Annotated in this window: 54 protein-coding genes and 1 pseudogene (1 of these 55 only partly in view); 32 read left to right on the top strand and 23 right to left on the bottom strand. The window is 68.7% G+C overall.

Annotation, left to right across the window (positions count from 1 at the left end):
• Together BJP32_RS17365 and rph are read right to left on the bottom strand one after the other, a co-directional pair.
• A pseudogene (locus tag BJP32_RS17365) lies at window positions 1-245 on the bottom strand (hypothetical protein); the annotation flags it as partial.
• 67 nt (window positions 246-312) lie between these two features.
• Complete coding sequence (gene rph / locus BJP32_RS13075; RefSeq protein WP_040346471.1) at window positions 313-1,038, bottom strand: ribonuclease PH; 726 nt, start codon at window positions 1,036-1,038, stop codon at window positions 313-315.
• A gap of 44 nt (window positions 1,039-1,082) precedes the next feature.
• Between rph and BJP32_RS13080 the strand changes: the two genes are divergently transcribed.
• The 3 genes from BJP32_RS13080 to grpE are packed head-to-tail and all read left to right on the top strand — an operon-like array spanning window position 1,083 to window position 3,351.
• Window positions 1,083-1,637 (top strand): GNAT family N-acetyltransferase, encoded by a 555-nt coding sequence (locus BJP32_RS13080; protein ID WP_233126841.1) that lies wholly within the window; start codon window positions 1,083-1,085, stop codon window positions 1,635-1,637.
• A complete protein-coding gene (gene hrcA, locus BJP32_RS13085; RefSeq protein WP_003166648.1) occupies window positions 1,634-2,728 on the top strand; it encodes a heat-inducible transcriptional repressor HrcA in 1,095 nt (364 codons plus the stop codon). Before BJP32_RS13080 ends, hrcA begins: the two co-directional genes overlap by 4 nt.
• A complete protein-coding gene (gene grpE / locus BJP32_RS13090) occupies window positions 2,725-3,351 on the top strand; it encodes a nucleotide exchange factor GrpE (protein ID WP_046653048.1) in 627 nt (208 codons plus the stop codon). Before hrcA ends, grpE begins: the two co-directional genes overlap by 4 nt.
• Window positions 3,352-3,485: 134 nt before the next feature.
• On the opposite strand, the gene BJP32_RS13095 is transcribed toward grpE, so the two are convergent.
• Window positions 3,486-4,391, bottom strand: a complete 906-nt coding sequence (locus BJP32_RS13095) for a dienelactone hydrolase family protein (RefSeq protein ID WP_046653049.1) — start codon at window positions 4,389-4,391, stop codon at window positions 3,486-3,488.
• Between the two features lie 73 nt (window positions 4,392-4,464).
• Window positions 4,465-5,112, bottom strand: coding sequence for an alpha-ketoglutarate-dependent dioxygenase AlkB (locus tag BJP32_RS13100; RefSeq protein WP_076224432.1), 648 nt, complete (start codon window positions 5,110-5,112; stop codon window positions 4,465-4,467).
• Between the two features lie 286 nt (window positions 5,113-5,398).
• On the opposite strand from BJP32_RS13100, the gene dnaK reads away from it, so the two are divergent.
• The 3 genes from dnaK to dapB all read left to right on the top strand — a co-directional run bounded on the left by dnaK (window position 5,399) and on the right by dapB (window position 9,449).
• Window positions 5,399-7,306 carry a molecular chaperone DnaK gene (gene dnaK, locus BJP32_RS13105; RefSeq protein ID WP_003166651.1) on the top strand — a complete coding sequence of 636 codons (1,908 nt, stop codon included), beginning with the start codon at window positions 5,399-5,401 and terminating at the stop codon, window positions 7,304-7,306.
• A 191-nt stretch (window positions 7,307-7,497) separates the two neighbouring features.
• The gene (gene dnaJ, locus BJP32_RS13110) at window positions 7,498-8,703 is read left to right on the top strand and encodes a molecular chaperone DnaJ (protein WP_046653051.1); all 1,206 of its coding nucleotides are present in this window, start codon (window positions 7,498-7,500) and stop codon (window positions 8,701-8,703) included.
• Window positions 8,700-9,449, top strand: coding sequence for a 4-hydroxy-tetrahydrodipicolinate reductase (gene dapB, locus BJP32_RS13115; RefSeq protein ID WP_076224433.1), 750 nt, complete (start codon window positions 8,700-8,702; stop codon window positions 9,447-9,449). Before dnaJ ends, dapB begins: the two co-directional genes overlap by 4 nt.
• 77 nt (window positions 9,450-9,526) lie before the next feature.
• Here dapB and BJP32_RS13120 read toward each other — a convergent pair whose 3' ends face one another.
• From BJP32_RS13120 to coaBC, 3 genes are read right to left on the bottom strand one after another with little or no spacing between them, the layout of a single operon-like run.
• Window positions 9,527-9,928, bottom strand: coding sequence for a BLUF domain-containing protein (locus BJP32_RS13120; protein ID WP_076224485.1), 402 nt, complete (start codon window positions 9,926-9,928; stop codon window positions 9,527-9,529).
• A gap of 48 nt (window positions 9,929-9,976) precedes the next feature.
• A complete protein-coding gene (gene dut, locus BJP32_RS13125) occupies window positions 9,977-10,426 on the bottom strand; it encodes a dUTP diphosphatase (RefSeq protein WP_003166655.1) in 450 nt (149 codons plus the stop codon).
• 17 nt (window positions 10,427-10,443) lie between these two features.
• Complete coding sequence (gene coaBC, locus BJP32_RS13130; protein WP_076224435.1) at window positions 10,444-11,667, bottom strand: bifunctional phosphopantothenoylcysteine decarboxylase/phosphopantothenate--cysteine ligase CoaBC; 1,224 nt, start codon at window positions 11,665-11,667, stop codon at window positions 10,444-10,446.
• Between the two features lie 133 nt (window positions 11,668-11,800).
• On the opposite strand from coaBC, the gene BJP32_RS13135 reads away from it, so the two are divergent.
• Complete coding sequence (locus BJP32_RS13135) at window positions 11,801-12,313, top strand: S-type pyocin family protein (protein ID WP_076224437.1); 513 nt, start codon at window positions 11,801-11,803, stop codon at window positions 12,311-12,313.
• Window positions 12,314-12,324: 11 nt separating this feature from the next.
• Here the strand turns inward: BJP32_RS13135 and BJP32_RS13140 are convergent, their stop codons facing one another.
• On the bottom strand, window positions 12,325-13,188 hold the full coding sequence (locus BJP32_RS13140) for a glutamate racemase (protein ID WP_076224438.1): 864 nt from the start codon (window positions 13,186-13,188) through the stop codon (window positions 12,325-12,327).
• A gap of 121 nt (window positions 13,189-13,309) precedes the next feature.
• Between BJP32_RS13140 and BJP32_RS13145 the strand changes: the two genes are divergently transcribed.
• The gene (locus tag BJP32_RS13145; RefSeq protein ID WP_046653057.1) at window positions 13,310-15,493 is read left to right on the top strand and encodes a M3 family metallopeptidase; all 2,184 of its coding nucleotides are present in this window, start codon (window positions 13,310-13,312) and stop codon (window positions 15,491-15,493) included.
• A gap of 234 nt (window positions 15,494-15,727) precedes the next feature.
• Complete coding sequence (locus tag BJP32_RS13150) at window positions 15,728-16,693, top strand: magnesium and cobalt transport protein CorA (RefSeq protein ID WP_003166660.1); 966 nt, start codon at window positions 15,728-15,730, stop codon at window positions 16,691-16,693.
• Here the strand turns inward: BJP32_RS13150 and ppc are convergent, their stop codons facing one another.
• Complete coding sequence (ppc, locus tag BJP32_RS13155; RefSeq protein ID WP_076224440.1) at window positions 16,694-19,399, bottom strand: phosphoenolpyruvate carboxylase; 2,706 nt, start codon at window positions 19,397-19,399, stop codon at window positions 16,694-16,696. It lies immediately after the preceding gene.
• 317 nt (window positions 19,400-19,716) lie between these two features.
• Between ppc and ffh the strand changes: the two genes are divergently transcribed.
• From ffh to BJP32_RS13175, 4 genes are all read left to right on the top strand, one after another.
• On the top strand, window positions 19,717-21,240 hold the full coding sequence (gene ffh, locus BJP32_RS13160) for a signal recognition particle protein (RefSeq protein ID WP_046653059.1): 1,524 nt from the start codon (window positions 19,717-19,719) through the stop codon (window positions 21,238-21,240).
• Window positions 21,241-21,264: 24 nt separating this feature from the next.
• Entirely contained in the window at window positions 21,265-21,765 is a 501-nt protein-coding gene (gene rpsP / locus BJP32_RS13165) for a 30S ribosomal protein S16 (protein ID WP_003166663.1), read from the top strand.
• A 110-nt stretch (window positions 21,766-21,875) separates the two neighbouring features.
• The gene (gene rimM, locus BJP32_RS13170; RefSeq protein WP_076224441.1) at window positions 21,876-22,403 is read left to right on the top strand and encodes a ribosome maturation factor RimM; all 528 of its coding nucleotides are present in this window, start codon (window positions 21,876-21,878) and stop codon (window positions 22,401-22,403) included.
• Window positions 22,404-22,471: 68 nt separating this feature from the next.
• A complete protein-coding gene (locus tag BJP32_RS13175) occupies window positions 22,472-23,176 on the top strand; it encodes a glutathione S-transferase N-terminal domain-containing protein (protein WP_046653061.1) in 705 nt (234 codons plus the stop codon).
• A gap of 46 nt (window positions 23,177-23,222) precedes the next feature.
• Here the strand turns inward: BJP32_RS13175 and BJP32_RS13180 are convergent, their stop codons facing one another.
• From BJP32_RS13180 to BJP32_RS13190, 3 genes are all read right to left on the bottom strand, one after another.
• Complete coding sequence (locus BJP32_RS13180) at window positions 23,223-23,396, bottom strand: DUF1508 domain-containing protein (protein ID WP_076224443.1); 174 nt, start codon at window positions 23,394-23,396, stop codon at window positions 23,223-23,225.
• Between the two features lie 101 nt (window positions 23,397-23,497).
• On the bottom strand, window positions 23,498-24,670 hold the full coding sequence (locus BJP32_RS13185; protein WP_046653062.1) for a benzoate/H(+) symporter BenE family transporter: 1,173 nt from the start codon (window positions 24,668-24,670) through the stop codon (window positions 23,498-23,500).
• Between the two features lie 154 nt (window positions 24,671-24,824).
• A complete protein-coding gene (locus BJP32_RS13190) occupies window positions 24,825-25,622 on the bottom strand; it encodes an enoyl-ACP reductase (protein WP_162200520.1) in 798 nt (265 codons plus the stop codon).
• 155 nt (window positions 25,623-25,777) lie between these two features.
• Here BJP32_RS13190 and BJP32_RS13195 point away from each other — a divergent pair, with 155 nt between their 5' ends.
• Complete coding sequence (locus tag BJP32_RS13195; protein WP_003166665.1) at window positions 25,778-26,119, top strand: DUF2794 domain-containing protein; 342 nt, start codon at window positions 25,778-25,780, stop codon at window positions 26,117-26,119.
• A gap of 136 nt (window positions 26,120-26,255) precedes the next feature.
• Here BJP32_RS13195 and BJP32_RS13200 read toward each other — a convergent pair whose 3' ends face one another.
• Window positions 26,256-27,002 carry a Bax inhibitor-1/YccA family protein gene (locus BJP32_RS13200; protein ID WP_076224445.1) on the bottom strand — a complete coding sequence of 249 codons (747 nt, stop codon included), beginning with the start codon at window positions 27,000-27,002 and terminating at the stop codon, window positions 26,256-26,258.
• A 126-nt stretch (window positions 27,003-27,128) separates the two neighbouring features.
• Between BJP32_RS13200 and thpR the strand changes: the two genes are divergently transcribed.
• From thpR to mmcB, 3 genes are read left to right on the top strand one after another with little or no spacing between them, the layout of a single operon-like run.
• The gene (thpR, locus tag BJP32_RS13205; RefSeq protein WP_003166667.1) at window positions 27,129-27,668 is read left to right on the top strand and encodes an RNA 2',3'-cyclic phosphodiesterase; all 540 of its coding nucleotides are present in this window, start codon (window positions 27,129-27,131) and stop codon (window positions 27,666-27,668) included.
• Window positions 27,665-28,231 (top strand): GNAT family N-acetyltransferase, encoded by a 567-nt coding sequence (locus BJP32_RS13210; protein ID WP_076224447.1) that lies wholly within the window; start codon window positions 27,665-27,667, stop codon window positions 28,229-28,231. Before thpR ends, BJP32_RS13210 begins: the two co-directional genes overlap by 4 nt.
• 25 nt (window positions 28,232-28,256) lie before the next feature.
• Entirely contained in the window at window positions 28,257-28,703 is a 447-nt protein-coding gene (mmcB, locus tag BJP32_RS13215) for a DNA repair putative endonuclease MmcB (RefSeq protein WP_076224449.1), read from the top strand.
• Between the two features lie 4 nt (window positions 28,704-28,707).
• On the opposite strand, the gene BJP32_RS13220 is transcribed toward mmcB, so the two are convergent.
• The 3 genes from BJP32_RS13220 to BJP32_RS13230 form a co-directional block, all read right to left on the bottom strand.
• The gene (locus BJP32_RS13220; RefSeq protein ID WP_076224451.1) at window positions 28,708-29,421 is read right to left on the bottom strand and encodes a M48 family metallopeptidase; all 714 of its coding nucleotides are present in this window, start codon (window positions 29,419-29,421) and stop codon (window positions 28,708-28,710) included.
• Window positions 29,387-30,667 carry a polyhydroxyalkanoate depolymerase gene (locus tag BJP32_RS13225; protein ID WP_076224453.1) on the bottom strand — a complete coding sequence of 427 codons (1,281 nt, stop codon included), beginning with the start codon at window positions 30,665-30,667 and terminating at the stop codon, window positions 29,387-29,389. The genes BJP32_RS13220 and BJP32_RS13225 overlap by 35 nt, the downstream gene beginning before the upstream one ends.
• Before the next feature lie 97 nt (window positions 30,668-30,764).
• Window positions 30,765-31,385, bottom strand: a complete 621-nt coding sequence (locus tag BJP32_RS13230) for an SCO family protein (RefSeq protein WP_076224455.1) — start codon at window positions 31,383-31,385, stop codon at window positions 30,765-30,767.
• A gap of 89 nt (window positions 31,386-31,474) precedes the next feature.
• On the opposite strand from BJP32_RS13230, the gene BJP32_RS13235 reads away from it, so the two are divergent.
• Window positions 31,475-32,986 (top strand): ActS/PrrB/RegB family redox-sensitive histidine kinase, encoded by a 1,512-nt coding sequence (locus tag BJP32_RS13235; RefSeq protein WP_052748035.1) that lies wholly within the window; start codon window positions 31,475-31,477, stop codon window positions 32,984-32,986.
• Between the two features lie 70 nt (window positions 32,987-33,056).
• Window positions 33,057-33,623, top strand: a complete 567-nt coding sequence (locus BJP32_RS13240) for an ActR/PrrA/RegA family redox response regulator transcription factor (RefSeq protein ID WP_076224487.1) — start codon at window positions 33,057-33,059, stop codon at window positions 33,621-33,623.
• 209 nt (window positions 33,624-33,832) lie between these two features.
• On the opposite strand, the gene BJP32_RS13245 is transcribed toward BJP32_RS13240, so the two are convergent.
• The 3 genes from BJP32_RS13245 to BJP32_RS13255 all read right to left on the bottom strand — a co-directional run bounded on the left by BJP32_RS13245 (window position 33,833) and on the right by BJP32_RS13255 (window position 37,523).
• The gene (locus tag BJP32_RS13245) at window positions 33,833-35,872 is read right to left on the bottom strand and encodes a transglycosylase domain-containing protein (protein WP_076224457.1); all 2,040 of its coding nucleotides are present in this window, start codon (window positions 35,870-35,872) and stop codon (window positions 33,833-33,835) included.
• Window positions 35,873-35,961: 89 nt separating this feature from the next.
• Window positions 35,962-36,582 (bottom strand): class I SAM-dependent methyltransferase, encoded by a 621-nt coding sequence (locus BJP32_RS13250; protein WP_076224459.1) that lies wholly within the window; start codon window positions 36,580-36,582, stop codon window positions 35,962-35,964.
• On the bottom strand, window positions 36,579-37,523 hold the full coding sequence (locus BJP32_RS13255; RefSeq protein ID WP_003166675.1) for an alpha/beta fold hydrolase: 945 nt from the start codon (window positions 37,521-37,523) through the stop codon (window positions 36,579-36,581). The genes BJP32_RS13250 and BJP32_RS13255 overlap by 4 nt, the downstream gene beginning before the upstream one ends.
• A 99-nt stretch (window positions 37,524-37,622) precedes the next feature.
• Between BJP32_RS13255 and BJP32_RS13260 the strand changes: the two genes are divergently transcribed.
• The 3 genes from BJP32_RS13260 (at window position 37,623) to BJP32_RS13270 (ending at window position 41,225) form a co-directional block, all read left to right on the top strand.
• Window positions 37,623-38,738 (top strand): aromatic ring-hydroxylating dioxygenase subunit alpha, encoded by a 1,116-nt coding sequence (locus tag BJP32_RS13260; protein ID WP_076224461.1) that lies wholly within the window; start codon window positions 37,623-37,625, stop codon window positions 38,736-38,738.
• A gap of 57 nt (window positions 38,739-38,795) precedes the next feature.
• A complete protein-coding gene (locus tag BJP32_RS13265) occupies window positions 38,796-39,443 on the top strand; it encodes a DUF1345 domain-containing protein (RefSeq protein ID WP_046653072.1) in 648 nt (215 codons plus the stop codon).
• A gap of 279 nt (window positions 39,444-39,722) precedes the next feature.
• Window positions 39,723-41,225 (top strand): DEAD/DEAH box helicase, encoded by a 1,503-nt coding sequence (locus BJP32_RS13270; RefSeq protein ID WP_369822421.1) that lies wholly within the window; start codon window positions 39,723-39,725, stop codon window positions 41,223-41,225.
• A gap of 78 nt (window positions 41,226-41,303) precedes the next feature.
• Here the strand turns inward: BJP32_RS13270 and BJP32_RS13275 are convergent, their stop codons facing one another.
• Window positions 41,304-42,608 (bottom strand): OmpP1/FadL family transporter, encoded by a 1,305-nt coding sequence (locus BJP32_RS13275; protein WP_046653074.1) that lies wholly within the window; start codon window positions 42,606-42,608, stop codon window positions 41,304-41,306.
• Between the two features lie 181 nt (window positions 42,609-42,789).
• Window positions 42,790-43,560: a competence/damage-inducible protein A gene (locus BJP32_RS13280; protein ID WP_046653075.1), complete on the bottom strand. Its 771-nt coding sequence runs from the start codon at window positions 43,558-43,560 to the stop codon at window positions 42,790-42,792.
• A 151-nt stretch (window positions 43,561-43,711) separates the two neighbouring features.
• On the opposite strand from BJP32_RS13280, the gene map reads away from it, so the two are divergent.
• The 5 genes from map (at window position 43,712) to BJP32_RS13305 (ending at window position 47,027) form a co-directional block, all read left to right on the top strand.
• The gene (gene map / locus BJP32_RS13285; protein ID WP_046653077.1) at window positions 43,712-44,533 is read left to right on the top strand and encodes a type I methionyl aminopeptidase; all 822 of its coding nucleotides are present in this window, start codon (window positions 43,712-43,714) and stop codon (window positions 44,531-44,533) included.
• A 25-nt stretch (window positions 44,534-44,558) separates the two neighbouring features.
• Window positions 44,559-45,290, top strand: a complete 732-nt coding sequence (gene radC, locus BJP32_RS13290) for a DNA repair protein RadC (protein WP_046653079.1) — start codon at window positions 44,559-44,561, stop codon at window positions 45,288-45,290.
• Window positions 45,287-45,805: a GNAT family N-acetyltransferase gene (locus BJP32_RS13295; RefSeq protein ID WP_046653081.1), complete on the top strand. Its 519-nt coding sequence runs from the start codon at window positions 45,287-45,289 to the stop codon at window positions 45,803-45,805. Before radC ends, BJP32_RS13295 begins: the two co-directional genes overlap by 4 nt.
• An 81-nt stretch (window positions 45,806-45,886) precedes the next feature.
• Window positions 45,887-46,129, top strand: a complete 243-nt coding sequence (locus BJP32_RS13300) for a BolA/IbaG family iron-sulfur metabolism protein (RefSeq protein ID WP_003166683.1) — start codon at window positions 45,887-45,889, stop codon at window positions 46,127-46,129.
• A gap of 4 nt (window positions 46,130-46,133) precedes the next feature.
• Window positions 46,134-47,027, top strand: coding sequence for an oxidoreductase (locus tag BJP32_RS13305; RefSeq protein ID WP_046653082.1), 894 nt, complete (start codon window positions 46,134-46,136; stop codon window positions 47,025-47,027).
• 6 nt (window positions 47,028-47,033) lie between these two features.
• On the opposite strand, the gene cysQ is transcribed toward BJP32_RS13305, so the two are convergent.
• Window positions 47,034-47,831 (bottom strand): 3'(2'),5'-bisphosphate nucleotidase CysQ, encoded by a 798-nt coding sequence (gene cysQ, locus BJP32_RS13310; protein WP_046653084.1) that lies wholly within the window; start codon window positions 47,829-47,831, stop codon window positions 47,034-47,036.
• A gap of 100 nt (window positions 47,832-47,931) precedes the next feature.
• Between cysQ and chpT the strand changes: the two genes are divergently transcribed.
• The 3 genes from chpT to BJP32_RS13325 all read left to right on the top strand — a co-directional run bounded on the left by chpT (window position 47,932) and on the right by BJP32_RS13325 (window position 49,903).
• The gene (chpT, locus tag BJP32_RS13315; RefSeq protein ID WP_046653085.1) at window positions 47,932-48,645 is read left to right on the top strand and encodes a histidine phosphotransferase ChpT; all 714 of its coding nucleotides are present in this window, start codon (window positions 47,932-47,934) and stop codon (window positions 48,643-48,645) included.
• 62 nt (window positions 48,646-48,707) lie between these two features.
• Window positions 48,708-49,091 (top strand): PleD family two-component system response regulator, encoded by a 384-nt coding sequence (locus BJP32_RS13320; protein ID WP_003166687.1) that lies wholly within the window; start codon window positions 48,708-48,710, stop codon window positions 49,089-49,091.
• Window positions 49,088-49,903, top strand: coding sequence for a protein-glutamate O-methyltransferase CheR (locus tag BJP32_RS13325; protein WP_046653087.1), 816 nt, complete (start codon window positions 49,088-49,090; stop codon window positions 49,901-49,903). Before BJP32_RS13320 ends, BJP32_RS13325 begins: the two co-directional genes overlap by 4 nt.
• Before the next feature lie 4 nt (window positions 49,904-49,907).
• On the opposite strand, the gene BJP32_RS13330 is transcribed toward BJP32_RS13325, so the two are convergent.
• A complete protein-coding gene (locus tag BJP32_RS13330; RefSeq protein ID WP_046653089.1) occupies window positions 49,908-51,281 on the bottom strand; it encodes a metallophosphoesterase in 1,374 nt (457 codons plus the stop codon).
• A gap of 243 nt (window positions 51,282-51,524) precedes the next feature.
• Here BJP32_RS13330 and BJP32_RS13335 point away from each other — a divergent pair, with 243 nt between their 5' ends.
• Together BJP32_RS13335 and BJP32_RS13340 are read left to right on the top strand one after the other, a co-directional pair.
• Window positions 51,525-53,771, top strand: a complete 2,247-nt coding sequence (locus BJP32_RS13335; protein WP_046653090.1) for a TonB-dependent receptor — start codon at window positions 51,525-51,527, stop codon at window positions 53,769-53,771.
• A 111-nt stretch (window positions 53,772-53,882) separates the two neighbouring features.
• Window positions 53,883-54,828: the 5' portion of a M20/M25/M40 family metallo-hydrolase gene (locus BJP32_RS13340; protein WP_046653092.1), read on the top strand. Its footprint extends 941 nt past the window's final position; 946 of the gene's 1,887 nt are visible here — the first part of the coding sequence; its start codon is at window positions 53,883-53,885; its stop codon lies beyond the right edge, outside the window.

Below are 54,828 nucleotides of genomic sequence, written 5' to 3' on the forward strand. Positions count from 1 at the left end.
GCGATGCAGCGCTGGACCAGGCGGGCCGAAGCCGCTTCGCCCAGGGTCTCAAGGCAGGGCCGGTCGTCGATCGGAACCGGCTGGGGCGCCATGTCCGGGCCTTCGGGCAGGCGGGCCTCGGGCTCGCGGGCGGGGGAAGGCGCGGGCGTCGGGGCCGGCGCGGAGGCCGCCGGCTCCGGGCGCGGCTGGCAGGCGGCGAGCAGGCCGCCGAGGATCAGGCAGGCCAGAAGGGGCGATCGGGTCATGCGGGGCTCCGGGATCGGGGTTCGCCTTTGCAACGACGATGGCCCCGATCCGGCTCCGCGAAAAGCCTTATCGGCGCGCGGCCTCGACGGCGGCGCGCTGCAGGGCGAACAGTTCGGTGCAGCCGATTTCGGCCAGTTCGAATAGGCGGTCGAACTCGGCCCGGCTGAAGCCGCGCTTCTCGCCGGTGGCCTGGATTTCGACGATCTGGCCCGCGCCGGTCAGGACGAAGTTGCTGTCGGCCTCGGCGGTGGAGTCTTCCTCATAGTCGAGGTCCAGCACCGGCAGGTCGTTGAACACGCCGCAGGACACGGCCGCCACCTGATCCAGGATCGGATCGGTCGTCAGCACGCCCTCGTCCTTGAGGTAGTTGAGCGCCGAGGCCATCGCCACCCAGGCGCCGGTGATGGAGGCGGTGCGCGTGCCGCCGTCGGCCTGGATCACGTCGCAGTCGATCAGCACCTGACGTTCGCCCAGCGCCTTGAGGTCGACCACGGCGCGAAGGGAGCGGCCGATCAGGCGCTGGATTTCCTGGGTGCGGCCCGACTGCTTGCCGGCGGCGGCTTCGCGGCGGCCGCGCGTGTGGGTGGCGCGGGGCAGCATGCCGTATTCGGCCGTGACCCAGCCCTGGCCGGTGTTGCGCATCCAGCCCGGCACCTTCTCCTCGATCGAGGCAGTCACCAGCACCTTGGTGTGACCGAAGGACACCAGGCACGAGCCTTCGGCGTAGCGGTTGACGCCGGTTTCCAGCGTGACGGTGCGGAGTTGTTCGGGGGTGCGTTCGGACGGGCGCATGGGAATTCCTTGGAAGCGGGATGGCGCGTGCTTATCCTGAAACCATGAGCCTGTCCCGCCCTGACCCGTCTGTCGTGCGTCTTCGTCCGGCCTTGGCCGCCGACGCCGCGATCCTGGCGCGCTGGGACACGGCGCCGCATGTCGTCGCCTGCCTGACCGACGACCCCGACCATCATGAGGCCGCCGACTGGGACGAGGAGCTGGCTGCGCAGTCCGACGTCTTCCGCTACTTCATCGCCGAGGTCGACGGCCGTCCGATCGGCGCCATGCTGGACATCGACCCGGCGGGCGAGCCCAACGGCTACTGGGGCGAGATCGAGCCGAACCTGCGCGCCCTCGATATCTGGATCGGCGAGGCCGACGCCCTGAACCGGGGCCATGGGACGCAGATGATGACCCAGGCGTTGGACGCCTGTTTCGCCCGGCCGCAGGTCGAGGCGGTGGTGATCGATCCGCTCAACTCCAACACGCAGGCGCATAGTTTCTATCAGCGGCTGGGCTTCCGGCCGGAGGGGCGGCGCGTTTTCAACGGGACGGACGACTGCCTGGTCCATCGCCTGACCCGCGCGGACTGGGCGGCGCGGAGGATGGCGGCATGAGCCTGCTGCATCCCTCGCCGGGCCTGGCGACGCTGGACGCGCGGGCGCGCGACATCTTTCGGCGGGTGGTCGAGAGCTATCTGGAGACGGGCGAGCCGGTGGGGTCGCACACCCTGTCGCGCGCCGGGCTGGACCTGTCGCCCGCTTCGATCCGCAACACCATGCAGGCGTTGACGCAGGCCGGGCTGCTGGCCTCGCCGCATACATCGGCCGGGCGGGCGCCGACCCATGCGGGCCTGCGGCTGTTCGTGGACGGTCTCCTGGAAGTCGGCGACATCGGTCAGGAGGAACGGCGCGAGATCGACGCTCGGCTGGCCGTTCTGGGCGCCAAGGGCGGCGGCCGCAATGTCGAGGAGGCGCTGGATGCGGCCTCGTCCCTGCTGTCGGGTCTGGCGGGCGGGGCGGGAATCGTCGCCAGCCCGGTGCGCGAGGCGGGCGTGCGTCATGTGGAGTTCGTGGCCCTGGGCGGCGGACAGGCGCTGGCCGTGCTGGTCGCCGACGACGGGGTGGTCGAGAACCGGCTGATGAACCTAGCGCCCGGCGTCACGCCCTCGACCCTGCAGGAGGCGTCCAACTTCCTCAGCGCCCGGCTGAAGGGCCGTCCGCTGGCCGAGGCCCGGCATGAGATGAAGGCCGAGATGGAGGCCGCCCGGCGCGATCTGGACGCCGCCGCCGCCCGCTTGGTCGAAGATGGGCTGGCGGCCTGGAGCGGCGGCGCGGGCGGCGCAGGCCACGACCGCAACCTGATCGTGCGCGGGCGCGGCAATCTGTTGCAGGACGCCCGCGCGGCCGAGGATCTGGAGCGGGTGCGCGTCCTGTTCGACGATCTGGAGCAGAAGGAGCAGCTGATCGGCCTGCTGGACGACGTCGGCGCGGCTCAGGGCGTGCGCATCTATATCGGCGCGGAAACGCGACTCTTTTCGCTTTCGGGTTCCGCCGTGATCGCGGCGCCCTATATGTCGGGCCGGCAGCGGGTGCTGGGCGCCATCGGCGTCATCGGGCCCGCGCGGTTGAACTACGCCCGTGTCATCCCGTTGGTGGACTATACCGCCCGGGTGCTGGGCCGGATTCTGGACGGACAAGAGACGTGAACGACATCAACGACGAGACCCGGGATCAACTCGAGCAGGACATCAAGGAGTCCGAGGCGGATGCTGCGGCGGAAGGCGCCGACGGCGACATGGCTGTGGTCGACGCCCTGATCGCCGAGCGCGATCAGTGGAAGGACCGCGCCCTGCGCGCCGTGGCCGAGGCCGAGAACGTCAAGCGCCGCGCCGAGACGCAGCAGAACGACGCCCGCGCCTACGCCATTCAGCGCTTCGCCAAGGATCTGCTGAGCGTGGCCGACACCCTGGAGCGCGGTCTGGCGACGGCGCCGAAGGATGCGGACGGTCCGGCGGCCGCCATGGTCACGGGGCTGGAGCTGACGCAGAAGTCCCTGCTGTCGGCCTTCGAGGCCAACGGCCTGACCCGCGTCGATCCGGCGCCGGGCGACGCCTTCGATCCGCACCTGCATCAGGCGATGATGGAGCAGCCTTCGGACACCGTGCCGGGCGGGGCCGTCATCCAGACGCTGCAGCCGGGCTACGCCCTGTTCGGCCGCACCGTGCGCGCGGCCATGGTGGTGGTCGCGGCCAAGGGCTCGGGCGCCGCGGCGGGCGGCGCCTATGCGGACCCGAACACGACCGGCGGGAATTTCGACGCCAAGGCCTGATGGTCTTCGCGCGCTGAAACGACGACGGCCCGGCGCAGATGCGTCGGGCCGTTTTTCTTTGCTTGGCTTCCCGCGCCGCGCTTGCGGCCAAAGCATTGGGCCCCGGCGTCCGCCGGGGCGAGCGGAAGGAAGGGTCAGTTTTTCAATCTCGAATTGAACAGCGCCAGCAGCCGCCGCCAGCCGTCCTTCGCGTCCGCCTCGCGATAGGAGGCGCGATAGTCGGCGTGGAAGCCGTGCGGGGCGCCGTCATAGAGGATGATGGAGCTGTCGCTCCGGCCCGCGGCGCTCAGGGCGTCGTTCATCGCCTTGACCGTGTCGTTGGGAATGCCGCTGTCCTGGCCGCCATAGAGACCCAGCACCGGCGCCTTCAGTTCGCCCGCCAGGTCGATGGGCCAGGGGCGGCCCGCCGTCTTCTGCTCGTCAGTGGCCGTGGCGGCGGGGGACAGGCGGCCGTACCAGGCGACCCCGGCGTCCAGCGTCGGGAAGCGGGCCATGGCCTGCCACACCACCTTGCCGCCCCAGCAGAAGCCGGTGATCCCGACCTTGTCGGCCTTGGCCCAGGGCTGGGCGCCGATCCAGTCCAGCGTGGCGCCGATGTCGCCCATCACCTGGTCGTAGCCGGCGGCGGCGACGATGCGCTGGATCGCCTGCATGTCGCTGAGCGGGGCGGGATCCTGGACGCGGACGAAGAAGGCGGGGGCCACGGCCGCATAGCCCGCCTTGGCCAGGCGGCGGCAGACGTCGCGGATGTATTCGTGCACGCCGAAGATCTCGGACACGACGATGACGACGGGGAAGGGGCCGGCGCCTTCGGGTCGGGCGACATAGGCGGGCAGGGCGAAGCCGTCGGGCGCCGGATAGGCCGCGTCGGCCGTGATCAGGCCCGCCGTGTCGGTGGCGATCGGCTGGGCCGACTGGCTGAGGGCGGCGGGGGCGTAGGCGGCGAAGAACAGGCCGCCCGCCGTGGCTGCGCCCAGGCTGCGGCGGCTGGGGGCGATCTGGTCGGGGCTCAGGCCCTCGGGCCGGGTGATCAGGGTCATCTCGGGTCTCCGGTTGGCGCTGTGGAAGGCGTGACAGTGCCCCGGCTTTTTGCGCGCCGTCGAGTCTTTCCGCCTAGCCCGCGACCCTCAGGGTCAGGTTGACTCGTCCGCCGCCGGGCAGCAGCCGCGACGAGCCCGCCAGCAGCCGGTCGATCCCGTGACGCGCCAACCGCGCCGGGCCGGTCAGGGCGCAGACGTCGCCGGAGGCCAGGCGCACGCTGTGGGTGGCGCCGCCTTCGGCTGGGCCGATGCGGAACACCGCCGTGTCGCCTAGGGAGATCGACAGCACGGGCGCCGTCAGGTCGCGCTCGTCCCTGTCCTGATGCAGGCCCATCTTGGCCTCGCCCTGATAGAGGTTGACCAGGCAGGCGTCGGGCGGGCTCGGCCAGCCGGTCAGGGCGTCCCACAGGTTCAGCAACCGGTCGAGAATGGCGGGCCAGGATGCGCCGGTCACGGGATGGGTCGGCTGATAGCGATAGCCCGCGCGGTCCGACACCCAGCCCAGGGCGCCGAAATTGCTCATCCGCACCGAGAAGGGCCGCCCGCCCGGCGTGACGGGGCGATAGAGGGGCGCCGCCTCAAGCCCTCGCCGCACCTCGGCCAGCAGTTCTGCCTGTTCAGCGGCGTCCAGCAGGCCGGGCCACAGGCGAAAGCCGGGCAGGGCCGTCGGCGCTTCCCTCAGCTCTTTTCTGGACGATTGCAGGCGGTTTTGCGGGATCATCGACCGAATTTAGCGGCGCCGCGCCGCCTTGTCCGCCATAAGGCGCGGAATCTGGCCGGAACCGGGCGGAAGGCCTTGCAGCCCCTGCGGTCTTTCCCATATCCGAGCCAATCCGGCGATAACCCCCTTTTCGTTAGGGGTTTGTCCGCCGACCCCATCCACCGCCGAACCGGGCGTCGTCCGGCGAGGCACAATCTCAAAAGCCCAACTGGGGGCGGTCACGCGCGGCGCTTGATTTTCCGAGGCCGCCGCATCGCCCGCCGCAAGGAGTGAAAAAGACAAGCCCATGGCCAAGATCATCGGCATCGACCTCGGCACGACCAACTCGTGCGTCGCCGTCATGGACGGCAAGAACCCCAAGGTCATCGAAAACGCCGAAGGCGCCCGCACCACCCCGTCGGTGGTCGCGATCCAGGACGGCGGTGAAATCCTCGTCGGCCAGCCTGCGCGCCGTCAGGCGGTGACCAACCCCGCCAACACCTTCTTCGCCATCAAGCGCCTGATCGGCCGCAACTATGACGATCCGGTGGTGGCCAAGGACAAGGGCATGGTGCCCTTCGAGATCGTCAAGGGCCCGAACGGCGACGCCTGGGTCCAGGCGCACGGCAAGGACTATTCGCCCCAGCAGGTCTCGGCCTTCACCCTGGGCAAGATGAAGGAAGCCGCAGAGGCCTATCTGGGCGAGAAGGTCACCCAGGCCGTCATCACCGTTCCGGCCTACTTCAACGACGCCCAGCGTCAGGCGACCAAGGACGCCGGCAAGATCGCCGGTCTGGAAGTCCTGCGCATCATCAACGAACCGACCGCGGCCGCCCTGGCCTATGGTCTTGAGAAGAACGACGGTCAGAAGATCGCCGTCTACGACCTGGGCGGCGGCACCTTTGACGTCTCGATCCTGGAGATCGGCGACGGCGTGTTCGAGGTGAAGTCGACCAACGGCGACACCTTCCTGGGCGGCGAGGACTTCGACCTGCGTCTGGTCGACTACCTGGCTGACGAGTTCAAGAAGGAGCAGGGCGTCGACCTGCGCCAGGACAAGCTGGCCCTGCAGCGCCTGAAGGAAGAGGCCGAAAAGGCCAAGAAGGAGCTGTCCTCGACGACCCAGTACGAGGTCAACCTGCCGTTCATCACCATGAACGCTTCGGGCCCGCTGCACCTGAACATCAAGCTGTCGCGCGCCAAGCTGGAAGCCCTGGTCGACGACCTGGTTCAGCGCACCATCGAGCCCTGCGCCAAGGCGCTGAAGGACGCGGGCCTGAAGGCCTCGGACATCGATGAAGTGGTGCTGGTCGGCGGCATGACCCGCATGCCGATGGTTCAGGAAGCCGTGAAGAAATTCTTCGGCAAGGAGCCGCACAAGGGCGTGAACCCCGACGAGGTCGTGGCCCTGGGCGCCGCCGTTCAGGCGGGCGTGCTGCAAGGCGACGTCAAGGACGTGCTGCTGCTGGACGTGACTCCGCTGACCCTGGGCATCGAGACCCTGGGCGGCGTGTTCACGCCCCTGATCGAGCGCAACACGACGATCCCGACCAAGAAGGCCCAGGTCTTCTCGACCGCTGACGACAATCAGTCGGCCGTGACGATCCGCGTCTTCCAGGGCGAGCGCCCGATGGCCGCCGACAACAAGGTGCTGGGTCAGTTCGACCTGATGGGCATTCCGCCCGCGCCGCGCGGCATGCCGCAGATCGAGGTCGCCTTCGACATCGACGCCAACGGCATCGTCCACGTGACGGCCAAGGATAAGGCGACGAACAAGGAGCAGTCGATCCGCATCCAGGCCAACGGCGGCCTGTCGGACGCCGACATCGAGAACATGGTCAAGGAAGCCGAGGCCAACGCCGCGGCCGACAAGGCCCGCAAGGAGCTGGTCGAGGCCCAGAACGGCGCCGACAGCCTGGTCCACTCGACCGAGAAGGCTCTGGCCGAGCACGGCGACAAGATCGACGACGCGACCAAGGCGACCATCCAGTCGGCTCTGGACGATCTGAAGTCGGCCAAGGACGGCACGGACCCCGAGGCCATTCGCGAGAAGACCAACACCCTGGCTCAGGCCTCGATGAAGCTGGGCGAGGCCATGTACGCCGCCCAGCAGGGCGGGGCCGACGGCGCCGCTGAAGGCCAGCCCGCCGACGACGGCGTGGTCGACGCCGAGTTCGAGGAAGTCTCGGACACGGACGAGAAGAAGGACGCCTAAACCGGCGCCCCGCTGATGTTCGGCCCCGCTTGCCAGACGGCAGGCGGGGCCGTTTCATGAAACTTGCATCATTCGACCGGGCGCCCATGTCATCAGGCAGGCCGTCGGTCATCCGCGAACGGAGCGCCTCCAGATCAAGAGAGGCCGAACAGAACCCTGGCGCGGCGGGAAAGTAAGAGGACGAACGCCTGATGGCGCAACGTGACTATTACGAGATTCTGGGGGTCGAGCGGACGGTCGATGCGGCCGTGCTCAAGAGCGCCTATCGCAAGCTGGCGATGGAGCACCACCCCGACCGCAACGGCGGCTCCGAAGAGTCCGTGGCCCGCTTCAAGGAAATCTCCGAGGCCTATACCGTCCTGTCGGACGAGCAGAAACGCGCGGCCTATGACCGCTTCGGCCATGCGGGCGTGGGCGGCGGCGCGGGCGGGGGCAATCCCTTCGGCCAAGGCGGCCAGGGCTTCCACGACATCAACGACATCTTCTCCCAGGTCTTCGGCGACGCTTTCGGGGACGCGTTCGGCGGCCGGGGCGGCGGCGGACGCCAGAACCACGGGCCGCGTCGCGGCTCGGACCTGCGCTACGACCTCGAGATCACCCTGGAGCAGGCCTATAAGGGCGCCGAGGTCGAGATCGCCATCCCGACCCTGATGACCTGCGAGGTCTGCGACGGCTCGGGGGCCAAGGCGGGCACCAAGCCGACCATCTGCAACACCTGCGGCGGCGCCGGGCGCGTGCGCCAGGCCAACGGCTTCTTCCAGGTCGAGCGCACCTGCCCCCGCTGCGGCGGTTCGGGCGAGATGATCGCCGACCCCTGCACCACCTGCCGGGGCCACGGCCAGGTCCGCAAGACCCGCAAGCTCAGCCTCAAGGTGCCGGCGGGCGTGGATGACGGCTCGCGCATCCGCCTGTCGGGCGAGGGCGAGGCCGGCCAGCGCGGCGGGCCGCGCGGCGACCTCTATGTCTTCCTGTCGGTGCTGCCGCATGAACTGTTCGAGCGCGACAACCTGGACCTGCTGGTCACGGTGCCGGTGCCGATGACGGTGGCGGCCCTGGGCGGCATCGTCGACGCCCCCTGTCTGGTTTCCGACGCCTGCGACGGCAAGTGCAAGGCGGCGGTCGAGGTGCCTGCGGGCGCCCAGACCGGCAAGACCGTCCGCATCAAGGGCAAGGGGATGCCGCACCTGAACGGGCGCGGCCGCGGCGATCTGGTGGTCGAGCTGTTCGTGGAGACGCCGACCGATCTGACCGCGCGTCAGAAGGAGCTGCTGTCCGAACTGGCCGCCTCCCTGGGCGAAACCCAGACGCCCCGCAACACCAGTTTCGCGGGCAAGGCCAAGCGTTTCTGGGCCGACATCCTGGGCGGCGACGCCGATAATCCGAAAGAGACCGCGTGAGCGACATCTTCCACGCCGGCATCTCCGGCGCCCGGGGCCGCATGGGCCGCGCCGTTTCACAGGTTCTGGACGCCCGCGAGGACGTGGTGGTGGCCGCCCGTTTCGATCGCGGCGAGACGGTCGATCTGAAGCTGTGCGACGTCATCATCGACTTCTCGACGCCCGAGGCTTCGGTCGCCCTGGCCAAGGCTTGCGCTGCGGCGGGCGGACCGGCGCTGGTCGTCGGCTCGACCGGCCTGACGCCCGAGCAGGAGGCCGAGATCGAGGCCGCCGCCGACAAGATCGCCATCGTCATGAGCGGCAACTTCTCCCTGGGCGTGAACATCCTGATCGGCCTGGTCGAGCACGCGGCCCTGCGGCTGGATGCGCGCGACTGGGACATCGAGGTGCTGGAGACCCATCACCGGCGCAAGGTCGACGCTCCCTCGGGCACGGCCCTGATGCTGGGCGAGGCGGCGGCCAACGGCCGTGGCCGCGACCTGAAGGAACTGCGCAGCGCCCCTTACGACGGCATCACCGGCCCGCGCGAAACGGGCAAGATCGGCTTCGCCTCCCTGCGGGCGGGCGGGGTGATCGGCGACCATACCGTGATGTTCGCCTCGGAAGACGAGATGCTGACCCTGTCGCATTCGGCCATGGACCGCAGCCTGTTCGCCAAGGGCGCCGTGGCCGCCGCCGCCTGGGTGCGCAACCGTCGTCCCGGTCTCTACGACATGCAGGACGTGTTGGGCTTCCGTCAGGCTTGATGTTGGGGGCGCTGGCGCGCCCCTGTGCTATCGCTCGCCGCGCGGCGGCTCGCTGCTTGAGCGCAACGTCCTTCCGGTCAGGCGGGTTCGGCCAGAAGGGCGCCCATGGCCGCGCGCCAGGCGCCCAGATCGTTGGAGCGGCTGTCGATCAAGCGGCGGAGCGCTTCGCACCGGCCACGCGCCGGCGCCGTCATGCCCCAAGCCGGGAAGGCGCGGCGCTCGATCTGGCCACGAGCGACGACCTCGATTTCTTCATGACGCTCATCGAAATGCAGATGGAGCATCAGAATATCCAGAGCTGTCGGCGTTCCTTCGAGAACCTGCACGAACACGCCGTCCTGTAGGGTCAGCGCGCCGGTGATGCCGTTGCGAGCGTTCAGGAAGGCGGCGATATGGACGATGTCCGTCATCGCCGACGCCTCCTCCTCCGGGGCCAGTCGCGAGCGGCTGCAATAGACGAGCTGGTCCAGCGTGTTCATGGCGATCACGCTAGACCATTATCTACGGGTGTGAAAGCAAAGTCGCGGTCAACGTCCGGTTGAGCCGAAGCCGCCGGCTCCGCGTGCGGTCTCGTCCACCGCTTCGACCTCGATCATTTGCGCCTGTTCGTATCGGGCGATGACCATCTGGGCGATGCGGTCGCCGCGCTTGATCTCGAACGGCAGCTCGCCGAGGTTGATCAGGATGACCCCGACCTCGCCGCGATAGTCGCTGTCGATGGTGCCGGGCGAATTGGGCGCCGAGATTCCGTGCTTCAGCGCCAGGCCCGAGCGCGGGCGCACCTGGGCCTCATAGCCGGGCTCCAGCGCGATCTTCAGGCCGGTGGGGATCAGCTTGCGTTGACCCGGCTCCAGCACCACGGTCTCGCCCTCGCCGAGGGCGGCGCGCAGATCCATGCCGGCCGAACCGGGGGTCTCATAGGCGGGCAGGGCCAGGCCCTCGGCGTGGGGCAGGCGTTCGACGCGGATGACGGTCATGTCGGGGAGGGTCTCTCTCAGGCCTTGAAGTGATCGGCGATGCGCAGGGCCAGCTTGCGCGCCACCTCGGTCTTGGACTGGCGCGGCCAGGGTTCGGCGCCATTCTGGGTGAACAGGGTCACGGCGTTGCCGTCCGAGCCGAAGACCTCGTCGGACACGTCGTTGCCGACGATCCAATCGCACCCCTTGCGCGACAGCTTGGCGCGGGCGTTGGCCTCCAGGTCGCTGGTCTCGGCGGCGAAGCCGACCACCAGTTTCGGACGGCGCGGACCGGGGGCGGAGACGCCCGCCAGGATGTCGGGGTTCTCGATCAGGGCCAGGGACGGCGGACCGCCCGGCTTCTTCTTGATCTTGCCCGAGGCGACGCCGTCCACGCGCCAGTCGGCCACGGCGGCGCTCATCACGGCGATGTCGGCGGGAAGAGCCGCTTCGACGGCGGCCTTCATCTCTGTCGCGGCCTCGACCCAGACGCGGTTGACGCCGACGGGCGCATCCAGCGCCACGGGACCGGAGATCAGCGTCACCTGCGCCCCCAGCTCGGCCAGGGCGGCGGCGACGGCGTAGCCCTGCTTGCCGCTGGAGCGGTTGGTCAGGCCGCGCACAGGATCGATGGGTTCAAAGGTCGGTCCGGCGGTGACGACGGCGGTCTTGCCGGCCAGCGGGCGGCCGTCCGGTCCGGCCAGCAGGCGGGCGATCGTGTCGAAGATGACCGGCGGCTCGGCCATGCGGCCCGGCCCGAACTCGCCGCAGGCCATGACGCCGTCGTCCGGCCCGACCACGGCCATGCCGTGAAAGCCGTCGAAGCCTTTCAGCCGCGCGACATTGGCCTGAACCGCCGGGTGCAGCCACATGCGCACGTTCATGGCCGGGGCCAGCAGCACCTTCTTGTCCGTGGCCAGAAGCGTGGTCGAGGCCAGGTCGTCGGCCATGCCGTTGGCCGCCTTGGCGATCAGCCCGGCCGTGGCGGGCGCCACCACCACCAGATCGGCCCAGCGCGACAGCTCGATATGGCCCATGGCCGTCTCGTCTTCCGGCATGAACAGAGCCTGCCGCACCGGATGGCCGGTCAGGGCCGCCAGCGACATGGGGGTGACGAACTCGGCCCCGGCCTTGGTCAGGACGGTCATGACCTCGGCGTCCGCCTTCTTGAGCAGGCGGATCAGCTCCAGCGCCTTATAGGCGGCGATGCCGCCGCCGACGATCAGCAGAACCTTGCGGCCGGAAAGCGAGGGTGCGGTCATGCGGAAATCTGTAGCCGCGTCGCGTGACGGCGTCGAGACAAAGCGGTCTGGTTGGTGCGGGTGTAAATGGAACATTGTCGGAACAAAAATCTTGTGCCTAACTGTGTTCGACGGAATGTCGGGAGGGGTTTCCATGCGGATGCGGGTGACAGCGGCGCTGGCCGCGACGGTGCTGGTGCTGGCCGGGTGCGACAACGGCGGTTCGGCGGTGGAGACGCGCGAGAGAAGCGCGGCCGAGCCGGTCGGCCTGACTTCGGCGGGGGCGCCGGATGCTGCGGTCGAGACGGCTGCGGTCGAAGCGGCCAAGCCGCCCGTCACCGCCAATCGGCGCGAGACCGCCGACGCCAAGGTGCAGAGGCTTTATGCGCGCAACGGCGCGGATTTCGGCGCCACGTCGGCCGATGACTATCTTCAGAAGGTGCGGGCCTTCACCGAGGACGCGCCGAGGGGAACCGAGACGGTCAAGCGGCCGAACGGCGACACCCTTTTCTATCAGGCCTCGACCAACACCTTCGCCGTCGTGGATCGCAACGGCGTCCCGCGCACCATGTTCAAGCCCGACGACGGCCCCGCCTATTGGGCGCAGCAGAAGGAGCGAGCGCCGACCTTCGGCCAGCGCCGCAACGCGTCAGGCTCCGCCGAGTAGGGGGCGTCGGCCTAGGCCGGATCGAACGTCAGGGGCGCGCCCCAGAACTGGGCGACCAGATCCGACTGCGGGCCGGGCGTGCCCGTGGTCAAGAAGTCGCGGCGCGCCGACGCGCCCAGGTCGTATTCCGGGTGGCGGTCGAAATAGCGCTCCAGCGAGTCGGCCACGGCGGCGGGCTGGCTGATGACCTGGACGCCGGGCGGAAGGGCCTGGGCGAACAGGTCGGCCACGATCTCATAGTGGGTGCAGCCCAGGATGGCCTTGTCCGGGTGGCGGCCGATGCGGCGGCGCAGGGCGTCGACGTGGTCGTCGACCACCACCTTCAGCTCCTCGGCCGGGGCGCCCAGCTCGATCAGGCCCGCCAGGCCGGGGCAGGCTTCGGTGAAGACGGCCAGGTCGTCGCGGCGCTTGTCGATCTCGATCTCATAGACGCGGCTCATGGCGGTGGCGGCGGTGCAGAAGACGCCGGTGATGTCGATCGCCTCCTTCTTCTCGCCCTCCAGGCGGCTTTCGCGCTCGGCCTCGAACGACCAGGGCAGGCCGGTGGCCGCCTCGATGGTCGGGACGATGATGCCCAGGATGTTGACCGGCCGGCCCAGCTTTTCGCGCATCCCCGGAATCCAGGTCTGCTGCAGGCGGCGAAGGGCGATGGCCGAGGCGGTGTTGCAGGCCAGGATCACCACCGAGGCGCCGGCCTCGAACAGGCGCTCGCACCCGGCGCGGGTCAGCGCGACGATGTCCTCGCCGCCGCGCCCGCCATAGGGCGCGTGGGCCTGATCGCCCAGATAGATGAAGTCCCGCGTCGGAAAGCGGGTCGTGAGTTCGCGGTGGACCGTCAGGCCCCCCACGCCGGAGTCGAAAACGCCTATCGCCATGCAGCGGCCTTTAGCCTCGCGGGGTTTCGCCGTCCAATAGTTAGGACTAAACCGGATTTATGCGACGCCAAAAGCCCTTGCGCCGAAGGACGTCCGAAACAGCAATGGTTGGGAGACCTGGATGCACAGACGCCATCTTCTCATCGGGGGCGCGAGCCTCTTCGCCCTGTCGGGCTGCGCCTCGGCCGGGGCCGTGGAGAGCGCCGTGAGCGGCGCCGTCGCCGCCCTGACGACCGCCGATGAGGCCCGTATCGCCCGCGCCGTCCTGCCGGCGACCGCGCCGCGCGCCGAGCTGCTGCAGCCCTGGACCGGTCCGTATGAGGGCGTGCCGCCCTGGGACAAGGTGACGGCGCCCAAGATGCGCGAAGCCATCCTGGAAGGCATTGAACTGCAACGCGCCGACATCGCCGCGATCGCGAACAACGCCGAAGCCCCGACCTTCGCCAACACCATGGCGGCGATGGAGATGGCGGGCGAGCCGCTGGACCGCGCCCTGAACGTGTTCAGCGTGATGACGTCGAACATCGGCGGCGAGCAGTGGGACGTTCTGGAGACCGAGCTGTCGCCGATCCTGTCGGCCGCCTCGGACGAGATCACCTTCAACGAGAAGCTGTTCGCCCGCATCAAGGCCGTGGCCGACGGCGCCGACGCGGCGGGCCTGAACGCCCAGCAGAAGCGTCTGGCCGAGCGCAGCCGCGACGCCTTCGTGCGCAACGGCGCCGCTCTGGACGCCGCCGGCAAGGCCGAGCTGGGCCGCATCAACACCGACCTGTCGAACGCCTTCACCGGCTTCGGCCAGAAGGTGGTGGCCGACGAGAACACCTGGACCGTCATCGCCGATGAGGCCGGTCTGAAGGGCCTGCCGGAATCGAACAAGGCCGCCGCCGCGGCGGCTGCGCGCACGCGCAACGTCCAGGGCTGGGCCATCGTCAACACCCGCTCCAGCGTCGATCCCTTCCTGACCTTCGCCGACGACCGCGCCCTGCGCCAGCAGGTGTGGACCAAGTTCGCCAAGCGCGGCGACAACGGCGACGCCAACGACACCAAGTCGACCATCGCCCGCATCGTCGCCCTGCGTCAGCAGCGCGCCCGCCTGCTGGGCTTCGGCAACCACGCCGAATGGCGCATGCAGGACACCATGGCCAAGACCCCGGCCGCGGCGATGGACCTGATGCAGCGCGTCTGGGCGCCAGCCAAGGCCCGCGTCGCCGAGGAAGTCGCCGACATGAAGGCGATCGCCGGCCACGACATCGAGCCGTGGGACTACCTCTACTACGCCGAGAAGGTGCGTAAGGCGAAGTATGACCTCGATCAGAACGAGCTGAAGCCCTACTTCGAGCTGCACGCCGTGCGCGCGGCCTCCTTCTACATGGCAGAGCGCCTGTACGGCTTCGTCTTCAAGCAACTGCCCAAGGGCCAGGTCTCGACCTTCGAGCCGGACGTGACCACCTATGAGGTCACGGACAAGGCCACCGGCAAGCTGATCGGCCTGTTCTACGCCGACGACTTCGCCCGTCCGGGCAAGCGTTCGGGCGCCTGGATGACGACCTACCGCTCGTTCTCGAAGCTGACCGGCTCCAAGCCGATCCTGGCGTCGAACAACAACAACTTCGTCAAGGCGCCGGACGGTCAGCCGCTGCTGATCTCGCTGGACGACGCCGAGACCCTGTTCCACGAGTTCGGCCACGCCCTGCACTACTTCTCGTCGGTGGTGACCTATCCGTCGTTCGGCAACACGCCGCGCGACTTCGTGGAATATCCGTCGCAAGTGCACGAGCACTGGGTGCTGAGCCGCCCGATCCTCGACGGCTACATGAAGCACGTCGAGACCAAGCAGCCGATGCCGCAGGCGCTGGTGGACAAGATTGAGGCCTCCTCGACCTTCAACCAGGGCTACGCCACGGTCAGCTACCTGTCCTCGGCCCTGGTCGACATGGACCTGCACACCCAGGCGACGCCGCCGACCGACATCGACGCCTTCGAAAAAGCCTCGCTGGGCCGTCTGGGCATGCCCAAGGAGATCGTGATGCGGCACCGCCTGCCGCAGTTCAATCACCTGTTCACCTCGGACGCCTATTCGGCCGGCTACTACTCCTACCTGTGGTCGGAAGTGATGGACGCCGACACCTGGGCCTACTTCGAGGAGTCGGGCGACGTCTTCAATCCGGACATCGGCGGCCGCTTCAAGTCGATCATCCTGGCGCCGGGCAACACCACGGATCGCGGCGACGCCTATCGCCAGTTCCGCGGCCGCAACCCGGACGTGGCGGCCCTGCTGAAGGTGCGCGGCTTCCCGGTTTCTTAAGTGGGCCTACCGCCCTTCGGGCTACTTGAGGCCCGTTGGGCGCCTAGGGCCGCGTCGGGTCGAGAAGGCGAAAGCCTTCTGACCGCGGCCCAACCAAAGAGGGGGCCCGGCGGAGAAATCCGCCGGGCCTTTTCTATTTCGGCCGGGGTGGCGTAAGCCTTGGCTGTGTCACGGGCTGCGTCGGGTCGAGAAGGCGGAGCCTTCTGATCGCGGCACAGCAAAGAAGGAGCGCCCATGAGCGTCGTCGCCTCCTACGTCTACAAGGACGGCAAGCGGGTGCGCGAAGCGCCGCTGACGGCTCAGGGGCTGAGCCTGGCCAGGGGGGAGTACCTCTGGATCGGCCTGCACGAGCCGTCGGATGAAGAGTTCGACGTCCTGGTGCGCCGTTTCCACCTGCACCCCCTGGCGGTCGAGGACGCCTTGTCGGCGCATCAGATCCCCAAGCTGGAGGTCTACGGCTCCGAACTCTTCATCGTCGCCCGCACGGCCCAGGCCAAGGGCGACCGCATCCTGTATGGCGAGACCCACGTCTTCCTCGGCCCCAACTACGTCATCACCATCCGCCATGGATCGGCGCGGGCGCACACCCAGTTGCGCGCCCAACTGGAGGCCTCGCCGCACCAGTTGAGCCACGGGCCGGACTTCATCCTGCACGGGGTGCTGGACTTCATCGTCGACGGCTACATCCCCATCATCGACGCCATCGAGGACAAGGTGTTGGAGATGGAGCAGGTCGCGCTGGACAGCTTCCTGTCGCGCGACGACATCACCCGCCTGTTCCAGTTGCGTCGCGAACTGGTGAAGTTCAGCCGGGTGCTGGGGCCGATGGAGGAGCTCTGCGTCAAGTTGCAGTCGCTGGACCTGCCCTGCATCGACCGCGAGGTGCGGCCCTACTTCCGCGACGTGGCCGACCATGTGCGCCGCGTCGCCAGCCGCGCGGCGGGCCTGCGCGACATCCTGGCCTCGGTGTTCGAGGTGTCCAACCTGCTGGAACAGCAGCGCCAGGGCGTCATCACCCGCAAGCTGGCCGCCTGGGCCGCCATCCTGGCGACGCCGACGGCGGTGGCGGGCATCTACGGCATGAATTTCGAGCATATGCCCGAGCTGCGCTGGACCTATGGCTATCCGGCGGTGCTGGCCTTGATCGTCGCCATCTGCATCGGCCTTTACGTCACCTTCAAGCGGACCCGGTGGCTGTGATCAGCCGCTGTTCCGGAGGCCCGCCGCCACGCCGTTGATGGCGAGCAGGATGCCGTTGCTGACGCGCGGGTCGTCGTCGCCTGCGCGGCGACGCCGGATCAGCTCGATCTGCACATGGTTCAGCGGCTCGACATAGGGCATCCGCTGGCGGATCAGCCGGTCCAGTTCGGGCTGGCCGCCCAATAGAGTCTGTTGGCCGGTGATCGACAGGACGGCCGCGACGGTGCGGTCCCATTCGGCGCGGATGGCGTCATAGATGCGCTCGGCCAGGGCGGCGTCGGGGACCAGGCCGGCGTAGCGGCGCGCGATGGCCATGTCGGCCTTGGCCATCACCATCTCCATGTTCTGGACCACGGTGCGGAAGAAGGGCCAGGTCTCGGCCATGGCGCGCAGTTCGGCCGGGTCTTCGCCCTGAACCGCCGAGCCGAAGCCGAACCAGCCGGGCAGCATGACCCGCGACTGCGACCAGCTGAACACCCAGGGAATGGCGCGCAGATCCTCGATGGCGGGGGAGGCGGTGCGGCTGGCCGGGCGCGAGCCGATCTTCAGGTCGGCGATCTCGGCGATGGGGGTGGCGGCGCGGAAATAGTCGACGAAGCCCGGCGTCTCATAGACGAGGGCCCGATAGGCCTTCATCGAGGCGGCCGACAGGCGCGCGGCCGCGGCCCCGTGCTCGGCGCTGTAGCCCGCGTCGGACTGCGGCCCCAGCGAGGCCAGCAGGGTTCCGCAGGTCAGGGCGTCGAGGTTGCGCTGGGCCACTTCCGGCTCGCCGTATTTGTTGGCGATGACCTCGCCCTGTTCGGTGACGCGGATGCGGCCCGCGACGGTGCCGGCGGGTTGGCCCAGCACCGCTGAGAAGGCGGAGCCGCCGCCGCGCCCCACGGCGCCGCCCCGGCCGTGGAACAGCTGGAGCCGCACCCCCGCCGCGCGCGTGACCTCCAGCAGGGCGCGCGAGGCCTCGTGCAGCTCCCAGCCCGAGGTCAGGTAGGAGCCGTCCTTGTTGGAGTCCGAATAGCCGATCATCACCTCCTGCACCCCGCGCGCCTCGGCCACGGCGCGGGCGGAAGGCTCGGCCAGGACGCGCTCCAGGGTGGCGCGGGCGGCGCGCAGGTCGTCGATCGTCTCGAACAGGGGGGCGGCCTGAATGGGGCAGGCGCCGGGATCGGCCGGGTCGTAGAGGCCGACCTCCTTGAGCAGCAGATAGACCTCCAGCATGTCCGAGGCGGCGTCGGTCTTGGACACGATGTGGGTGCGGATCGCCTGCGGGCCGAAGGTCGAAAGGGCCTCGGCGGCGGCCTGAAGGATGGCGCGCTCCTTCAGCGTCTCGGCCGCGTAGTCGGCATAGGGGGAGAAGAGGGGACGGGGACTGGCCAGTTCGCGCGCCAGCACGGCCAGCCGTTCGGCCTCGTCCAGGGCGGCGTAGTCGGGGCAGACGCCCGCGACCTTCAGCAGGTCGGCGACCACGCGCTGATGCACGTCCGAATTCTGGCGCAGGTCCAGCGTCGCCATGTGGAAGCCGAACACGTCCGCCGCCGTGATCAGCCGCGCCAGCCGGTCGTCGGCGAAGACGGCGCCGTGGGTCCGCACCAGGCTGTCATGCAGGATGTTCAGGTCGGCGCGGAAGGCGTCGGGTCCGTCATAGGCCGGGGCGTCAAAGCGGGCCGGGCGCGGCGTCGGCTCGCCGGTCAGGGCGGGGTGGGCGGCCGACAGCCGGGCGTAGATCTGGCTGAGCGCCCGGCGATAGGGTTCATCCGCGCGCTGGATGGAGGCGTCGCCCGACCCTTGCGCCAGGGCGGCCAGTTCGGGCGTGACGCGGGTCAGGTCGATGGACAGGCTGAGTTCGGCGCCCAGGGCGTGCACCTCGTCCAGATAGAAGCCCAGCGCCGCCCGGGCCTGGCTGCGGAAGGCGGCGCGCAGGGTGTCGGCGTCGACATTGGGGTTGCCGTCGCGATCGCCGCCGACCCAGGAGCCGATGCGCACGAAGGGCGTCAGGTCCGGCGCGTCGAGCAGGCGGCGCCACTCGGCCAGCTGGGCCGGGGCGACATGAAGAAAGATGCGCTGCAGCCAGTCGACCACGGTGTCGATCTCGTCCTGCACCACCAGGGCCGAGGCGCGGGTCAGCCGCGTGGCCCACAGGATGACGATCTGGCGGCGCAGCGCGGCCTTCAGGGTGTCGGCGTCGCAGGCGATCCCGTCGCGGTCGCAGCCGTCCAGCAGTTCGCCGACCGCCGTGGTGCGGTCGATGACGCTCTTACGGCGCACCTCGGACGGGTGGGCGGTCAGCACCGGCGAGATCAGGGCCTGGGCCAGCAGGTCGCGCACGGCGTCCCTGTCGGCGCCCGCCTCGGCCAGACGCTTAAGCACGCCTTCGGGGGTGTCGGCGCGCTCGCCGGCCTCGGCCTGGGCCTGGGCGCGGCGCTTGCCTGCGCGATCCTCGGCGACGTTGGCCAGCAGGGAGAAGGCGGCGAAGCCGTGCGTCAGGCCGATGGCCTGATCCAGCGACAGCTCGCCCAGCAGCCGCTCCAGCTCCGAAGCGTCGTCCGAGGCCGGGTCGCGGTGATAGGCCACCGAGGCCCGCCGCACCGCCTCGATACGGTCGTAGAGATCCTGGCCGCCCTCGTCGCGGATCACTTCGCCCAGCAAGGCGCCCAGAAGCCGGACTTCGTCGCGGAGGCGGTCGTGGGGAAACTCGGGGGATTGGGTCATGTAGGTCGTCTCTCAGCGGGGAGGCCGGACAGGAACCGTATCAGCGGGATCCGAACGCGCCAGCCCATGCTGCAACGCAGAAACCCTTTGTGTGGTCGCCTTTCGTCGCGAGAAACGGAGTCGACATCGCCTTGCTTTTCCGCCATAAGCCGCGACTTCCGGCGCAATTGAACCTGCGCCTCCACCGGGACGACCCCATCCTTTCATGGATGGATGAGCCCGGAGAGGGCCTCTGTCGACGTGATCGTTCGCAGAGGTCGCCCGCCTATGGGCGTTTCTCATGGAGGCTGACGGCCCAGGCGCATGAAAGGGTTTGAATGTTCGAGGCTCTGAACGAGCGGCTGACAGGCGTTTTCGACCGGATCACCGGCCGCGGCGCCCTGTCCGAAAAGGATGTCGAGGAGGCCCTGCGCGAGGTCCGCGTCGCCCTGCTCGAGGCCGACGTCGCCCTGCCGGTGGTCAAGGACTTCATCGCCCGCGCCAAGACGGCCGCGACCGGCGAAGAAGTCATCCGCGCGGTCAAGCCCGCCGATCAGGTGGTCAAGATCGTCTATGACGGCCTGGTCGAGATGCTGGGCGGCGAAGAGCCGGTTCCGCTGAACACCAATGCGACCCCGCCCGCTGTCGTGCTGATGGCCGGTCTGCAGGGCTCGGGCAAGACGACGACCTCGGCCAAGCTGGCCCTGCGCCTGTCGAAGTTCGACAAGAAGAAGGTCATGATGGCCTCGCTGGACACGCGTCGTCCGGCGGCCATGGAGCAGCTGGCTACGCTCGGTCAGCAGATCGAGGTCGCGACCCTGCCCATCGTGGCGGGCGAGAGCGCGGTCCAGATCACCCGCCGCGCGCTGCAGTCGGCCAAGCTGCAGGGCTTCGACGTCCTGATCCTCGACACCGCCGGCCGCATCACCCTTGACGAAGGGCTGATGAACGAGGTGGCCGAGGTCGCCGAGATCGCCAAGCCGGTCGAGACCCTGCTGGTGGCCGACAGCCTGACGGGTCAGGACGCGGTGCGCACCGCTAGCGCCTTCCACGAGCGCCTGCCGCTGACGGGCCTGGTGCTGACCCGCGCCGACGGCGACGGGCGCGGCGGCGCCATGCTGTCGATGCGCGCCGTCACCGGCCTGCCGATCAAATATCTGGGCGCGGGCGAAAAGGTCGATGCGCTGGACGTCTTCGACGCCCGCCGCGTCGCCGGTCGGATCCTGGGGCAGGGGGACATCGTCGCCCTGGTCGAGAAGGCCGCGGGCGAGCTGGATCAGGCCAAGGCCGAGAAGATGGCCCGCAAGCTGGCCAAGGGCCAGTTCGATCTGGACGACCTGGCGGGTCAGCTGAACCAGATGAAGAAGATGGGCGGTCTTCAGGGCATCATGGGCCTGCTGCCGGGCGTGGCCAAGCTGAAGAACCAGATGGCCGAGAACAACGTCTCGGACAAGATGATCGACCGCCAGCTGGCCGTCATCAGCTCCATGACCAAGGCCGAGCGCAAGAAGCCGGACCTGCTGAACGCCAGCCGCAAGAAGCGCGTGGCCAAGGGCGCCGGCGTCGAGGTTCAGGACATCAACCGCCTGCTGAAGCAGCACCGACAGATGGCCGACATGGTCAAGTCGCTGTCCAAGGGCGGCGGCAAGAACCTGCAGAAGATGGCCTCCATGATGGGCGGCCTGCCCGGCATGGGCGGCGGCGGTCCGGATATGAACCGCCTGAAGGCCCTGGGCGGCGGCAAGATGCCGGAACCCTCGGCCGATGAAATGAAAGCCATTCAGGACCGCCTGGCGGGTCTGGGCGGCGGACAACTTCCGGGGGGCCTTCCGGGTCTGCCGGGCTTCCCCAAAAAGAACTAACGCCTTTCTAGAAAGAGACTGAAAATGCTGAAGATTCGTCTGGCCCGCGGCGGCGCCAAGAAGCGCCCCTACTACCACATCGTCATCGCCGACTCGCACAGCCCGCGCGACGGCAAGTTCATCGAGCGCGTCGGCAGCTACAACCCGATGCTGCCGAAGGACAGCGCCACCCCGCGCATCGTCCTGAAGGCTGACCGCATCTCGGAATGGCTGGCCAAGGGCGCTCAGCCGACCGACCGCGTGGCCCGCTTCATCAGCCAGAGCCAGGACGAAGTTCTGGTCGGCAAGGTCAAGTGGACCCAGAGCAACAACCCGAAGAAGGGCGAGCCGGGCAAGAAGGCCCAGGAACGCGCCGCCGAGCGCGCCCAGCGCGAAGCCGACCGCCTGGAAGCCGAAGCCGCCGCCAAGGCCGAGGCCGCTGAAGCCGCCGCCGCTGCCGCCGCCGCTCCGGCCGTGGAAGAAGCGCCGGCTGAAGAAGCCCCTGCGGCTGAAGTCGCCGCCGAGGCGACCGAAGAGCAGGCCTGAGCCTTATCTCTTCATCCGGCCCCGGCCGGTTGAAACGGGAAAGCAGCGTCCTTCCGGGGCGCTGCTTTTCTGCTATCTGGACCCATCGCATCGGCAAACGGAGCCCGGTCATGAGCAGCGAAGACAGACTGATCCTGGTCGGCCAGATCGGCGGCGCCTTCGGGGTGAAGGGCGAGGTGCGCATCAGCGCCTATACCGCCGACGCCATGGCGCTGGTCGGCTATTCGCCGCTGCTGGGCGCGGACGGCAAACCGGTGCTGACCCTGATCTCGGCGCGGCCGGACAAGGCGGGCGTGGTGGCGCGCGTCAAGGAGATCGCGACGAAGGAAGAGGCCGACGCCCGGCGCGGCCAGAAGCTGTTCGTCACCCGCGACGCCTTGCCTGAGCCTGAAGAAGACGAGTTCTACCTGACCGACCTGATCGGCCTGGAGGGGCGCGATCCGTCCGACGTGGTGCTGGGCAAGGTGAAGTCGGTTCAGAACTTCGGCGCCGACGACATGCTGGAGATCGCCCCAGCCGAGGGCGGCCCGACCTGGTATCTGCCCTTCACGCGCGAGGCGGCGCCTGAACTGCACATCAAGGAAGGCTGGCTGCGTATCGTTCGCCCGAGCGAAGTCAGCGATCTCGACGAAGACTGACGCTGACACGGTTGCGGATTGCGCGCAGGCTTCCAACATGGAGGGGGTCACACCAGCCGGAGCGCTTCATGGCCGATCTGTCCGCCTTTCCCGTCACCCGCCAGTTTCCGCCGCAGCATCCTGACCGGCTCCAGCTCTATTCCCTGACGACGCCGAACGGGGTGAAGGTCTCCATCCTGCTGGAAGAGCTGGGCCTGCCCTATGAGGCGCACCGGGTCGACATCAGCAAGGACGAGACCTGGACGCCTGAGTTCCTGTCGCTGAACCCCAACGGCAAGATCCCCGCCATCATCGACCCCGACGGTCCGGGGCATAAGCCGCTGGCCCTGTTCGAGTCCGGCGCCATCCTGGTCTATCTGGCGGAGAAGGCGGGGCGCTTCCTGCCGACCGATCCGGCGGCGCGCTATGAGACGCTGCAGTGGGTCTTCTTCCAGATGGCGGCCATCGGCCCGATGTTCGGCCAGGTCGGCTTCTTCCATAAATTCGCCGGGCGCGAGTACGAGGACAAGCGGCCGCGCGATCGCTACGTCGCGGAATCGCGGCGTCTGCTGGGCGTGCTGGAAGGGCGTCTGGAGGGCCGCCAGTGGATCATGGGCGACGACTACACCATCGCCGATATCGCCATCCTGGGGTGGGTGCGCAACCTGATCGAACACTATGGCGCGGGCGATCTGGTCGGCTATGCGGACTTCCCGCGCGTGGCCGCTTGGCTGGCGCGCGGGCTGGCCCGACCGGCCGTGCAGCGGGGCCTGAGCATCCCGGCGCAGCCTTAAAGGCGAGGTTGCGGGGGCGGGCGATGCGCCGCGCCCCCGCGCAGTCTCAGACTTCTTCGGTCGGGGCGTCGCCGACGTATTTCTTGATCGACTCGATGGCGCGCTTGGCGCCCGACTTGTCGGAATAGCCTTCGGTCGAGAAGATGATTTCCGAGTTGTATTTGAACCGGACGCGGAACTCGCCGGCCTTGTCCTGATAGACTTCGAACTTGTGCGCCATGATCGCCTCGCTCTGACGGCCGCCAGTCGGCCGAGGCGAGGAAGCTGCCACGGCCCCGCTCAAGGCGTAAAGGGCGTGAAATGTAAAAGGCCGTGAGGCGATCAGCCGCGCGCTGGAATCCAGCGCCGCGCCGCCAGGGCCAGGAAGCCGACCGCCAGGCCCCAGAAGGCCGAACCGACCCCGAACACGGCCACGCCCGACGCGGTGGCGGCGAAGGTCAGCACCGCCGCCTCGCGATCCTTGGCCGCGGCCATCATGGCGCCCAGCGATCCGGTCAGGGGCGCGATCAGGGCCAGGCCGGTGATGACTGCCAGGGCGCCGGTCGGCATGGCGATGAACAGGCCCGCCAGCGGCGCCGCGAACAGGGCGACGACCAGGTAGAACAGGCCGTAGATCACGCCCACGGTCCAGCGTTTGGAGGCGTCGGGGTGGGCGTCCGGCTCGGTGCAGATGGCGGCGGTGATGGCCGCCAGGTTGACGCCGTGCGCCCCGAACGGCGCCAGCAGGGTGCTGGTCAGCCCGCCCCAGAAGATCAGCTTTCCGGCGGGCGGGGCGTAGCCTGCGGCTCTCAACACCACCAGTCCGGGCAGGTTCTGCGAGGCCAGCGTCACCAGATAGAGCGGCAGGGCCAGGCTGACCGCCGCCTTCCAGTCGAAGGCGGGCATGACGGGCGACAGGGCGCCGAACAGGCCGGTCCCCTCGGGCAGGGCGACCTGGCCGCGTAGCGCCAGCACGGCGAAGGCGGCGACCAGAACGACGGGCAGGGTCCAGGCGGGCGCCAGACGCCGCATGACCACAAAGACCAGCAGCAGACCCGCCGCCAGCATCAGATCGGTCGGGAACACCAGGAACAGCTTGAGACAGAAGGGCAGCAGCACGCCCGCCAGCATGGCCGAGGCGACGGCGGCGGGAATGCGTTCGGCCAGCCGCCCCAGCGCCGGGACCAGTCCCGTCAGCACCATCAGCAGCCCGGCGATGACGAAGGCGCCCACGGCCGTAGACCAGCCGAGACCGAGGGTCGAGGCCGCCAACAGGGCCGCCCCCGGCGTCGACCAGGCCAGCACCACGGGCATCCTCAGCCGCCAGCTCAACACTGCGCCGGGCAGGCCGATGCCCAGGCACAGGGCGGTGACCATGGAGATGATCTGGGCGGGCGCCGCGCCCATGGCCTGTCCGGCCTGCACCACTAGGGCGACCGTGCCGCCGAAGCCGACGACGGTCGCCACGGCGGCGGCGGAGAAACTGGCGGGCGGCGGCAGGCGCAGGGCACTCATGCGTTCAAGCTAGGCCGAGGGGCGGACGCCTGAAAGTAGAAATGCGGCTTTCCGCTCATCCGGCGGACGCCGGGATGAGCGGATAGTGGGGGGAGATGCAAAAAGGGCCGCCGGTGTCCCGGCGGCCCTCTGTCTGTCCGAAACCCGGTCGGGTTCAGCCTTCCATGTCGTCGGGCAGGCCGACGGCGTGGAAGCCGGCGTCGACGTGGACGACTTCGCCCGTGGTCGAGCGGCCCAGGTCCGAGCATAGCCACAGGGCGGCGCCGGCGACGCCTTCCATCGAGGTCTCTTCCTTGATCAGCGAGAACTGCGCCGACTTGGAGTGCAGGCCGCGCCCGCCCGAGATGCCGGCCAGCGACAGGGTGCGCATGGCGCCCGCCGAGATGGCGTTGACGCGGATGTTCTTCGGCCCCAGGTCGCGCGCGATGTAGCGGGTCGCGGCTTCCAGGGCGGCCTTGGCCACGCCCATGGTGTTGTAGTTGGGGATGACCCGCTCGGACCCGAGGTAGGTCAGGGTGATCATCGAGCCGCCGTTCGGCATCAGCCGGGCCGAACGCTTGGCCACGTCGACGAAGCTGAAGGCCGAGATGTTCATGGCCAGCAGGAAGCTGTCGCGGGTGGTGTTGTCGACGAAGGAGCCCTTCAGTTCGTCCTTGTTGGCGAAGGCCACCGAGTGGACGACGAAGTCGATCGTGCCGAATTCCTTCTCCAGCTCGGCGAAGGCGGCGTCCATGGAGGCGTCGTCGGTGACGTCGGCCTGGATCAGCAGCTTGGCGCCGACGCTTTCGGCCAGCGGGCGCACGCGGCGCTCAAGACCCTCGCCCAGGTAGGTGAAGGCCAGCTCGGCGCCCTGGGCGGCCAGCTGCGAGGCGATGCCCCAGGCGATGGAGCTGGAGTTCGCGACCCCCATGATCAGGCCCTTCTTGCCCTTCATGAGGTCTCCGGTGGGCATGTCCCAGCCTTCGCTCGTCGCCATGGGTTCGTCTCCGTATCTAGAACTTGTTCCGCCTTTTGGACGGGCGCGCGGCGGGTGACAAGCGTTCAGGCCTCGGCCCGGCCTTAATCCGCGAGGCTGGCGTTTCTCCGCAGGCGGCCTAAGTTGAAGCCATGAGCTTCGACGTCGACAGTCCGAATGCGCAACCGGAGGCGGGGCCGGTCTTCTTCGACCGCCGCGAACTGGACCAGATGCTGCGGGTCTATGGGCGGATGGTGGCGGCAGGCGAATGGCGCGACTACGCCATGGCCGGCCAGAAGGACCACGCTGAGTTCGCCGTCTTTCGTCGCCACGGCGACGCGCCGCTCTATCGGATCGAGAAACGTCCGGCCCTGCGCCTGAAACAGGGACAGTGGGCTGTGATCGGCGAGGGCGGCCATGTGCTGAAGCGCGGCCGCGACTTGGCCCAGGTTCTGCGCGTCTTCGACAGCCGCAAGTTCACGGTGGTGGAGTAGGCGGCGACAAAAGAAAAAGGCCCCGGCGTTGCTGCCGGGGCCTCATTCTTTTTGGCCTATCGCCTTGCGGGCTGCTTGAGGCTTGCGCTCAAGTCGGCCGTGACCGCGTCACGGCCATAGCGCACTTGGAAAGCCCCTATTCGCGGCTGCCCATGAAGGCCAGCAGGAACTGGAACAGGTTGATGAAGTTGATGAACAGGCTCAGCGCGCCGAAGCCCGTCGCCACGCCCATCGCGTTCTTGTCGCCGCCCAGGGCGTAGTAGGTCATCTTCAGACGCTGGGTGTCATAGGCGATCAGGCCCGAGAAGATCAGCACGCCGGCGCCGGAGATGATCAGGTACATCACGCCCGATTGCATGAAGATGTTCACGATCGAGGCGATGACCAGGCCGATCACGCCCATGATCAGGAAGGTGCCCATGCCGGTCAGATCCTTCTTGGTCGTGTAGCCGACCAGGCTCAGACCCGCGAAGGCGGCGGCGGTGACGAAGAAGGTCGAGGCCAGCGAACCGTTGGTGTAGCGCAGGAACAGCACGCCCAGGCCCGCGCCGATCGTGGCGACCACGGCCCAGTAGAGCATGTTCACGCCCTTGGCGGTCGGGTTCTTCATGAAGAACATCGAGCCGAACAGCATGACCAGCGGCGAGAACTGGACGATCATGCCCAGCATCGTCAGGCCGATGCGGCCGTCGTCCATGCGGGCGAACAGCAGCTGCTGCACCGCCGGGACGTTGCCGGTGACGTAGGCCAGGGCGCCCGCGACGACCAGACCGATCGCCAGCTTGTTGTAGACGCCCAGCATGAAGGCGCGCAGACCGGCGTCGACGGACATGTCCGCCGACTGCGGAAGCGGGCGCGCATAGCCGTTGTTGAAATCGCTCATCGCGAAAGAAGTCTCCCATTCGGCCGGGAATGTCCCGACCTTTGGCTGAAATATCGGGATGCAGACGCATCCTTGCAAGAAAAACCGGACTTCCGGCCGCCTGTTCCGCCCGCTACCAAGGGTCGCATGTTGCGCCTGTTCACCGCCATTCCGATCCCCGAGGACGTCGCCGAGACCCTGGCGCGGCGTCAATCCGGCCTGCCCGGCGCGCGCTGGCGGCCGCTGGACGCCCTGCACGTCACCCTGGCCTTCTATGGCGAGGCGTCCGAGCGGACGGCCGACGACCTGGCCTCGGAACTGACCCGCGCCGAGGGCGGCGGGGCCTTCGAGATCACCCTGAACGGCGTCGGCGCCTTCGGCGACGCGCATCGCAGCCATACCTTGTGGGCCGGGCTGGAGCGGTCCGAGCGGCTGAACGTCCTGGCCGGGCGCTGTCGGTCGGCGGGCGAGCGGGCGGGCGTTCCGCCTGAGAAGCGCGAATACCGGCCGCACGTCACCCTGGCCTATCTGAAGCCCCAGGCGAACCCCGACCGCATCGGCGCCTGGATCACCGGGCACAATCTGCTGAAGTCGCCGCCGATCCGCGTGGATCGCTTCGGCCTCTATTCCAGCGTTCTGACCGGGGACGGCAGCGTCTACACCCTTGAACGCGAGTATCTGTTGTGATCGATCGCCCGACATCGCCCCTCGGTCCCACGCTGGAGACCGAACGCCTGTTCCTGCGCCCGCCGATGCTGGAGGATTTTCCGCGCTGGGCCGACTTCATGAGCGACCCCGAGACGACGCGCTTCATCGGCGGGGTGCAGTCCCGGCATGAGGTGTGGCGCGCCATGGCCTCGGTCGCGGGCATGTGGGCGCTGCACGGCGAGGGCATGTTCTCGCTGATCGAGAAGACGACCGGCCTGTGGATGGGGCGCATCGGGCCGCTGCATCCCTATGGCTGGCCGGGTCGGGAGGTGGGCTGGAGCCTGCACCGCGACGCCACGGGCAAGGGCTATGCGATCGAGGCCGCGGCGGCGACGATGGACTACGCCTGCGACGTGCTGGACTGGCCGGAAGTCATCCACTGCATCGACCCCGACAACCGGGCGTCGGAGAAGGTGGCCGAGCGGCTGGGTTCGATTAATCGCGGGCCGGGCGTCATGCCGCCGCCCTTCCATGAGCACGCGGTCAACCTGTGGGGCCAGACGCGCGAGCAATGGCGCGTAAACCGGCAGCGCTTGCGGTAGGAACATAGGCGGAACATAAAGGCGAATGCCCGCCGCCGCGCTTCACCTCGAACTGGTCTTCAGCCGCCCCGAAACGACCTTGTCCGTCACGCGGGGGGCGGCGCGGCTGATGCTGGACATGGGTTATGCGCCCCTGCTGGAGGTCTGTTTGCCCAATGGGCGGCGCGCCGACGTCATGGCCCTGGGGCCCAAGGGCGACATCGTCATCTGCGAGGTGAAGTCGGGGATCGACGACTACCGCGTCGATCGCAAATGGCAGGAGTACGGCCCCTTCTGCGACGCCTTCTACTTCGCCGTCGCGCCGGAGTTCCCCGAAGGCGTGCTGCCGGACGAGCCGGGCCTGATCGTGGCCGACGGCTTCGGCGGGGCGGTGGTGCGCGACGCGCCGGCGACGCCCCTGGCGCCCGCGCGCCGCAAGGCCCTGACCCTGGCCTTCGCCCGCCTGGGCGCGCTCAGGACGATGCGGGACTGATGCCCTATCCGCCCACCGCGTGCAGGGCTGCGCCGTGATCGCGCAGCCAGCGGCGGTGCGGGCGGTGATCTCCGACCAGGCGGGCGACCACGGCCCAATAGGCGGGGCTGTGGTCGGCGTGGACCAGGTGGGCGACCTCGTGCGCGGCCAGGTAGTCGGCGACGGCGGGCGGGGCCATGATGACGCGCCATGAATAGCGGATCGAGCGATTGTGCGGGCTGCACGAGCCCCAGCGCGAGCGGGTGTCGACGATGGACACCTTCACCGGCTTCTGGCCCAGGGTCTTCAGATGGACGTCGGTTCGCTCGACCAGGAAGTCGCGCGCGGCGCGGCGGAACCAGTTCTCGATGCGGCGCGAGAAGGCCTCGCCCTCGCCGCCCGAGCGCAGCACCGGTCCCTCCGGCGTGTCGATCAGGCGGGCCGCTCCTGCGCCCCCGCTGGCTTCCAGCCGCACGGTGCGGCCCAGCCAGGTCACGACGGCGCCCGGTTCGAACGGCTGCGTATCGAGGCGCGCGGCGAGGCGTTCGGCGATCCATCCGGCCTTGGCGCGGGCGAAGGCCACGACCTCACCCAGACGTCGCTCGCTGGGGGCCACGGCCACGGCCTCGCCCGCGCGGGCGTCGATGCGGATCGACAGCCGACGCGCGCGCGGATTGACCGACAGTCTCAGGGCGCCGCCGCCCTCAAGCGGCAGACGCTGACCGTTCCGGTATGACACTGAGGGCTTCGTTGCTGGCGATGAAGTCGCGCACGCGGGGATAGATCTCCTCGCGGAAACGGCGGCCGTTGAAGACGCCGTAGTGGCCGACCTTGGGCTGGACGTAGAGCAGGCGCCGGTCGTCGGGAATGTTGGGCGTCAGGCCGTGCGCGGCCTGGGTCTGGCCGACGCCGGAGATGTCGTCCATCTCGCCCTCGATGGTGGCCAGGCCGATGTCCGCGATCGCCGTCAGATCGACCATCTCGCCGCGATGCTGCAACAGGCCGCGGGGCAGCAGGTGCTGCTGGAAGACGATGTCGATGGTCTGGAGATAGAACTCCTCGGTCAGGTCCAGCACCGACAGATATTCGTCGTAGAACTGCTCGTGCTTCTCGACCCCGTCGCCGTCGCCTTCGACCAGGCTCTCGAAATAGCGGCGATGGGCGTCGACGTGCTTGTCCTCGTTCATCGACATGAAGCTGTAGAGCTGGACGAAGCCCGGATAGACCCGCCGTCCGACGCCCGGATAGGGCCAGGGCACGGTGTGGATCATGTTCGACCTGAACCAGGTGAAGGGCTTTTCCTCGGCCAGCTGGTTGGTCACCGTCGGCGACAGGCGGGCGTCGATGGGCGAGCCCATGAAGGTCATGGAGGCGGGCCGGTTCGGGTCGTTCTGCGCCGCCATCACCGCGCAGGCGGCCAGCACCGGCGGCCCCGGCTGGCAGACGCCGACGATGTGGGCGCGCGGCCCCACCGCCGCCAGCATGTCGCGCACGTGGTCGATGTAGTCGTTGAAGTCGAACCGCCCTTCCAGCATCGGCACCTGGCGGGCGTTGGTCCAGTCGGTGACATAGACGTCGTGGTCCTGCAGGAAGGTCTCGACCGTGCCGCGCAGCAGGGTGGCGTAGTGGCCCGACAGCGGGGCCACGATCACCACGGCGGGTGCCGCTGCGTGTTTGCCCGCGCGCTTCAGGTCGCCGATGTTGCGGGTGAACCGCACCAGTCGGCACCAGGGCGAGGACCAGACGACCTGTTCGGTGGTGCGAACCGGCTTGCCGTCGATCTCAAGCGTCTCCAGCCCCCAGTCGGGCTTGCCGTACCGGCGGGTCAGGCTCTCGAACACCTCGGCCGAGGCGTAGGCGGTGCGGCCGATGGCCGTGTCCGACGCCGGATTGAACGGAGAGGTCCAGAACTGGCGGGCCATCTGGGCCCCGATCCGGAACGGCGTCGCCGAATGATAGGCGAGCTCGTGAAAAGCGTAGAGCATGAAACCCCGACTGCGGCCCCCGCCGATGCGGAACGCCGATCATACAGAGTGCTGCGCCGCAAAAAAGACCGGCGGCGCTTCGTTCAGGGAAAGGTGATCAGCCCTTCTCCATCGCATTCTCGATCAGGGTGGCGGTGCGGCTGGGCCCCAGGTCGTGGGCGACCGCGCTGCGGAACTTTCCGTCCGGCCCCATTAGATAGACGGTCAGGCCGTGGTTCATGGTGTAGCCCTCGCCCTCGCCGACCTTCTGATAGAAGGCGCGATAGGCCTTGGCGGCCTTGGCCACCTGTTCCGGCGTGCCGGTCAGGCCGATGACGCCGTCGGGGAAGCCGTCCGACGAGAGGTAGTCCTTCAGCATCTGCGGCGTGTCGCGCTCGGGGTCGATGCTGATGAAGACGATCTGCAGATCCTCAGCCTTGTCGCCCATCCGCTCCTGCACCGCGTTCAGCACGCCCAGGGTGGTCGGGCAGTAGTCGGGGCAATAGGTGAAGCCGAAGAAGACCAGGGTCCATTTGCCGTTCAGGATCGTCTGGTCGACGATCTGGCCGTCCTGATTGGTCAGGGTGAAGTCGCCGCCGACCAGGGGCTGGCCCGTCGCGACGTCCGTGGTCTGGGTCGCCTGCTGGCGGCCGCCGACGACCACCATGGTGATCAGGCCCAGCGCCAGGGCGATGACCGCGCAGGCGGCGGCGAACAGGATCACGGGACGGCGGGGCATGGCGTCTCCTCATCGGGAACTGAAGTCGTTTCGGCGGCCGCGACACGGCGAACCGTGCAGCCGCTCTTCGCCCGGTCTATAGAAGAGCGGTGAGCCGTACAGAAGCCCCCATCCCGTCGCACGCCCATCCCCACGCCCCGCCGCATCTGCTGGCCCAGGCGGGCGGCGAACTGGCCGGTCTGCCGGAACTGCCCCGGCGCGGGCGGGGCCTGTCGCTGCGCACCTTGATCGTGCTGCGCTGGCTGGCGGTGATCGGCCAGACCTCGGCCATCCTGACCGCCTATTTCGCCCTGCACTTCCCCTTGCCCTTGTGGGAGTGCCTGACCGTGATCGGCGCGGGCGTGGTGATGAACCTGGCCACCATGGCGCGGGCGCGGCGCATCGACGGCAGCCTGCCCGACGGGCCCAGAACCGCCGCCCAGCTGGGTTTCGACATCCTGCAGCTGGCGACGTTGTTGGCCTTGACCGGCGGCCTGGCCAACCCCTTCTGCCTGCTGCTGGTCGCGCCGGTGACGATCGCGGCGGCGGCCCTGCCTGCGCGTCAGGCCGTCATTCTGGGCGTCATGGCGCTGATCGCCGTGGGCTTCCTGTTTTCCTGGTCCCTGCCGCTGCCGTGGCGGCTGCATGAGCACCTGGAGCTGCCGGGCCTCTATCGCCTGGGGCTGGGGCTGGCCCTGGTGACGGGGGTGCTGTTCACGGCCGGCTACGCCTGGAAGGTGGCGGCCGACGCCGACAAGCTGGAGCTGGCCCTCGCCACCACCCAGGACGTGCTGCAGCGCGAGCAGAGGCTGGCAGCCCTGGGCGGATTGGCCGCCGCCGCCGCCCATGAGCTGGGCACGCCCCTGGCCACCATCCAGGTTGTCGCCAAGGAGATGCTGCGCGACGCGCCCGCAGGCAGCCCGGCGGCCGAGGACGCCGCCCTGATCCTGCAACAGGCGGAACGCTGCCGCGCCATCCTCAAGCAACTGTCGTCCCAACCTGAGGAAGGCGACGCCCTGTTCGCCGACATCGGCCTGAAGGCCCTGCTGGAGGAGGTGGCGGAACCGCACCGGGGCTTCGATCTCGATTTCGACATCGCCCTGAAGATTCCGCCCGGCCAGGAGGCCCCGCGCCTGCGCCGCCTGCCCGAGATCGTCCACGGCCTGTCCACCCTGGTCGAGAACGCCGCCGATTTCGCTACCGCTCGCGTCCAGCTGACCGGGGTGGTCGACGCCGGGTGGATCGAGATCGACATCGTCGACGACGGCCCCGGCTTCGCTTCCGAAATCCTGCCGCGTCTGGGCGAGCCCTATGTGACCAGCCGTCCTCAGGCCAAGGCCCGCCGCGCCTTGGCCGCCCAGATCGCCTCGGCCACCCGTCCGGCCCGCCGCGAGCGCCGCGCGCCGCCTCCGCCGGTCACCGCCCCCATCGCTCCCAGTCAGGGCGGCATGGGCCTAGGCTTCTTCATCGCCCGCACCCTGCTGGAACGGTCCGGCGCCAAGGTTTCGGTGGGTTCAGGCGACGCCGCCAAGGGTCAACCGGGGGGCGCCCGCGTCTCGGTCCGCTGGCCGCGCCAGGCCCTGGAAGTCACGGCCTCGGCCATGGAAGGCGATGGAACCTGATGTCGCAGTCGCGAGCTTGGCCCTTGACCCTGCGTCCCTGACGCACGACCTGAACCCGCAGGAGAATTTCATGTCCGAACTCGAGACCCAGATCACGGAACAGATTGCGGCCCTCAGCGACAAGTCCTTGTTGCTGCTGGACGATGATCAGGCCTTGCGCACCCGCCTGGGTCGGGCGCTGGAATCGCGCGGTTTCGTCGTCGCCCTCGCCGGCTCCGTGGCCGAGGCGAACGACGCCCTGCGCCAGTCGGTCCCCGCCTTCGCCGTGCTGGACATGCGTCTGGAGGACGGCAACGGCCTGAAGGTGGTCGAAATGATCCGCGAGCGGCGCGAGGACGCCCGCATCGTCATGTTGACCGGCTACGGCGCCATCGCCACGGCCGTCGCGGCGGTCAAGGCCGGCGCCGTCGACTATCTGCAGAAACCCGCCGACGCCGACGACGTGGTCAAGGCTCTGCTGTCGACCGGCGAGGCGCCCGAGCCGCCGGAAAACCCCATGTCGGCCGACCGGGTGCGCTGGGAGCATATCCAGCGCGTCTATGAGCTGTGCGACCACAACGTGTCGGAGACCGCTCGCCGCCTGGGCATGCACCGCCGCACCCTGCAGCGCATCCTGGCCAAGCGCGCGCCGCGATAGGCCTTTTTGCGCGCTATGCTCGCGACGTGGTCGCTCACGGCTTGAGGGCGCGCCTTATTGTCCTTCTCCCCTTGTGGGAGAAGGTGGCAGGCGAAGCCTGACGGATGAGGGGTCTTGCGCCCTCAATCCGTCTGCCTGTTTTCAGCGTGCAGAAACCACTCATCCGGCCCTGGCGGGCCATCTTCTCCCACAAGAGGAGAAGGGAGAATCTAGAAGAACAGCGCGTCCGGTTGGCGCTCTTGCGGCGGGCTGGGGCGCGCCGCCGGGGGCTGTTGCGGCTGCGTGGCTTGGCCGTCGATGACGATGGGCGGCGGCGCGTCCTCATAGGGCTGGGCCGTGGCGTAGGGATCCTCGACCTGACCCATCAGGTCGCCGACGGGATCGGGCGGGATCCAGCCTTCGGGCAGGGGCGGGCCGTTGGGGATGGCCTGAACCGCCAGCTTGGGCAGGGCCGCCTCCATGAAGCCGCGCCAGATGGCGGCGGGCGAGGAGCCGCCGGTGACGCGGGCCATCGGCTTGTTGTCGTCCTTGCCGACCCAGACGGCGGCGACGAAGCCGCCCGTGTAGCCGACGAACCAGGCGTCCTTATAGTCCGAGGTGGTGCCGGTCTTGCCTGCGATGTCGCGCCCGCCGATGGCGGCCGAACGACCGCTGCCCGAGGTGATCACCCCGCGCAGCATCTGGTTCATGTAGTAGAGCGGCGGATTGTTGATGGCCTGACCGCCTTCGGATGGGCCGTGGGTGTAGATGACCCGGCCGGACGGGGTGCGGATGCGGCTGATGCCATAGGCGTCGACGCGGCGGCCGCCGTTGGCGAAGGCGTCATAGGCCTGAGCCATCTCCAACGGGCTGACCTCGACGGCGCCCAGGGCCATGGACGGCTGCAGGCCGATTTCACTGCTGATCCCCAGACGGCGCGCGGCGCGGGCCACGCTGTCGCGCCCGACCTGATCGGCGACATAGGCGGCGACGGTGTTGGTCGACTGGGCCACGGCCTGGGCCAGGGTCATCTGACCGGAGAAGCGGCCGGAATAGTTGCGCGGCGACCAGCCGCCGATGGTCACGGGCTGGTCGACCACCGGGGTCTCGGGCGTGTAGCCGGCCTCGACCGCCGCCAGATAGACGAAGGGCTTCCAGGCCGAACCGGACTGGCGACGCGCATCGACGGCGCGGTTGAACTGGCTGTCGCCGTAAGAGGCGCCGCCGATCATGGCGCGCACCCGGCCGTCGCCGTCCAGGGCGACCAGGGCGGCCTGTTCGACGCCCTTGCCCTTGTCGCGATCCAGGATGCGGCGCACGGCGCGCTCGGCGTCGGTCTGCAAGGTCAGGTCCAGGGTGGTCTCGACCACGAGGTCTTCGGTCGGCTCGCCGACCAGGCCGCGGATCTGCTTGTCCAGCCAGTCGATGAAGTATTGGGCGTGCTGGCTGGCCAGGGTCTTGGACACCCGCACCGGCTCGGCCACGGCGGCCTCGCGCTGGGCCGGGGTGATGGCGCCGACCTCGACCATTTCGTTCAGCACGACATTGGCGCGGGTGGCGGCGCGCTCGCTCTCGGATACCGGCGAATAGCGCGAGGGCGCCTTCAGCAGGCCCGCCAGCAGGGCCGCCTCGCCGACCGTCAGCTTGTCGGCGCTCTTGTCGAAATAGCGTTGCGAAGCGGATTCGATGCCATAGGCGCCGGCGCCGAAATAGACGCGGTTCAGATAAAGGGCGAGGATCTCCTTCTTGGAGAACTTCATCTCCAGCCACACGGCCAGCATCAGCTCCTGAACCTTGCGCTTCATGTTCTGATCGGGCGTCAGGAACAGGTTCTTGGCCAGCTGCTGGGTGATGGTCGAGCCGCCCTGGACCACGCGCCCGGCCTTCAGGTTCGAGGCCATGGCGCGGCTCATGCCGATCGGGTCGAAGCCGGGGTGGTGGTAGAAGCGGCGGTCCTCGATGGCCACGAAGGCCGCGGGGACGTAGTCGGGCAGGGCGTCCAGATCGACCGGCGGCGCCATCTGGGTGCCGCGCACCGCGATCAGGGCGCCGGAGCGGTCCAGATAGGTGATCGAGGGCTGGCGATCGACCTCATACAGGCTGGAGGTGTCCGGCAGGTCGCGCGCGAAGACGGCGAAGAAGACGACGGCGAAGATCAGGCCCCAGACGGCCAGCACCGCGCCCCAGTAGAAGAGGCGGCCCATGAAGGTCCGGCGTGGTTTTCTTCCGCCCTGATCGTTCCCGTCGGGTCCGCGGTCTTTGCGCGCCATGAATATCCCTCTATGCCAGCGGCGCGAACCCTAGCCGTTCGCATCGCCGACGAAAACGCCCCCGTTTCCGATCACGGCAGCGTGAGCGCCTATTTCGCCGAAAGAATGGCGCGCCGGGCCAGCCAGACGCCTTGATCGCCGGCGTTCTCCACCGTCAGATCAGCCTCGGTCAGCAGGGCGCGATAGGCGTCGGGGTCCAGGCTGCCGTGATAGAGCGCCTCGCCGCGCCATTCGCCGATCGCCTCGCCGTGGGCGGGACCGGCGGTGAACATCAGCCGCCCGCCCGGACCGACGCGGGCGGCCAGGGCGGGCAGGACCGCCGCCTGCGCCTCAGGCGTCAGATGGAACAGGCTGTGCCAGGCCAGAACGCCGTGAAAGGCGCCGTCCGGCAGGCCGTCGCGCATGTCGCCGATGCGCCAGTCGCCTTTGGGCAGGGTCTCGCGCGCATGGGCGATCAGGCCGGGCGAGGCGTCCAGGCCGACGATTTCAAAGCCGCGCTCCAGCAGGGCGGCGCCCATCGGCCAGCCCGAGCCGCAACCGACGTCCAGCACGCGAGCGCCGGGCGGCCAGCCTTCTGTGAAGCGATCCAGCCACGCGGCCTCGTCCCAGTCGCCTTCATGACGGCGAAGGGCGTCGCCCCGGTCGCGAATCCAGTCCGCCGCCTTGTCCTGATACAGGCCGACGATCCGATCCGCGGCCGGGTGGCTCATTTGGCCAGGAAGGCGTCCAGTTCGCCGTAGAAGGCCGTCGGCTGGTCGAACATGATGAAGTGGGCGCTGTCGTCGATGCGCTTCAGCTTGGCGCCAGGCAGGGTCGCGAACGACATCTGATAGATGGCGTCGGTGACGGCGTCGGTCATGCGGGCGTCGTTGAACTTGACGTAGAGCACCTCGGTCGGGGCGGTGATCTTCGCCAGTTCGGGGCGCAGGTCGGTGGTGACCAGTTCGCGGAAGGCGGCGGCCGAGACCTTCTGGTCGCTGTCGCGCATGTCCTGAAGCGCCTCTTTGCGGCGGCTTTCCGTATTGATCATCCCGTTGATGGCGGTGGTGGCCTGGGCGACGTAGGCCTCGCGCGGGCTGGCCGACTGGGCGGTCCAGATCTGATCGGCGACGGGGGTCACGCTTTCGGCTGTTGCACCGGGCGCGCCGAACATGGCGCCCATGAAGGGGATCATGTCCACGACCATCAGCTTGCCGACCAGCTCGGGGTGACGCGCGGCCAGCATCATGCCCATGGTCCCGCCCATGGAGTGGCCGACGACGGCGGGCTTGTTCAGATGCTGTTCGCGGATGTAGCGGGCGATCTCCTCGGCCACGGGGGCGCCGACCGGCTGGGGCGCATCGCCTTGCGCATTGGCCTGCGGCGCGGCGCCCGCGAAGCCGGCGAGGTGGATGCGGTGGACGCGATAGCGCCCGGCCAGGTGATCGACCGTGCCCTGCCAGATGTCGGGCGAGGACGACAGGCCGGGGATCAGGATCAGATCGGGCGCGCCCTCCGGCCCGTCGACGCGGACGCTGAGGCGGTCGGAGGCGAAGGCGGCGTGCGCCGCGTCGTGGGCCGCATGGTTGACGTGACCGTCCTGAGCCAGGGCGGGCGCAGCGGCCAGCAACAGGGCGGCGGCGATGAAGGCGGCTGAGGCGGTGCGGATCAAGGCGTCTCTCCCAAAGAGAATTTGCGCCAGATTAATTCATCGGCTGAGGAAGGGAATGGCCTTTGGACGGCCGCCCGTCCCTGCTGCTACAAGGCGGCCATGATCGCAGACGCCGCGCCCGCACCTTCCGCCACGCCCGAAGCCAAAGCCCCGCCGACCGCCTTCGGCAAGGGCTTCATCACCGACGCCTGGTATTTCGTCGCCCTGGCGCGCGACGTGCCGGTCGCCAGCCTGAAACGCTATGAGATCATGGGCGAGCCGGTCTTGATCGGCCGCACCCGCGCGGGCGAGGTCTATGGCATGCGCGACATCTGCCCCCATCGCGCGGCGCCGCTGTCGGCCGGGCGGCTGGTCGAAAAGCCCGGCGAGGGCGAGACGATCGAATGCCCCTATCACGGCTGGCGCTTCCGGCCGGACGGCGTCTGCGCGGCCATCCCGTCGCTGGTCGAGGATCAGGCGTTCGAGGCCAACCGCATCAAGGTGCGCGTCTATCCGGTGCGCGAGAGCCAGGGGATGGTCTTCGTCTGGATGGCGGCCGACGCCCGCAACCCGTCCGAGCCGGATCAGGAACCGCCGCAGTTTCCGGGCGCAGTCAGCCAGCCGCGTCTGGTCGAGTGGATGGATTTCGACAGCCATATCGACCACGCCGTCGTCGGCCTGATGGACCCCGCCCACGGGCCTTACGTCCATCAGCAGTGGTGGTGGCGTTCCGAACATTCGATGCACGAGAAGGCCAAGACCTTCGCCCCGGTCGACTTCGGCTGGGCCATGGTGCGTCACGCGCCGTCGTCGAACAGCCGCCTCTATAAGGTGCTGGGCGGGGCGCCCGCGACGGAGATCACCTTCCGCCTGCCGGGCTATCGCTGGGAGCATATCCAGGTGGGCGAAAAGCAGGTGCTGGCCCTGACCTGCTTGACGCCGGTGAATGAGACCAAGACCCGCATCACCCAGATCTTCTGGTCCGACCACTGGGTGTTCGGCATCGCCAAGCCCTTCCTGCGCATGGGCGTCGTGGCCTTCCTGAAGCAGGACGGCGGCATGGTGAACCTGCAGAACGAGGGGCTGAAATACGACCCGGCCCTGATCTGGATCGACGACGCCGACAAACAGGCGAAATGGTACCAGCAGCTGAAGCGCGAATGGCTGAAGAGCCGCGCCGAGGGCCGCGCCTTCGCCAATCCGATCAAGGAGACGGTGCTGCGCTGGAAGAGCTGACGGTCAGGGCGGGCGGGGGCTCTGGTCGGCGGCGCGGAACCGCGTAATCATGCGGCCATGAAGCGGATCGCGCGCATCTTCCGTCTGCATTTCGCCCTGTGGCTGGGGCTCGCCGTCCTGGCGGTCGCGGTGATTTTAACGCCTGCCGCGTGGGACTGGCCGATGCGGATCGCCGCCGCCTGGGACGCCAGCGTCTGCATCTTCCTGACGCTCACCTTCATCCGCCTGTATCGCCATCGCACGACGGCGGCTATCCGCAAGCGAGCGGCGGACCTGGATCAGGCGGGCGGCGCCGTCCTGCCGCTCAGTTTGCTGGCGGCGGCGGCCAGCGTTTTCGTGATCGTCATGGAGACGGCGGACGGCGGCAAGCCGAGCCTGGGCGAGGCGTTGTTCTCCATCGGCACCATCGCCGCCTCCTGGCTGTTCACTCACGTCCTGTTCGCCCTGCACTACGCCCATGAATTCTATGCGCCCGCCCACGGCGGCGGCGATCGGCGCGGGCTGATCTTTCCCGGCGAAGAAGAGGCGGACTACGGCGACTTCCTGCATTTCTCCTTGATCATCGGCGTGGCCAACCAGACGGCCGACATCCAGATCAGCAGCCGTAAACTGCGCCGGATCGCCACCGTGCACAGCCTGATCGCCTTCGTCTTCAACACGGTGATCCTGGCCCTGGCGGTGAATATGGCCGTGAGCCTGCTCTAGGCTTTCGCACGCCCATTCCAGCCGGGCGCCTTGACTTGGCCGCTATTGAGGCCCATCTGCGCTGCATCGCACAATGCGATGACCGGCGCGTTCCAGCGCGTGTTGGGCTTCCCTCCCCGGAAGGCCTGTCTGTCGAGCGGCCGGATCATTCGATTTCATACGTCGTCCATACACGCGGGGCGGCGCCCGTTCCCCGCCCGAACTTCGGGCAGGCGACGTGCGCCCTTTGTGAAACCGGCCCTGTCCGGCTGCGCCCGTCGTCGTTCGTGAAAGATAGACGTGAGCGAAATTACCTTTGAATCCATGGGCCTGAATAAGGCTCTCCTGACCGCCCTGGCCGCGACCGGCTATGAGAAGCCGACGCCGATCCAGGCCAAGGCCATCCCCGACGTGATGAAGGGCAAGGATCTGCTGGGCATCGCCCAGACGGGCACCGGCAAGACGGCGGCCTTCGCCCTGCCGATCCTGCATCGCCTGGCCGAGAACCGCGTGGCGCCGCGCCCGCGCACCACGCGCGCCCTGATCCTGAGCCCGACGCGCGAGCTGGCCACTCAGATCGGCGACAGCTTCAAACAGTACGGCGCCCACCTGGGCTTCCGCGTGGCGGTCATCTTCGGCGGCGTGAAATACGGCGCCCAGGAACGCGCCCTGCAGCAGGGTCTGGACGTTCTGGTGGCCGCGCCCGGCCGCCTGCTGGACCACATCCAGCAAAAGACTCTGGACCTGTCGACCTGCGAGATCTTCGTTCTGGACGAAGCCGATCAGATGCTGGACCTGGGCTTCATCAAGCCGATCCGCCAGATCGTCAGCCGCATCCCGGCCAAGCGTCAGAACCTGTTCTTCTCGGCCACCATGCCGTCGGAGATCGGCAAGCTGGCCGGCGAGCTGCTGAAGGACCCGGTCAAGGTCCAGGTCACGCCGCAGGCCACCACGGTCGAGCGCATCAAGCAGTCGGTGATCTGGGTCGAGCAGGGCAAGAAGCGCGCCCTGCTGACCGAGCTGTTCTCTGACCCCGCCTATACGCGCTGCCTGGTCTTCACCAAGACCAAGCACGGCGCCGACAAGGTCGCGGCCTATCTGGAAGCGGGCGGCGTCGAGGCCGGCGCCATCCACGGCAACAAGAGCCAGCCGCAACGCGAGCGCGCGCTTGAGGCGTTCAAGAACGGCAAGCTGCGCGTCCTGGTCGCCACCGACATCGCCGCGCGCGGCATCGACGTGGACAAGGTCACTCACGTGGTGAACTTCGAGCTGCCCTATGTGCCGGAAGCCTATGTCCACCGCATCGGCCGCACGGCCCGCGCGGGCAAGGACGGCACCGCCATCAGCTTTGTCGCCGGCGACGAGATGAAGTTGCTGAAGGACATCGAGAAGGTCACGCGCCAGAAGATCCCCGCGATCGACCGCCGCAACGACAAGGCGCTGGCCCAGCTGGACGCCTCCATCATGTCGGCGGGCGTGGCCAAGAAGGCGACCCTGCCCGAGCGTGAAGGCAAGCCGCAGGGCGAAGGCCGGGGCGGCCGTGGTCGCGGCGGTCGCAATCCGCACCGCGAGGGCGTCAAGCTGGAGGGCGGCGGTCAGCCGCACCGTCAGCGTCGCGGCCGCAACGGCGCGCCTGCGGCCGAGCGTCCGGCGGCGGCCTATGATCCGATGGCGGGCGACCGCGCCCGTTCGGCCGCGCGCGCGACGCCTGCGGCCGAGCCCAAGCCGGTCGGCGAACTGCAGCGCCGCCCGCGTCGTCGTCGCCCGTCGAACGGCGGCAAGGGCCACGCCGCCCAGGGCTGACGCTCTCGGCATGAGGCGAATAAAAACGGCGGCTCCTTTGCGGGAGCCGCCGTTTCCTTGTCCGCCGTCAAGCCGGGATCAGAAGGCCCAGCGCGCGCCGATCGAGGCGACCAGGGCCGAGCCTTCGGCCTCGCCGCGCAGGTGCGAGGTCACGGCCGCCGGGGTGCCGGCGTAGAAGGTGCGGTCGTCGTGGATGGTCGAGTCGCTGAAGGCGATGTAGGTCAGACCGGCGTCGAAGGTGACGCCTTCGGTCACTTCGGTCGAGCCGCCGACCGAGAACAGCCAGCGGTCGGCGTCGGGGATGCGGGCCGTGCGCAGGCTGTCGCGGGTCGGGGTCGGGTCATAGCCGACGCCGGCGCGCAGAGTGGTCTTGTCGCTGAGGGCGTAGTCCAGGCCGATGGCGCCGGTGGTCACGTCCTTGTAGTTCTGATGGATGACGTCGCCGCCGCCCGTGTATTCGACGGTGATGGCGTCGAACTCGGACCAGCCGATGCGATTGACCTGGGCGTTCAGGGTCAGCTTGTCGTTGACGGCGTAGCGGACCGAGGCCGAGGCGAACCACGGGGTGTTGAAGCCGGCCTTGCCGCCGGTCGAGACGTTGGCGCCCGCCAGCGGACCCAGCAGGCCGGCCACGGTTACGTCGCCTTCCAGCTCATGCTCGATCTTGGAGCGGTAGCTGAGACCGAAGTCCCAAGGCCCCTTGTGCACCTGGGCGCCGACGTTCCAGCCGAAGTCCCAGCCGTCGCCTTCCAGGCTGTTGGAGCCATCGGGCAGCAGCGGCGACAGGTTCGGCATGGCCGAGGTCAGCTTGGCCTTGACGAACTGGGCGTTCAGCCCGGCGCCGACGTCCAGCCAGTCGTTGACCTGGTAGGCCACGGTCAGGCTGGCGTCGCCTGAACGCAACTCCGACGTCAGGGCGTCGTAGCGGGCGAAGGAGCCCTGTTCGTACTTGGTGGTGAAGTTGTAGGGGGCGGCCACCGAGACGCCGACGGCGAAGCGGTCGCCGATCGGCGTGGCGAAGGCGAAGTTCGGCACCAGGCCGCTTTCGATCGGATCGACTTCGGTGTTGCGCGGGTTGCGCACCGGCGCGTCCACGCCGCCCGGATAGGTCAGGTAGGAGCCGGCGTTCTTCACTTCGGAATCGATGCGGATGGCGTGCAGTCCGACGGAGACTTCGCGGCCGCTGCGGGCGATGGAGGCGGGGTTCCACCACATCGAGCCGACGCCGCGATCGGCGGCTTCGCCCGAGAAGGCGCGTCCAGCGCCGCGCACGGACTGTTCCTGCAGATAGAAGGAGCCGGCGAAGGCCGGGGCGGCGACGCCCGTCATCAGGGCGGTGGTCAGTGCCAGGCCGCCGAGGCGGGCCATATTCCTGGGGGTCATTACGCTTCACCTATGTCGTGGGCCGGCCATTGGAAAAGCGGACGGCCTTGGTTCGGGGAGAGCCGCCACGCTACTCATCACAGCGTCCGTGTCATGAAAGCGTTGCGTCCGAGGCCGGTGTCGGACCGCTTCTCGGCGAAAGAGTGGCGCAAAAATCGCACAATTTCACACCTTGGTGAGGTTACGTAGCGGCAATTTCGATGCCTGAAGAACGCAGGTTTGCAGCAAGATCGTGTTCCGCTGCGTCAACTTCGGCCGAATCCCGTCCCCGGATCACCAGGTGGGTTCCGACCTGGCCAGGCGTCTGATCGACGCTGAATCCGAAGGGGTAGGAGCCGAAGGACAGGTGCGGCCGCGCCTCGGCCGCGGCGCGCAGGATGTCGGCCACCGCGCCTTCGCCGACGCCGGTGACGCGCAACGAACGGCTATGGACCGGGACGCCCGTCTTCAGGCGAGGCGCCACGTCGTCCAGCATGGCCTCCATGATCTTGGGCACGCCGGCCATGACGAAGACGTTTTCGACCTGAAAGCCCGGCGCGCCGCTGACCGGGTTGGCGATCAGCACGCCGCCGTCGGGCACGCGGGCCATGCGGCGCCGCGCGGCGTTGAACTCGCCCGGCGCATAGCGGCGCGCGAGGATGGCGAGCGCCTCGGGGTGTTCGCTGACCGGAACGCCGAAGGCGGCGCCGACCGCATCGGCGGTGATGTCGTCATGGGTCGGGCCGATGCCGCCGGTGGTGAAGACATAGTCGTGGGCTGCACGCAGGGCGTTCAGGGCCCCGACGATCTGATCCTGACGGTCGCCGACCACCCGCGCCTCCATCAGATCGACGCCCAGCGGCGCCAGAAACCGGGCCAGGGTGGTCAGATTGGTGTCGCGCGTGCGGCCCGACAGGATTTCGTCGCCGATGATCAGGACGGCGGCGGTGGGGGAGGGGGCGATCTGGGGCATGGCTCGTAGATAGGATGGGCGCGGCCCTGCGTCAGCGGCGAACCCTGACGGGCTTGAGGTTTTGTGCTAGTCTGACCATCTGAAGTCCTGAAAGCAGCCTCTTCGCCCGTTCCGCGCCCTTGCGGAGCGCGCGCCTCCCCGAAAGCCGAGCATGTACGAGACCCCCGACCTGGAAACCGACGTCTTCGTCCGCAGCCACGAAATCCGCATCTATGACGCGGAAGGGTTCGAGGGCATGCGCAAGGCCGGCCGTCTGGTCGCCGAGGCGCTGGACATGATCGGCGAGCATGTGAAGCCGGGCGTGACCACGGGCGAGTTGGACGACCTGGTGCGCGAGTTCACCCTGAACAACGGCGGCGTCCCCGCCTGCCTGGGCTACAAGGGTTACACCAAGACGGTTTGCACCTCGATCAACCACGTCGTCTGCCACGGCATTCCGGGCGACAAGGTTCTGAAGGAAGGCGACATCGTCAACATCGACCACACCGTCATCGTCGACGGTTGGCATGGCGATAGCAGCCGCATGTATCCGGTCGGCGAGATCAACGCCCGCGCCAAGAAGCTGATCGACGTCACCTATGACTCGCTGGACCTGGGCCTGGCCCAGATCAAGCCGGGGAACACCTTCGGCGACATCGGCTTCGCCATTCAGAAATTCGTCGAGGCCCAGCGCATGAGCGTGGTGCGCGACTTCTGCGGCCACGGCATCGGCCGGGTCTTCCACGACAGCCCCAACGTCCTGCACTACGGCCGTCGCGGCGAAGGCGCGGTGCTGAAGCCGGGCATGTTCTTCACCGTCGAGCCGATGGTGAACCTGGGCAAGCCGGCGGTGAAGGTGCTGTCGGACGGCTGGACCGCCGTGACGCGCGACAAGTCGCTGTCGTCCCAGTGCGAACATTCGATCGGCGTGACCGAGGACGGGCTGGAAATCTTCACCGCCTCGCCGAAGGGCCTGTTCCGCCCGAAATTCTGAGCTAGTCTCCCTTCGGGGGAGGCTGATGCTGGATCAACCGCCGGAACAACCGAAGGCCAAGCCGCACCACGCCGGGCATCGCGAGCGGCTGCGCGAACGCGCGCGCACGGCGGGCCTCCATCATCTGCCGGACTATGAGCTGCTGGAGCTGTTCCTGTTCCGCAGCCAGCCGCAGGGCGACGTCAAGCCGGTGGCCAAGGCCCTGCTGGCGCGGTTCGGGTCGCTGGCGGCGGTGCTGGCGGCCTCGGTCGAGGATCTGATGACGGTCAGGGCCGAGGATTCGCGCGGGCGGCCCAAGGGGGTGGGCGCCGAGACGGCGCTGGACCTGGCCGCCCTGCATGAAGTCTCGCGCCGGGTGGCCAAGGAAGAGGCGAACAAGCGCACCGTCATCTCGTCGTGGACGGCCCTGCTGGCCTATGTGCGCCTGTCGTTGCAACACGAGCCGCGCGAGCAGTTCCGTGTCCTCTATCTCGACAAGAAGAACCAGTTGATCCTCGACGAGATCCAGAACCGGGGCACGGTCGACCATGCCCCTGTCTATCCGCGCGAGGTGGTGCGCCGGGCGTTGGAGCTGTCGGCCAGCGCCATGATCATCGTTCACAACCACCCCTCGGGCGATCCGACGCCCAGCCGGGCCGACATCGACATGACCAAGCAGGTGGTCGAGGCGGCGCGCGCCCTGTCGGTCCAGGTTCACGACCACCTCATCGTCGGCCGCGAAGGCGTGGCCAGCTTCAAGCAACTGGGATTGATGTGACTGTTCTTTCGACCGCGCGCCTGACGCTGACGCCCGTCACCGTCGGCGACATGAACGACCTGACCGCCCTGTGGGCCGACGCCGAGTTCACCCGCCACATCATGGGGCGTGGACTGTCGGAGGAGGAGGTCTGGTTCCGCCTGCTGCGCGACATCGGCCACTGGCAGGCCAAGGGCTATGGCAACTGGTCGATCCGCGAGACGACGACGGGCGCCTATGTCGGCAGCGTCGGGGTGCTGGACTACCGCCGCGAGATCGACCCGCCCTTCGACGCGCCGGAGCTGGGCTGGGGCGTGGCGCCCGCCTTCCAGGGCGCGGGCCTGGCGCGCGAGGCGCTGGAGGCGGCCCTGGCCTGGACCGACGCCTATCGGCTGGAGCCGCGTACGGTCTGCATGATCTCGCCCGAGAACGCGCCTTCGGTGCGTCTGGCCGAACGGGTGGGCTATCGCCCCTACGCCCGCGCCGACTACAAGGGATCGACCGTCGACCTGTATGAGCGTCCCCGCGCCGGATGACCGGCTGACAGAAGGGACGCGGGGCGATAAGCTTTACAATTCAGGCCCTGAGACGGCCTTCTGCCTTCTAGGAGTTCTGTGATGCCCATGTCCGTCGACGACCTTCGCGCCCATCTGGTCGAGGCCTTCCCCGACGCGGACATCGCCATTGAGGATCTGGCGGGCGACGGCGACCACTATCGCGCCCGTATCGTGTCCGAGGTCTTTCGCGGCATGAACCGCGTGCGCCAGCACCAGACCGTCTACGCCGCGCTCAAGGGCAAGATGGGCGGCGAACTGCACGCCCTGGCGCTGGAGACCTCGGCGCCGGTCGAGGCCGGCTGATCCCGTGCGCTATCGCCCCTTCGGCGCCACAGGGGCCGCGGTCTCCAGCCTGACGCTCAGCCTGGGGGCAGAGGCGACGGCGCGCGGGCCGAACCATGTCCGCGACCTGGTGTTCGCGGGGCTGGAGGCGGGGGTGAACGCCTATCATCTGGAGCGGCTGGACCCGACGTTGCTGCAGGCTGTCGGCGAGGCCTTGGGCCATGTCGAGCGGCGGTTGGTATGGGTCAGCGTCAGCCTGGGGGCCGACCGGGATTTCTCGGCGATGGCCCTGGGGCGTTCGATCGAACAGGGGCTGCACGCCTCGGGCCTGGGCTGGTTCGACATGGCGGTGCTGGAGCGCCCGGCCGAGAATGAGCTGCCGCAGACCTCCCTGACCGCCCTGAAGGCCATGCGGAAGGCCGAATATGTGCGGATGCTGGGGGTGTCCGGCGACGAGCCGGTGACGGATCTCTATGTCTCGACCGGGGCCTTCGACGTCCTGTTCACGCCTTTCCATGTCAATGTGCCCTGGCAGGTGCGCTCGCGCATGAGGGCCGCGCGCGATCGGGAGATGAGCCTGTTCGCCGACGACTACTTCCCCGACAGTCTGGCGACCGAGCGCCGCGCGGCTGATGCGGGCGGGCCGAAGAAGCGGGGCCTGTTCGGCGCCTGGGGCGCGGGGCGCGGCGAGGCCGATTTGGAGCGGCCGGGCAGCTTCGCCTTCCTGCACCGGACGCCGGGCTGGACTGGCGAGGCCATCTGCCTGGCCTACGCCCTGGCTGATCCGTCGGTGGCCAGCGTGCTGGTCCGGCCCAAGGATCGGGCGCATCTGGAGGAACTGGCGAGCGTGCCCGAGCGCGACCTGCCCGCCGGTCTCTCGGCTCAGATCGAGATGGCGCGGGTGGACGCTTCGGCCTGACCGCCCTCAGGCGCCGATGGCGGAGAAGGGGCCGTTGAGGAAGCCGGGCTTGCCATAGGCCAGGGGACGGCCGTCCTCGGCCAGGACGCGGCCGCCAGCCGCCTCCAGCACGGCCTGGCCGGCGGCGGTGTCCCATTCGCTGGTCGGGCCGGTGCGCGGATAGGCGTCGAAGCGGCCCTCGGCGATCAGGCAGAACTTCAGCGAGGAATCCATGCCCTGCCACTGGATGCAGCCGTTGCGGGCGGCCAGGCGTCGGGCGTCGTCTTCGCTGATGCTGTGGCTGACCAGGGCGACGGCGTCGGCCGGGCGTTCGCGCACCCGGATCGGGCGCCACGGCTCGCCGAAGGCGCGGCGAAGGGCCCCCTGGCCCGGCGCAGCCGAGCGCCAGCTGATCCCCAGGGCCGGAGCCGTCACCACGCCCGCGACGGGCGCGTCGTCGCGGATCAGGGCGATATTGACCGAATAGCTCTCGCGCCCTTGAACAAAGCCCTTGGTGCCGTCCAGCGGGTCGATCAGCCAGAACCACTCGCCGACCGACGGCGGGGCGCCGTCGGCGGCGACGGCCTCTTCGGCGACGGCCTCGACCTGGGGCCAGTGTTCGGCCAGCCGAGCCAGGATCAGGGCCTCGGCGGCGCGGTCGGCTTCGGTGACGGGGCTGGCGTCGGCCTTGGTCTCCACGGCCGTATCGGCCCGCCAGTAGGGCAGGATCAGGCGCGCGGCCTCCTCGGCGATGTCGGCGATGACCTCGGCCAGGCGGCCGGAGGCGAGGGCGGTTTCGAGGTCGGCGTAGGCGGAGACGATCATGAAGCGCTCGATAGACCATGCGGCCGGTTTAACGAACCGGCAAATCAGGCCACCTTGGCCTTAACCTTTCTGAAAACCTGCGCGCCGCGCCCTTGGCATCATGACCGTTTCCGACGACCCTGCCTCTCTATCCGCCGCCGATCTGCCTGTGGACGGCGCCGAACTGGCCGCCTTCATCGCGGCCAAGCTGTGCCACGACTTCATCAGCCCGGCGGGCGCGGTGATGTCGGGCCTGGACCTGCTGGACGACCCCACCGCTCAGGACATGCGCGACGACGCCTTGGGCCTGATCCGTCAGAGCGCGGCCAAGATGGTGGCCCTGGTGCATTTCGCGCGCGTGGCCTTCGGCGCGGCGACCAGCAGCGAACAGTTCTCCGGCGCCGAACTGCACGGCCTGGTCGCGGGCCTGACCGACGGCGGGCGCGCCACGCTGGACTGGCGCGTCGGCGAGGAAACCTTCACCAAGATTCAGGCTCGCGCCCTGATCAACCTGGCCTACCTGACCGTTTCGGCCCTGCCGATGGGCGGGGCGGCGGTGGTGACGGTCCGCCGCGAAGGGGACCAGCTGTTCCTGGTCGGTTCGGCCGAGGGCGCCCGCGCCCGGTTCAAGCCCGAGGCCGTGGTCGGCCTGAAGGGCGAGCGGCTGACCGAGGGTCTGGCGGGCCAGTGGATCCAGCCCTATTGGCTGTGGCTGACGGCGCGCGAGGCGGGCGGACGGCTGGACCTGGCGACCGAAGAGGGCCGCGTGGCCTTGATGGCGCGTCTGCCGGGCGCTAATGAGCAAACCGCGTTCGTCGATCCAACGCTCCGTTAACCCGCCTGAACGACTATGGCGAGAGCGTGATTTCGATCTCGCGCGAAACGGGAAACGACCCAGTGGACCCCAGAACCTGTCTGATCGTCGATGACAGCCGCATCATCCGCAAGGTGGCGCGCCGCATCCTGGAGGATCTGTCCTTCGACGTGGCCGAGGCGGCCGACGGCGCCGAGGCGCTGGACTATTGCCAGGCCGCCATGCCGCAGGTGGTGCTGCTGGACTGGCAGATGCCGGTGATGGACGGCCTGGCCTTCCTGCGTCGTCTGCGCGATCTGCCGGAAGGGCGCGCGCCCAAGGTTCTGTTCTGCTCAGTCGAGACGCGGGCCGACCGAATCGCCGAAGCCCTGTCCGCAGGGGCCGACGAATATGTTATGAAGCCCTTCGACGGCGAGATCCTGCAAGCCAAGCTCGCCGAAGTGGGAGTGGTGCAGTCGCCGTCATGACGCCGGAGGATTTCGATCGTCTTCAGACCTTGCTGGCGTCCCGCGCCGGCTTCCGGCTGACCCGAGACCGGATGCAGCTGGCCGAGCACCGGCTGGGGCCTGTGGCGCGGCGCGAAGGCTATCACAACGTCGAGGCCATGCTGACCAGTCTGTGGAGCCGCCCGGTCGCTTCCCTGGGCTGGAGCGTGATCGAGGCCCTGCTGAACGGCGAGACCTGGTTCCGGCGCGACCGCGCGGCCTTCGAAGTGATGGAGCGCGAACTGCTGCCCGCCCTGACGGCGGCGCGGCCGGGCGGCCGGGTGCGCATCTGGTGCGCTGGCGCCTCGACCGGGCAGGAGGCCTATTCCCTGGCCATCGCCGCCCTGGAGGCGGGGGCTCAGGTGGAGATCGAGGCCACGGACCTGTCGCGCCAGGCGATCGAGAAGGCCATGTCGGGCCTCTACACCTCGTTCGAGATTCAGCGCGGCCTGTCGGCGCGCGCCATGCTGCGCTGGTTCGAACAGGTCGACGACCAGTGGCGGGCGCGCCCCGAATTGCGCGCCGCCATCGCCTTTACGCGCGCCAACCTGCTGGACGAGCCGACGGATGAGGGTCGGTTCGATGTGGTCTTCTGCCGCAACGTCCTGGGCGACATGGCGCCGGAGCGTCGCGCCCGGGTGCTGGACGGGCTGGAGCGGCGGATGGTCGACGACGGCTGCCTGTTCCTGGGCCACGACGAGCGGCCGGACGGCGACAGCGTGGCCTTCCGCCCGGTGGCCGGGCGCAAGGGGCTCTATGTGAAGAGCGCGGCCGCCGCGCGCCGCGCCGCCTGAACCGTCAGGCGACCGACAGCAGGCCCTGGGCGGCGACGGCCTTGACGCCGGGACCGGGAACCTCGGCGAAGGCTAAGTCCGTGACGCCGAAATACTCATGCTGGTTCAGCGCGCACCAGTCGGTGGTGACGATGCGGACCGTCTCGCGTTGTTCGCCGCCTTCGACCGCGCCATAGACGAAGTCGCCGGTGCGGCGTGCGAAGGGCATGACCCGGTCCTGATTGGCCAGGGCGGTCAGTTCGGCCAGGCGCGCGGCCGGAACCTCGGCCATCATCAGCTTGCCGTCGAAACGCACCACGGCGTCGAAGGCGTAGCGGCTGACCGGACCGGCGGCCAGGCCCGTGCCCAGGGTGGTGTGGCCGATGAAGCCCGCCTGGGCCCCGGCGAAGCGGGCGAAGGTTGCGGCCACGGCGCGGCCGGTGTCGCCCAGCGACAGGGAGGTCGAACTGATCCCGAGGACGGCGCGCTCCTGATCGGTCAGATGCCGGTCCAGCGTCGTGCGGATCAGGGCGGCCAGGGCCGGGTCGGCGGGGCCGTCCAGGGCGACGGTGCGCGACTGCGCCCGCACGCTTCCGTCGCTGAGATAGTCGGCCGCCGTATAGGCGTTGCTCCACGATCCGGTGTGGGCGTAGAGGCCGCGCCCCAGCTTCTCCTGGAACAGCAGGTGGTTGTGCCCCCCGATCATCAGGGCGCCGTCGGGCAGGGCGGACAGCATCCCACGATCGCCCGCCACCCCGGCGTGGCTCATCACCAGGGTCAGGTTCGCGTCGTCCGTCAGGGTCGGCAGCTGAGCGTTCGCCCATTCGCTCGGCTCGGGGATCGACAGCCAGTCGCGGCTGGCCTTGGGATAGGTGTTCAGCGCGTTCGTGCCGAAGCCGATGATGCGCAGCCGTCGATCGCCGAAGGCCAGTTCAGTCGCCGCCGGCGCATAGGGCTGACCGGTTCGCGCGTCGACGATGTTGCTGATGACGGTGATCCCCAGGCCGCGCATCCGCGCGACCACCTCATGCAGGTCCGGCGTCAGATCGTTGTCGTGGTTGCCCAGATTGACCACCGTCGGGGCGATGGCGGGCAGGGCGGCCAGGAAGGCCCAGTCGATCGCGCCTTCGGACCGCACCGAGACGACGTTGCCGTGCTCGAAGATGTCGCCGTCGATCGCGATCAGATGCGGAACCGGCCGGCTGCGGACCTCGGCGCGCAGGGCGGCCAGCAACTGGGCGCTGCGCTCATAGGCGGAGTGCAGGTCGGACATGGCCAGGACGCGGCCGACGACGGCGCTTTCGCGAGTCTGACCAAAGGCGGGCAGGGCGCCGCCGATCAGCGGCAACACGGCTGCGGCGCCCAAGAAGCGGCGACGGGAGGGGAAGGCGAAGGTCATCTGAAAGTCTCCGGTGCGCGACCCTGCGGGAGACGACGCAGCCGATCTGCATGGCACGGCGGGTTGCACTGCACAACTTGAGGGGTGTCTCATATGTGAAACGAACGGCGGTTTGTTCCGGCCTGTGTCCCTGTCGCGAAAGGTTCACGGTGAAGGGCGCTTCGGTGCTGGAACCGACGGCGCTTCAGGCCTAGGGGCTGCGGCGATTCACCCGCCCAAGATCATCAAGAAGGGGATATCTCGATGACGCGTCTCTCGGTTCTCGCCGCCTCCGCCAGCGGTCTGGCCCTGCTGCTTTCCACGCCGGCCCTGGCGCAATCCGCCGATGTCCAGGTCGAACAGGCCGCCGCTGTCGGCGACATCGTCGTCACCGCCCAGCGTCGCAGCGAAAGCATCCGCGACGTGCCCTTCGCCGTCACGGCGATGAACACCGAGACGCTGAACGCCGTGAACGCCGGCGGCGGCGACATCCTGCAGCTGTCGGGCCGCGTGCCCAGCCTGCAGGTCGAAAGCTCCAACGGCCGCTACGCCCCGCGCTTCTACATCCGCGGCCTGGGCAATGTGGACTTCGACTTCACGGCCTCGCAGCCGGTGTCGATGGTGATGGACGAGCTGGTTCTGGAAAGCGTCTATCTGAAGGGCTTCCCCCTGTTCGACGTGAAGCAGCTGGAAGTGCTGCGCGGGCCGCAGGGCACCCTGTTCGGCCGCAACACCCCGGCGGGCGTCATCAAGATCGACACGACCAAGCCCGGCGACGAGTTCACCGGCTTCGGCTCGCTGACCTACGGAAACTACGGTTCGACCCGCGCGGAGGCGGCCGTGACCCTGCCGGCGTCGGACACCCTGTCGGTGCGCGTCGCCGCCCTGTGGAACCACCGCGACGACTGGATCAACAACGCCTATGACGCCCCCTTCGCCAAGAAGGACGGCAAGGATCTGGGCTCCTTCGACGATGTGGCGGGCCGCATCCACGTCGCCTGGACCCCGACCGACCGCCTGTCGACCCTGCTGACCCTGCAGGCGCGCGACTATGTGGGCACGGGCACGATGAACCGGGCCAACGTCCTGACCAAGGGCTCGAACAAGCTGAACGACAACTTCGACCGCGACACGGTCTGGTATGACGGCGGCCGCAACAACTTCCAGAAGCAGAAGACCACCTCGCAGTCGCTGCAGGTCGCCTATGACTTCGGTCCCGCGACCCTGACCGGCGTGGTCGGCTCCTTCCAGGGCTGGTCGCAGGGCAATGGCGACATCGACGGCGGCGTCTCGAAGGGCGCGCCGGCCGGCGCCGGCTATAAGACCCCGTTCGCGGTCGAGTCCGGCACCCTGTCCAGCGACCTGCTGCAAAACACCTATGAGCTGCGCCTGACCTCGAACGGCGCGGGCCGCCTGGGCTGGCAGGTCGGCGCCTTCTATTGGGACGAGCGCATCAACCTGGTGTCGGGCGGCTTTGACGGCGTCGGCGGCGTCATGCCGACCAAGGTCACGGACATCGTGCAGAAGTCGGACTCCTGGTCGGTCTTCGGTCAGGCCAACTATCAGGTCACGGAGGCTCTGAAGCTGACCGGCGGCCTGCGCTACACCGACGACAGCCGCGACTATCACGGCCGCCTTCTGGTCGGCACGCCGGCCGGCGCCGAGGGCAAGGTCTCGGTCGGCGACGAGCAGGTCAGCTGGGACGTGAGCGCCCTGTACGAAGTCAACGACAGCCTGAACCTGTTCGCCCGCGTGGCCAGCGGCTATCGCGGCCCGTCGATCCAGGGCCGCAACCTGCCGGTTCTGACCACGGCGGATTCGGAAACCGTCATGTCCTATGAGGCCGGTTTCAAGGCCCGCCTGTGGGACGGCCGCGCCCGCCTGAACGCCACCGCCTATCTGTATGACGTCAAGGACATGCAGTTCACGGCCATCGGCGGCATCGACAACTCCAACCGCCTGATCAACGCCGACAAGGGTCAGGGCTACGGTCTGGAGATCGACGGCGACGTCTATCTGGGCGCGGGCTTCACCCTGGCCGGCGGCGTGGCGTGGAACCATACCGAGATCAAGGACAAGGATCTGCTGGTCGCCATCTGCGGCAACCACCTGTGCACCATCACCGATCCGATCGTGAAGGTCGGCGCCAATGACCGCGCCAACATCGACGGCAACCCCTTCCCCCAGGCGCCGGAGTATTCGGCCAACCTGACCCTGTCCTACGTCCGCCCCATCGGCGACGCTCAGGAGCTGTTCGCCTCGACCGACTGGGTGATGCAGAAGGATTTCAACCTGTTCCTCTATGAGGCGGTCGAGTTCCGTCAGGACACCAACTTCGAAGGCGGCCTGCGTGCGGGCTGGCGCGACCTGAACCAAGGTCTCGAGGCGGCCGTCTACGTCCGCAACATCACGGACGAAGCCAATGTCATCGGCGCCATCGACTTCAACAACCTGACGGCCTTCGTCAACGAACCGCGCATGTACGGCGTGGAGCTGTCGAAGCGCTTCTAAGCTTCTACGGCGGATCGCATCGGAGGGCGGCGGCGGAGAGACCTGTCGCCGCCCTCTTGCCATTCCGGCCCAGCTTGGTCCTATTGCCGGACGGATCGGGGAGGATCTCACATGCGGCTGGCCTTGCTGTTCGGATCGCTGACGCTCGCCTTCTTGCTGGCGGTGTGGACCTCCCAGGCGCCGAAGCCGCGCGCGGCGGACGCACCCGCCGTCGCCTTCTCGGCCGCGCGGGCCATGACCGACATCGAACAGATCGCCCGCGCTCCGCACCCGGTCGGTTCGCCCGAGCACGCGCGGGTCCGCGCCTATATGAGCGCGCGGCTGACGCAGTTGGGGCTGGAAGTCAGCGAGCAGGCGGGACCGTTGTCGCCCGCCTCGGTCAAGCGGCTGGCGCGCGCAGGGGGCGATCCGGCGGCGGCGAACAATCAGGCGGTCAATCTGATCGGCGTCCTGCCCGGAAAAGACCGCAGCCAGCCCGCCGTCATGCTGATGGCCCACTATGACACCGTGGTCGGCTCGCCCGGCGCAGCCGACGATTCCGCCGGGGTCGCCGCCATTCTGGAAACGGTGCGGGCGATCAAGGCGCGCGGTCCGGTCGAGCGTGATCTGGTCGTCCTGCTGACCGACGCCGAGGAGCTGGGTCTGGACGGGGCGCGGGTCTTCTTCGGCGGCCATCCACTGCGCGATCGCATCGGGGCGGTGGTGAACCTCGAGGCGCGCGGCGGCGGCGGCCGCGCCGCCATGTTCGAGACTGGGCGCGAGGCCGGGCCGACCGTGCAGCTGTTCCGTCGTGCGGCGGCCAGGGCCGACGGCGGGACCACCGCCACCTCCATCGCCGCTTTCATGTATGAGCGGATGCCCAACGGCACCGATTTCACCGTGCCCAAGGACCGGGGGATCGGCGGGTTGAACCTGGCCTTCATCGGCCGCCCGGATCAGTACCATTCGGCCAACGCCACGCCCGCCAACCTGGATCGGGGCGCGGTCCAGCATCTGGGCTCTCAGGCGCTGGAGGCGGCGGACGCGTTGGCGCGTGCGCCCAGCCTGCCGGCCAAGG

The organism is Brevundimonas sp. ZS04 (genome assembly GCF_001956865.1).
Taxonomy (GTDB): Bacteria; Pseudomonadota; Alphaproteobacteria; order Caulobacterales; family Caulobacteraceae; genus Brevundimonas; species Brevundimonas diminuta.

Excerpts from the sequence above, each read along its gene's own strand:
- rph (WP_040346471.1), bottom strand. The coding sequence starts at position 1,038 with ATGCGCCCGTCCGAACGCACCCCCGAACAACTCCGCACCGTCACGCTG.
- BJP32_RS13080 (WP_233126841.1), top strand. The coding sequence starts at position 1,083 with ATGAGCCTGTCCCGCCCTGACCCGTCTGTCGTGCGTCTTCGTCCGGCC.
- hrcA (WP_003166648.1), top strand. The coding sequence starts at position 1,634 with ATGAGCCTGCTGCATCCCTCGCCGGGCCTGGCGACGCTGGACGCGCGG.
- BJP32_RS13095 (WP_046653049.1), bottom strand. The coding sequence starts at position 4,391 with ATGACCCTGATCACCCGGCCCGAGGGCCTGAGCCCCGACCAGATCGCC.
- BJP32_RS13100 (WP_076224432.1), bottom strand. The coding sequence starts at position 5,112 with ATGATCCCGCAAAACCGCCTGCAATCGTCCAGAAAAGAGCTGAGGGAA.
- dnaK (WP_003166651.1), top strand. The coding sequence starts at position 5,399 with ATGGCCAAGATCATCGGCATCGACCTCGGCACGACCAACTCGTGCGTC.
- dnaJ (WP_046653051.1), top strand. The coding sequence starts at position 7,498 with ATGGCGCAACGTGACTATTACGAGATTCTGGGGGTCGAGCGGACGGTC.
- BJP32_RS13120 (WP_076224485.1), bottom strand. The coding sequence starts at position 9,928 with ATGAACACGCTGGACCAGCTCGTCTATTGCAGCCGCTCGCGACTGGCC.
- dut (WP_003166655.1), bottom strand. The coding sequence starts at position 10,426 with ATGACCGTCATCCGCGTCGAACGCCTGCCCCACGCCGAGGGCCTGGCC.
- coaBC (WP_076224435.1), bottom strand. The coding sequence starts at position 11,667 with ATGACCGCACCCTCGCTTTCCGGCCGCAAGGTTCTGCTGATCGTCGGC.
- BJP32_RS13135 (WP_076224437.1), top strand. The coding sequence starts at position 11,801 with ATGCGGATGCGGGTGACAGCGGCGCTGGCCGCGACGGTGCTGGTGCTG.
- BJP32_RS13140 (WP_076224438.1), bottom strand. The coding sequence starts at position 13,188 with ATGGCGATAGGCGTTTTCGACTCCGGCGTGGGGGGCCTGACGGTCCAC.
- BJP32_RS13145 (WP_046653057.1), top strand. The coding sequence starts at position 13,310 with ATGCACAGACGCCATCTTCTCATCGGGGGCGCGAGCCTCTTCGCCCTG.
- BJP32_RS13150 (WP_003166660.1), top strand. The coding sequence starts at position 15,728 with ATGAGCGTCGTCGCCTCCTACGTCTACAAGGACGGCAAGCGGGTGCGC.
- ppc (WP_076224440.1), bottom strand. The coding sequence starts at position 19,399 with ATGACCCAATCCCCCGAGTTTCCCCACGACCGCCTCCGCGACGAAGTC.
- ffh (WP_046653059.1), top strand. The coding sequence starts at position 19,717 with ATGTTCGAGGCTCTGAACGAGCGGCTGACAGGCGTTTTCGACCGGATC.
- rpsP (WP_003166663.1), top strand. The coding sequence starts at position 21,265 with ATGCTGAAGATTCGTCTGGCCCGCGGCGGCGCCAAGAAGCGCCCCTAC.
- rimM (WP_076224441.1), top strand. The coding sequence starts at position 21,876 with ATGAGCAGCGAAGACAGACTGATCCTGGTCGGCCAGATCGGCGGCGCC.
- BJP32_RS13175 (WP_046653061.1), top strand. The coding sequence starts at position 22,472 with ATGGCCGATCTGTCCGCCTTTCCCGTCACCCGCCAGTTTCCGCCGCAG.
- BJP32_RS13180 (WP_076224443.1), bottom strand. The coding sequence starts at position 23,396 with ATGGCGCACAAGTTCGAAGTCTATCAGGACAAGGCCGGCGAGTTCCGC.
- BJP32_RS13185 (WP_046653062.1), bottom strand. The coding sequence starts at position 24,670 with ATGAGTGCCCTGCGCCTGCCGCCGCCCGCCAGTTTCTCCGCCGCCGCC.
- BJP32_RS13190 (WP_162200520.1), bottom strand. The coding sequence starts at position 25,622 with ATGCCCACCGGAGACCTCATGAAGGGCAAGAAGGGCCTGATCATGGGG.
- BJP32_RS13195 (WP_003166665.1), top strand. The coding sequence starts at position 25,778 with ATGAGCTTCGACGTCGACAGTCCGAATGCGCAACCGGAGGCGGGGCCG.
- BJP32_RS13200 (WP_076224445.1), bottom strand. The coding sequence starts at position 27,002 with ATGAGCGATTTCAACAACGGCTATGCGCGCCCGCTTCCGCAGTCGGCG.
- thpR (WP_003166667.1), top strand. The coding sequence starts at position 27,129 with ATGTTGCGCCTGTTCACCGCCATTCCGATCCCCGAGGACGTCGCCGAG.
- mmcB (WP_076224449.1), top strand. The coding sequence starts at position 28,257 with ATGCCCGCCGCCGCGCTTCACCTCGAACTGGTCTTCAGCCGCCCCGAA.
- BJP32_RS13225 (WP_076224453.1), bottom strand. The coding sequence starts at position 30,667 with ATGCTCTACGCTTTTCACGAGCTCGCCTATCATTCGGCGACGCCGTTC.
- BJP32_RS13230 (WP_076224455.1), bottom strand. The coding sequence starts at position 31,385 with ATGCCCCGCCGTCCCGTGATCCTGTTCGCCGCCGCCTGCGCGGTCATC.
- BJP32_RS13240 (WP_076224487.1), top strand. The coding sequence starts at position 33,057 with ATGTCCGAACTCGAGACCCAGATCACGGAACAGATTGCGGCCCTCAGC.
- BJP32_RS13245 (WP_076224457.1), bottom strand. The coding sequence starts at position 35,872 with ATGGCGCGCAAAGACCGCGGACCCGACGGGAACGATCAGGGCGGAAGA.
- BJP32_RS13250 (WP_076224459.1), bottom strand. The coding sequence starts at position 36,582 with ATGAGCCACCCGGCCGCGGATCGGATCGTCGGCCTGTATCAGGACAAG.
- BJP32_RS13260 (WP_076224461.1), top strand. The coding sequence starts at position 37,623 with ATGATCGCAGACGCCGCGCCCGCACCTTCCGCCACGCCCGAAGCCAAA.
- BJP32_RS13265 (WP_046653072.1), top strand. The coding sequence starts at position 38,796 with ATGAAGCGGATCGCGCGCATCTTCCGTCTGCATTTCGCCCTGTGGCTG.
- BJP32_RS13275 (WP_046653074.1), bottom strand. The coding sequence starts at position 42,608 with ATGACCCCCAGGAATATGGCCCGCCTCGGCGGCCTGGCACTGACCACC.
- BJP32_RS13280 (WP_046653075.1), bottom strand. The coding sequence starts at position 43,560 with ATGCCCCAGATCGCCCCCTCCCCCACCGCCGCCGTCCTGATCATCGGC.
- map (WP_046653077.1), top strand. The coding sequence starts at position 43,712 with ATGTACGAGACCCCCGACCTGGAAACCGACGTCTTCGTCCGCAGCCAC.
- radC (WP_046653079.1), top strand. The coding sequence starts at position 44,559 with ATGCTGGATCAACCGCCGGAACAACCGAAGGCCAAGCCGCACCACGCC.
- BJP32_RS13300 (WP_003166683.1), top strand. The coding sequence starts at position 45,887 with ATGCCCATGTCCGTCGACGACCTTCGCGCCCATCTGGTCGAGGCCTTC.
- cysQ (WP_046653084.1), bottom strand. The coding sequence starts at position 47,831 with ATGATCGTCTCCGCCTACGCCGACCTCGAAACCGCCCTCGCCTCCGGC.
- chpT (WP_046653085.1), top strand. The coding sequence starts at position 47,932 with ATGACCGTTTCCGACGACCCTGCCTCTCTATCCGCCGCCGATCTGCCT.
- BJP32_RS13325 (WP_046653087.1), top strand. The coding sequence starts at position 49,088 with ATGACGCCGGAGGATTTCGATCGTCTTCAGACCTTGCTGGCGTCCCGC.
- BJP32_RS13330 (WP_046653089.1), bottom strand. The coding sequence starts at position 51,281 with ATGACCTTCGCCTTCCCCTCCCGTCGCCGCTTCTTGGGCGCCGCAGCC.
- BJP32_RS13335 (WP_046653090.1), top strand. The coding sequence starts at position 51,525 with ATGACGCGTCTCTCGGTTCTCGCCGCCTCCGCCAGCGGTCTGGCCCTG.